The organism is Tautonia sp. JC769, from assembly GCF_040717455.1.
Lineage (GTDB): Bacteria > Planctomycetota > Planctomycetia > Isosphaerales > Isosphaeraceae > Tautonia.
Map to the genome: position 1 here is coordinate 57,672 of NZ_JBFEFH010000023.1, position 55,636 is coordinate 113,307.

52 protein-coding genes and 1 tRNA gene (1 of these 53 running past the window's edge) are annotated in these 55,636 nt (G+C 68.5%); 28 read left to right on the forward strand and 25 right to left on the reverse strand.

Annotation, left to right across the window (positions count from 1 at the left end):
- Positions 1 to 295: the final stretch of a D-aminoacylase gene (locus AB1L88_RS20130; protein ID WP_367098485.1), read on the forward strand. The gene continues 1,268 nt to the left of window position 1, outside the view; only the last 295 of its 1,563 coding nucleotides appear in the window; its start codon lies beyond the left edge, outside the window; it ends in the stop codon at positions 293 to 295.
- A gap of 428 nt (positions 296 to 723) precedes the next feature.
- Positions 724 to 1,368 carry a DUF433 domain-containing protein gene (locus tag AB1L88_RS20135; RefSeq protein ID WP_367098486.1) on the forward strand — a complete coding sequence of 215 codons (645 nt, stop codon included), beginning with the start codon at positions 724 to 726 and terminating at the stop codon, positions 1,366 to 1,368.
- 123 nt (positions 1,369 to 1,491) lie between these two features.
- Here AB1L88_RS20135 and AB1L88_RS20140 read toward each other — a convergent pair whose 3' ends face one another.
- Positions 1,492 to 2,589, reverse strand: coding sequence for an Mrp/NBP35 family ATP-binding protein (locus tag AB1L88_RS20140; protein WP_367098487.1), 1,098 nt, complete (start codon positions 2,587 to 2,589; stop codon positions 1,492 to 1,494).
- Between the two features lie 131 nt (positions 2,590 to 2,720).
- Entirely contained in the window at positions 2,721 to 3,176 is a 456-nt protein-coding gene (locus AB1L88_RS20145) for a hypothetical protein (RefSeq protein WP_367098488.1), read from the reverse strand.
- A gap of 234 nt (positions 3,177 to 3,410) precedes the next feature.
- Here AB1L88_RS20145 and AB1L88_RS20150 point away from each other — a divergent pair, with 234 nt between their 5' ends.
- From AB1L88_RS20150 to yidD, 5 genes are read left to right on the forward strand one after another with little or no spacing between them, the layout of a single operon-like run.
- Entirely contained in the window at positions 3,411 to 4,403 is a 993-nt protein-coding gene (locus tag AB1L88_RS20150) for a J domain-containing protein (RefSeq protein WP_367098489.1), read from the forward strand.
- Between the two features lie 56 nt (positions 4,404 to 4,459).
- Entirely contained in the window at positions 4,460 to 4,771 is a 312-nt protein-coding gene (locus AB1L88_RS20155) for a MerR family transcriptional regulator (RefSeq protein ID WP_367098490.1), read from the forward strand.
- A gap of 6 nt (positions 4,772 to 4,777) precedes the next feature.
- Positions 4,778 to 5,071, forward strand: a complete 294-nt coding sequence (locus AB1L88_RS20160) for a hypothetical protein (RefSeq protein ID WP_367098491.1) — start codon at positions 4,778 to 4,780, stop codon at positions 5,069 to 5,071.
- Positions 5,068 to 5,487 (forward strand): ribonuclease P protein component, encoded by a 420-nt coding sequence (rnpA, locus tag AB1L88_RS20165; protein ID WP_367098492.1) that lies wholly within the window; start codon positions 5,068 to 5,070, stop codon positions 5,485 to 5,487. Before AB1L88_RS20160 ends, rnpA begins: the two co-directional genes overlap by 4 nt.
- Positions 5,484 to 5,726: a membrane protein insertion efficiency factor YidD gene (gene yidD, locus AB1L88_RS20170; protein ID WP_367098493.1), complete on the forward strand. Its 243-nt coding sequence runs from the start codon at positions 5,484 to 5,486 to the stop codon at positions 5,724 to 5,726. Before rnpA ends, yidD begins: the two co-directional genes overlap by 4 nt.
- On the opposite strand, the gene AB1L88_RS20175 is transcribed toward yidD, so the two are convergent.
- Complete coding sequence (locus tag AB1L88_RS20175) at positions 5,711 to 6,541, reverse strand: lysophospholipid acyltransferase family protein (RefSeq protein WP_367098494.1); 831 nt, start codon at positions 6,539 to 6,541, stop codon at positions 5,711 to 5,713. The two genes, yidD and AB1L88_RS20175, sit on opposite strands and share 16 nt — an antisense overlap.
- A 186-nt stretch (positions 6,542 to 6,727) precedes the next feature.
- On the opposite strand from AB1L88_RS20175, the gene AB1L88_RS20180 reads away from it, so the two are divergent.
- Both AB1L88_RS20180 and AB1L88_RS20185 read left to right on the forward strand, forming a co-directional pair.
- Entirely contained in the window at positions 6,728 to 7,105 is a 378-nt protein-coding gene (locus AB1L88_RS20180) for an STAS domain-containing protein (protein ID WP_367098495.1), read from the forward strand.
- A gap of 58 nt (positions 7,106 to 7,163) precedes the next feature.
- On the forward strand, positions 7,164 to 7,484 hold the full coding sequence (locus AB1L88_RS20185; RefSeq protein WP_367098496.1) for a thioredoxin family protein: 321 nt from the start codon (positions 7,164 to 7,166) through the stop codon (positions 7,482 to 7,484).
- A 17-nt stretch (positions 7,485 to 7,501) separates the two neighbouring features.
- Here the strand turns inward: AB1L88_RS20185 and AB1L88_RS20190 are convergent, their stop codons facing one another.
- Positions 7,502 to 7,900 carry a GatB/YqeY domain-containing protein gene (locus AB1L88_RS20190; protein WP_367098497.1) on the reverse strand — a complete coding sequence of 133 codons (399 nt, stop codon included), beginning with the start codon at positions 7,898 to 7,900 and terminating at the stop codon, positions 7,502 to 7,504.
- 207 nt (positions 7,901 to 8,107) lie between these two features.
- On the opposite strand from AB1L88_RS20190, the gene AB1L88_RS20195 reads away from it, so the two are divergent.
- A complete protein-coding gene (locus tag AB1L88_RS20195) occupies positions 8,108 to 8,611 on the forward strand; it encodes a ribosome-recycling factor (RefSeq protein WP_367098498.1) in 504 nt (167 codons plus the stop codon).
- Between the two features lie 150 nt (positions 8,612 to 8,761).
- Entirely contained in the window at positions 8,762 to 10,582 is a 1,821-nt protein-coding gene (locus AB1L88_RS20200; protein ID WP_367098499.1) for a PDZ domain-containing protein, read from the forward strand.
- Between the two features lie 64 nt (positions 10,583 to 10,646).
- Here the strand turns inward: AB1L88_RS20200 and AB1L88_RS20205 are convergent, their stop codons facing one another.
- Together AB1L88_RS20205 and AB1L88_RS20210 are read right to left on the reverse strand one after the other, a co-directional pair.
- Entirely contained in the window at positions 10,647 to 12,755 is a 2,109-nt protein-coding gene (locus tag AB1L88_RS20205; RefSeq protein WP_367098500.1) for a sodium-translocating pyrophosphatase, read from the reverse strand.
- A 468-nt stretch (positions 12,756 to 13,223) separates the two neighbouring features.
- Positions 13,224 to 13,946, reverse strand: a complete 723-nt coding sequence (locus AB1L88_RS20210) for a DUF1080 domain-containing protein (RefSeq protein ID WP_367098501.1) — start codon at positions 13,944 to 13,946, stop codon at positions 13,224 to 13,226.
- Positions 13,947 to 14,303: 357 nt separating this feature from the next.
- On the opposite strand from AB1L88_RS20210, the gene AB1L88_RS20215 reads away from it, so the two are divergent.
- Positions 14,304 to 14,774 carry a quercetin 2,3-dioxygenase gene (locus tag AB1L88_RS20215; RefSeq protein ID WP_367098502.1) on the forward strand — a complete coding sequence of 157 codons (471 nt, stop codon included), beginning with the start codon at positions 14,304 to 14,306 and terminating at the stop codon, positions 14,772 to 14,774.
- Positions 14,775 to 14,943: 169 nt separating this feature from the next.
- On the opposite strand, the gene AB1L88_RS20220 is transcribed toward AB1L88_RS20215, so the two are convergent.
- On the reverse strand, positions 14,944 to 15,711 hold the full coding sequence (locus AB1L88_RS20220) for a methyltransferase domain-containing protein (RefSeq protein ID WP_367098503.1): 768 nt from the start codon (positions 15,709 to 15,711) through the stop codon (positions 14,944 to 14,946).
- Positions 15,712 to 16,290: 579 nt separating this feature from the next.
- Between AB1L88_RS20220 and AB1L88_RS20225 the strand changes: the two genes are divergently transcribed.
- Positions 16,291 to 17,367 carry a hypothetical protein gene (locus AB1L88_RS20225; RefSeq protein ID WP_367098504.1) on the forward strand — a complete coding sequence of 359 codons (1,077 nt, stop codon included), beginning with the start codon at positions 16,291 to 16,293 and terminating at the stop codon, positions 17,365 to 17,367.
- A gap of 185 nt (positions 17,368 to 17,552) precedes the next feature.
- Positions 17,553 to 18,860, forward strand: a complete 1,308-nt coding sequence (locus AB1L88_RS20230) for a 6-phosphofructokinase (protein WP_367098505.1) — start codon at positions 17,553 to 17,555, stop codon at positions 18,858 to 18,860.
- 56 nt (positions 18,861 to 18,916) lie between these two features.
- On the opposite strand, the gene AB1L88_RS20235 is transcribed toward AB1L88_RS20230, so the two are convergent.
- From AB1L88_RS20235 to tenA, 9 genes are all read right to left on the reverse strand, one after another.
- Positions 18,917 to 19,888: a tetratricopeptide repeat protein gene (locus AB1L88_RS20235; RefSeq protein WP_367098506.1), complete on the reverse strand. Its 972-nt coding sequence runs from the start codon at positions 19,886 to 19,888 to the stop codon at positions 18,917 to 18,919.
- A gap of 133 nt (positions 19,889 to 20,021) precedes the next feature.
- Positions 20,022 to 20,471 (reverse strand): hypothetical protein, encoded by a 450-nt coding sequence (locus AB1L88_RS20240; protein WP_367098507.1) that lies wholly within the window; start codon positions 20,469 to 20,471, stop codon positions 20,022 to 20,024.
- Positions 20,472 to 20,710: 239 nt separating this feature from the next.
- Positions 20,711 to 21,985 carry a glutamyl-tRNA reductase gene (hemA, locus tag AB1L88_RS20245; protein WP_367098535.1) on the reverse strand — a complete coding sequence of 425 codons (1,275 nt, stop codon included), beginning with the start codon at positions 21,983 to 21,985 and terminating at the stop codon, positions 20,711 to 20,713.
- Positions 21,986 to 21,990: 5 nt separating this feature from the next.
- Positions 21,991 to 22,872 carry a cytochrome c biogenesis protein CcsA gene (gene ccsA, locus AB1L88_RS20250; protein ID WP_367098508.1) on the reverse strand — a complete coding sequence of 294 codons (882 nt, stop codon included), beginning with the start codon at positions 22,870 to 22,872 and terminating at the stop codon, positions 21,991 to 21,993.
- 279 nt (positions 22,873 to 23,151) lie between these two features.
- Positions 23,152 to 24,294: a hypothetical protein gene (locus AB1L88_RS20255; RefSeq protein ID WP_367098509.1), complete on the reverse strand. Its 1,143-nt coding sequence runs from the start codon at positions 24,292 to 24,294 to the stop codon at positions 23,152 to 23,154.
- 634 nt (positions 24,295 to 24,928) lie between these two features.
- The gene (locus tag AB1L88_RS20260; RefSeq protein ID WP_367098510.1) at positions 24,929 to 26,083 is read right to left on the reverse strand and encodes a hypothetical protein; all 1,155 of its coding nucleotides are present in this window, start codon (positions 26,081 to 26,083) and stop codon (positions 24,929 to 24,931) included.
- A gap of 367 nt (positions 26,084 to 26,450) precedes the next feature.
- Positions 26,451 to 27,560 (reverse strand): cytochrome c peroxidase, encoded by a 1,110-nt coding sequence (locus AB1L88_RS20265; RefSeq protein WP_367098511.1) that lies wholly within the window; start codon positions 27,558 to 27,560, stop codon positions 26,451 to 26,453.
- A 163-nt stretch (positions 27,561 to 27,723) separates the two neighbouring features.
- Positions 27,724 to 28,263, reverse strand: coding sequence for a hypothetical protein (locus AB1L88_RS20270; RefSeq protein WP_367098512.1), 540 nt, complete (start codon positions 28,261 to 28,263; stop codon positions 27,724 to 27,726).
- A gap of 360 nt (positions 28,264 to 28,623) precedes the next feature.
- A complete protein-coding gene (tenA, locus tag AB1L88_RS20275; protein ID WP_367098513.1) occupies positions 28,624 to 29,301 on the reverse strand; it encodes a thiaminase II in 678 nt (225 codons plus the stop codon).
- 242 nt (positions 29,302 to 29,543) lie between these two features.
- Here tenA and argH point away from each other — a divergent pair, with 242 nt between their 5' ends.
- From argH to AB1L88_RS20300, 5 genes are all read left to right on the forward strand, one after another.
- Positions 29,544 to 30,920 (forward strand): argininosuccinate lyase, encoded by a 1,377-nt coding sequence (argH, locus tag AB1L88_RS20280; protein WP_367098514.1) that lies wholly within the window; start codon positions 29,544 to 29,546, stop codon positions 30,918 to 30,920.
- A gap of 102 nt (positions 30,921 to 31,022) precedes the next feature.
- A complete protein-coding gene (locus AB1L88_RS20285; protein WP_367098515.1) occupies positions 31,023 to 31,952 on the forward strand; it encodes a hypothetical protein in 930 nt (309 codons plus the stop codon).
- A 99-nt stretch (positions 31,953 to 32,051) separates the two neighbouring features.
- Positions 32,052 to 33,344, forward strand: coding sequence for a diaminopimelate decarboxylase (gene lysA / locus AB1L88_RS20290; RefSeq protein WP_367098516.1), 1,293 nt, complete (start codon positions 32,052 to 32,054; stop codon positions 33,342 to 33,344).
- 320 nt (positions 33,345 to 33,664) lie between these two features.
- Entirely contained in the window at positions 33,665 to 36,505 is a 2,841-nt protein-coding gene (locus AB1L88_RS20295; protein WP_367098517.1) for a hypothetical protein, read from the forward strand.
- A 131-nt stretch (positions 36,506 to 36,636) separates the two neighbouring features.
- Entirely contained in the window at positions 36,637 to 37,770 is a 1,134-nt protein-coding gene (locus AB1L88_RS20300; protein ID WP_367098536.1) for a sigma-54 dependent transcriptional regulator, read from the forward strand.
- Between the two features lie 53 nt (positions 37,771 to 37,823).
- Here AB1L88_RS20300 and AB1L88_RS20305 read toward each other — a convergent pair whose 3' ends face one another.
- The 9 genes from AB1L88_RS20305 to AB1L88_RS20345 all read right to left on the reverse strand — a co-directional run bounded on the left by AB1L88_RS20305 (position 37,824) and on the right by AB1L88_RS20345 (position 47,296).
- Entirely contained in the window at positions 37,824 to 39,176 is a 1,353-nt protein-coding gene (locus AB1L88_RS20305; protein WP_367098518.1) for a hypothetical protein, read from the reverse strand.
- A 58-nt stretch (positions 39,177 to 39,234) separates the two neighbouring features.
- Positions 39,235 to 39,618 carry a hypothetical protein gene (locus AB1L88_RS20310; RefSeq protein WP_367098519.1) on the reverse strand — a complete coding sequence of 128 codons (384 nt, stop codon included), beginning with the start codon at positions 39,616 to 39,618 and terminating at the stop codon, positions 39,235 to 39,237.
- Positions 39,619 to 39,640: 22 nt separating this feature from the next.
- The gene (locus tag AB1L88_RS20315; protein ID WP_367098520.1) at positions 39,641 to 40,606 is read right to left on the reverse strand and encodes a DUF1559 domain-containing protein; all 966 of its coding nucleotides are present in this window, start codon (positions 40,604 to 40,606) and stop codon (positions 39,641 to 39,643) included.
- Between the two features lie 415 nt (positions 40,607 to 41,021).
- The gene (locus AB1L88_RS20320) at positions 41,022 to 41,183 is read right to left on the reverse strand and encodes a hypothetical protein (protein ID WP_367098521.1); all 162 of its coding nucleotides are present in this window, start codon (positions 41,181 to 41,183) and stop codon (positions 41,022 to 41,024) included.
- Positions 41,184 to 41,758: 575 nt separating this feature from the next.
- Positions 41,759 to 42,709: a hypothetical protein gene (locus tag AB1L88_RS20325; RefSeq protein ID WP_367098522.1), complete on the reverse strand. Its 951-nt coding sequence runs from the start codon at positions 42,707 to 42,709 to the stop codon at positions 41,759 to 41,761.
- Between the two features lie 355 nt (positions 42,710 to 43,064).
- A complete protein-coding gene (locus tag AB1L88_RS20330; protein WP_367098523.1) occupies positions 43,065 to 43,655 on the reverse strand; it encodes a hypothetical protein in 591 nt (196 codons plus the stop codon).
- Between the two features lie 47 nt (positions 43,656 to 43,702).
- A complete protein-coding gene (locus AB1L88_RS20335) occupies positions 43,703 to 44,266 on the reverse strand; it encodes a DUF4190 domain-containing protein (protein WP_367098524.1) in 564 nt (187 codons plus the stop codon).
- A 118-nt stretch (positions 44,267 to 44,384) separates the two neighbouring features.
- Positions 44,385 to 45,947, reverse strand: coding sequence for a glutamine-hydrolyzing GMP synthase (guaA, locus tag AB1L88_RS20340; RefSeq protein WP_367098525.1), 1,563 nt, complete (start codon positions 45,945 to 45,947; stop codon positions 44,385 to 44,387).
- A gap of 680 nt (positions 45,948 to 46,627) precedes the next feature.
- Complete coding sequence (locus tag AB1L88_RS20345) at positions 46,628 to 47,296, reverse strand: hypothetical protein (protein WP_367098526.1); 669 nt, start codon at positions 47,294 to 47,296, stop codon at positions 46,628 to 46,630.
- A 401-nt stretch (positions 47,297 to 47,697) separates the two neighbouring features.
- On the opposite strand from AB1L88_RS20345, the gene AB1L88_RS20350 reads away from it, so the two are divergent.
- From AB1L88_RS20350 to AB1L88_RS20390, 9 genes are all read left to right on the forward strand, one after another.
- The gene (locus AB1L88_RS20350; RefSeq protein ID WP_367098527.1) at positions 47,698 to 48,462 is read left to right on the forward strand and encodes a DUF433 domain-containing protein; all 765 of its coding nucleotides are present in this window, start codon (positions 47,698 to 47,700) and stop codon (positions 48,460 to 48,462) included.
- 327 nt (positions 48,463 to 48,789) lie between these two features.
- Positions 48,790 to 49,272: a hypothetical protein gene (locus AB1L88_RS20355; RefSeq protein WP_367098528.1), complete on the forward strand. Its 483-nt coding sequence runs from the start codon at positions 48,790 to 48,792 to the stop codon at positions 49,270 to 49,272.
- Between the two features lie 140 nt (positions 49,273 to 49,412).
- Entirely contained in the window at positions 49,413 to 49,901 is a 489-nt protein-coding gene (locus tag AB1L88_RS20360) for a hypothetical protein (protein ID WP_367098529.1), read from the forward strand.
- Between the two features lie 141 nt (positions 49,902 to 50,042).
- Complete coding sequence (gene rpsB / locus AB1L88_RS20365) at positions 50,043 to 51,128, forward strand: 30S ribosomal protein S2 (RefSeq protein ID WP_367098530.1); 1,086 nt, start codon at positions 50,043 to 50,045, stop codon at positions 51,126 to 51,128.
- A gap of 276 nt (positions 51,129 to 51,404) precedes the next feature.
- Positions 51,405 to 52,277: a translation elongation factor Ts gene (gene tsf, locus AB1L88_RS20370; RefSeq protein ID WP_367098531.1), complete on the forward strand. Its 873-nt coding sequence runs from the start codon at positions 51,405 to 51,407 to the stop codon at positions 52,275 to 52,277.
- Between the two features lie 206 nt (positions 52,278 to 52,483).
- Entirely contained in the window at positions 52,484 to 53,263 is a 780-nt protein-coding gene (pyrH, locus tag AB1L88_RS20375; RefSeq protein WP_367098532.1) for a UMP kinase, read from the forward strand.
- A 142-nt stretch (positions 53,264 to 53,405) separates the two neighbouring features.
- Positions 53,406 to 53,966, forward strand: coding sequence for a ribosome recycling factor (frr, locus tag AB1L88_RS20380; protein WP_367098533.1), 561 nt, complete (start codon positions 53,406 to 53,408; stop codon positions 53,964 to 53,966).
- Positions 53,967 to 54,064: 98 nt separating this feature from the next.
- Positions 54,065 to 54,138: transfer RNA gene (locus tag AB1L88_RS20385), tRNA-Val, on the forward strand.
- A 794-nt stretch (positions 54,139 to 54,932) separates the two neighbouring features.
- Complete coding sequence (locus AB1L88_RS20390) at positions 54,933 to 55,460, forward strand: SdrD B-like domain-containing protein (protein WP_367098534.1); 528 nt, start codon at positions 54,933 to 54,935, stop codon at positions 55,458 to 55,460.
- The last annotated feature ends 176 nt before the right edge of the window (positions 55,461 to 55,636 follow it).

The following is a 55,636-nucleotide window of genomic DNA, read 5'->3' on the forward strand; positions in this document are numbered from 1 at the left end:
CTACCTCGGCTACCACACCCGCGAGAAGAAGGATTACGACTGGGGCACGGCGATCGTCCACCTCGCGAGCCACGCGGCGCGCCGCTATCGCCTGACCGATCGCGGCCTGATCCGCCCCGGCTTCGCGGCCGACCTGGCGATCTTCGACCCGGCGACCATCCGCGACCACTCGACCTACGAGGCCGGCCGGACCGAGGCCGAAGGGGTCCGGCACGTCCTGGTCAACGGCACGCTCGCCCTCTTCGACGGCGAGCCGACCGGCGCGACCCCCGGGCGGGCCCTCCGTCGCGGGTGATGACCCCGATCCCCGCCCCGCAGGCCCCCGCGAATCCCCCGCCCAAAGGCCCCGGCCGAGTCCGTCCGGGGCCTTTGGGCATGCGCGGAGTCAAGCCATTTTCCTTCAGTTGCAAAACATGGCTGGAACCGGACAAAATTTTTACTCAATGTGGTGTAGTGGTTTGCGGAAAACCCCCTCATTTTATGGCACTTGCCCGCAGACTTTTTGTGACTAGAGCTTCCCAAAAAAACGATGATGTTTCCGTAAGACACGCAAACGGTAATCGAAGGTGATTGCCGACCGCTACCGGTCGATGACAGACCCCTGCGATGGAGCCCCCAGCCATGTCTCCGTTCTCGAATGAAACGCTTGCGGCCCGCTTCCCGTCCCTGGTTTCGAGCTCGAATCAAACGAACGCTTTGGATTTCACATCAAAGAGGATCAGCATGGACACCGCCTTGTTTCCCGCGATGAGCAGCGTCACGGTCCCGCTCGGCGTCCTCGGTGGCAACGATCGGGACTTCTTGGGCGTCGCCGAGGCGCTCCGGGCCGAGCTGGCGCCGAGCGGCCTGGTCGAGTCGTTGATGGCGGACCGGGTCGTCCTGGCCGTCGCCCGATTGCGATCGCTGGTGGCCGGGGGCATTGGCCTCGACGCGGCGGCGGAGGACCTGGCCCAGGCCGAGCAGTCGATCGACCGCGCCCTCGACGCCCTGATCACCGCCCGGTCGGCCCGGGCCGAGGGCTGGGGCCATCCGGCCCCGTCGTCGAGCCGGGTCGGCGAGACCTCCTCGATGTCCCCGCTCCCCGGCAACGACGACCTGCCGATGAACTTCACCCTCGAACACTCGGCGAACCCCGCGACCCCCGACGACGAGCAGCCCTGGCCTGACCGCCTGGCCTTCGACGACCACGTCTCCGAGGAGTCCCCGGTGGTCCGGGGCACCTGGATCACGGCCGGCCAGGTGGTCTCCCTGATCGTCGACGGCTGGGACCGGGACGCCATCCTCAAGAACTACCCCGAACTGACGGAAGCCGACATCCGGGCCTGCCTCGCCTACACGGTCGAGCAGGACGGGCCGATCGCCTTCTGAATCGAGTCGTCGGCTGGCTTTGCTTGAAGGGCGGCACTAACGCATCGAGGGCCGGAGGGTCGACATGGCCCCTCCGGCCCTCGATGCGTTTGCGGGATGTCTCAGGAAGGTCGCCCGGAACGCTCAGCTGATGATTTCCAGGGTCGGCATCCTGGGGGCCTTGAGGTTGCGGATGCTGATTTGCTGGGCAAGCGCCTCGACCACGCCGAGCAGGTAGGGACGCGAGGGGGAGCCTTCGGCCAGGGTCTCGTGCAGGAGGCCGATGTCCCCCTTCTCCCGGATGTCGAAGACGAGCGGGACTTCTCCCAGGAAGGGGACGTCCAGTTCCTCGGCCCGTCGCCGGGCACCGCCGTGGCCGAACGGGTACATGCGATCGCCTCCCCCCGGGGGGTCGAGGAAGCTCATGTTCTCGACCATGCCGAGCAAGGGGACCTTGAGCTGCCGGAACATGGCCACGGCCCGGGTGGCATCGAGCAAGGCCACCTCCTGCGGCGTGCAAACGACCACGGCCCCGGTCAGCGGCAAGGTCTGCGAGAGGGTCAGGGGGACGTCTCCGGTGCCGGGCGGCAGGTCGATGACCAGGTAGTCGAGTTCGCCCCAGTCCACCTGATGCAGGAACTGGTTGACGATCCCGTGGAGCATCGGGCCTCGCATGATGACCGCCTGCTCGGGCTTCACCAGGAAGCCGATCGACATGAGTTTCAGGCCGTTGGCCTCGATCGGCTGGATCCGCTCACCCTTGGCCATCGGCCGGCCCGAGGCACCCACCAGGTGCGGGACCGACGGGCCGTAGACGTCGGCGTCCATCAGGCCGACCTTCGACCCGTAGTGTTGCAGGCCATAGGCGAGCGACGCGGCCAGCGTGGACTTGCCGACCCCCCCCTTGCCCGATCCGACGGCGATGACGTTGCGGACCCCGGGGATGTCCCCCTTCTCGATGACTCCCTTCCCTCGGACGTCGGCCGACATGTTGACGCGCAGCTCCCGGGCGTTGCCGAGGTTCCGGCCGATCGCCTCGCGGACGTCGGCCTCGATCTTCCCCTTCAAGGGGCAAGCCGGGGTGGTCAGGTTGACCGTCAGCTCGAGGAGCTGGTCGGTGATCCGGATGTCCTTGATCATGCCGAGGTCGACCAGATCGCGCTTGAGGTCCGGGTCCTGGACTCCTTTCAGGGCGAGCAAGACGTCCTGTTCGGTCAGGCCGGCAGGGTGAGAAGCGGACATCGGGCGAATCCTCTCGGAGCGAATAAAAAATAGGGAACCAGCAGGCGGGGGGTACGAAGGACGGACGAGGGAGGTTTCTGTCGGTCGGATGACGGCGTCCCGCCCGGCACCGCGTCGAAGACCTTTTGGAATCAGAGTTCGAGCAGCGCCATCGGATCGCCCGGGTCGGGTTCGGGTCGGGGAAGGGCCGCGCGGCCGGCCAGGGCGGTTCGGTGACGGGCCAGAATGAGCCAATCGTCAATCACCTCGGCGACGTTCGGCGGAGGAGCGAAGCCAGACCAGACCCGAGTGGCCCCCAACTCCCGGGCCAGGTCGTGAAGCTCGGGGTGGCGATGGCGGTCGAGCACGAGCACCAGGGCGGAAGGGCAGAGCACGGCCAGGCGAACCAGCCGCTCCAGGGCTTCGCGAGGTTGAGTCCCGAGGTCGAGCACGACGATCGGGCATGGCCAGCCCTCGACCGCGGCGAGCAGGTCGTTCGTCCCTCGCGTCTCTCGCCAGATCACCGGGCGATCCTGGAGCCGCGCTCGGAGCTGACCGGCCCAGAAACCTCGGCGTTCGGAGATGACCACCAGTTGGCGAGGGTTCATGGCTGCGAGACACGAGGTCCGGGATTCGCTCGTCCTGATTTTCTCGATCGGAGCCTGGGAAATCGGTACCCCATTCTAGTCGAACGTCAATCGTGGGGCGAGCCTTGGGTGCCGACCGAATCGTCGGCCTCGCTTGAAACGCGACCTCAAGTCGTCTTATGATTGAGGCGGTCTCCGCGAACGAGACGAGTCATCCTGTCCCCCCGATCTTGTCCGGAAAGGGTCGCCATCGCGATGCCCAAACGCGACTTCTACGAGGTGCTGGGCCTGGACCGGGGAGCCTCCGCCGAGGACCTCAAGCGCGCCTACCGCTCCCTGGCCCGCAAGCACCACCCCGACCTGAACCCCGACGACAAGCCGGCCGCCGAGAGGCGCTTCAAGGAGCTCCAGGAGGCCTACGACGTCTTGAGCGACCCCGAGAAGCGGAAGCTCTACGACCTGTATGGCCGGGCCGCCTTCGAGGGGGCGGGCGCGGCCGGGCCCCGGGCCGGGGGGGCCGAATGGTCGGCTCGACAAGGGCCGGGCTTCGAGAATATCGACTTCTCGCAGTTCTTCGGCACCGGCTCGGGGGGCAGGACCGCCCCCGGAGGGGCCGAAGAGTTCGACGCCGGCGGGGGAATCTTCGAGGAGATCCTGGGCCGGGTCCGCGGCGGCCGCCGGGCCGGTCGAGCAGGACATCGGGGGGGGGGCGATGTCGAGTCCTCCCTGCGGATTCCGTTCCTCACGGCCGTCAACGGCGGCGAGCAGCCGATCGTGATCGCCCGCCCCGACGGCTCGAACGAAACCCTGACCGTGAAGATTCCCCCAGGCATCGAGGACGGCGCCAAGATCCGGCTCCGGGGCAAGGGGAACCCCGGCCTCGGTGGCGGACCGCCCGGCTCCCTGGTCATCACCGTTCAGGTCGACTCGCACCGCTCGTTCCGTCGCGAGGGTCGAGACCTCCTGGTCGACTTGCCGATCTCTGTCGGCGAGGCGATCCTCGGCGCCCGGGTCGATTGCCCGACCCTCTCGGGGGTCAAGACCCTGACGATCCCGCCGGGCAGCTCGACCGGCCAGAAGCTGCGGCTCAAGGGCCAGGGCGTCCCGGCCCGGGGCGATCGGCCCGCGGGAGACCTGTTCGCCGTGCTCAAGGTCGTCGTCCCGAAGTCGATCGATGAGGAAAGCCGCCGCCTGATCGAACAGTTCGCCGCACGCAATCCGACTGATCCTCGCCAGGGGCTCTGGTAATCCGAGGCCCCGGTCAGCCCGCTTCTTCAGGCTCGTTCTCGACGGGATTCGCGCCGATGGACCCGACGATCCTCCCCCGCGACCAGGTCGCCCATCACCTGGCGATTTCCACCCGGCGTTTGCTGGCCTACGAGCGCAGAGGGCTCGTTCAGGTCATGCGATCCGGGGACGTTGAAGGGTATTCGCCCTCGGAAGTCCGACGCCTCTGGACCGTGGTCAGCCTGCATCGAGACGCGGGGATCAACCTGGCCGGGATCGAGGCGATTCTCCAGATGCAGGGGCATCTGGAGCGGGTTTGCCGGCAACTGCATGCCCTTGCCGAACAGATCGACCAGGCGATTGCCGATGAAGGAGTGGACGAGGACTGACCCCGAATGCCCGATCCCGTCGCGAACCCATCGCCGCCGCGACCCCTCCGAAACGTGATTGCCGAGGACCCGGCCGCTCGGCGTCGGATCGGCCGGGCGTATGCCGAGTTCCTCGCGGTCGTCCTGGTGGCGATCGCCTCCATCACCGCCCTGGTGCTCTGGCATCTGGCGCGGAGAGGTCGAATCCTCCGTCAGAACCTCGGGCAGCCCCGACGCATTTCCTGGCCCGACCCTGATGAGCAACGCCACGGCAACCCCGACCGCGATCGCGACGGCGATCAGACCGAGACCCCCTCATGACTGCGGCGACCTTCCGTCCTCACGAACGCATCTCCAGTCCGATCGAGTTCCGCCGCGCCTTCGACCGCCGGCGGTCGGCCTCGGACGATTCCCTGATCGTCTACGGCGCGGAGAACGGCCTGGCTTACCCGAGGCTCGGCATCTCCGTCGGCCGGAAGCGGGTCCGCAAGGCGACCGACCGCAACCGGGTCAAGCGATTGATCCGGGAAGCGTTTCGCCTGAATAAAGAGGTCCTGCCCGAGGGAGTCGATCTGGTGATCGTCCCCCGAGGCCCCGCCCTGACGTTCGAGCAGGCCAACCGATCCTTGCCCCAACTGGCCGCGGCGGTCGCCGCTCGGCTTGCGAGGGATCGCGGACGATCCCGCCCTCGTGATCGGGGTCACGATCGCCAGCCGTCGTCCGAGACCTCGTCATGAGCCTTCGACCCTGGCTATGGCCTGCCCGGCTCGCCGTCGAGGGGCTCTGCCTGCTCATCCGGGCCTATCAGCTCCTCCTGTCCCCCTTGATCGGCAACGCCTGCCGGTTCGAGCCGAGTTGCAGCCGGTACATGGTCGGCGCCCTGCGGAAGTACGGCCTGGTCCGGGGGCTCTGGAAGGGGACCGGCCGCCTGCTCCGCTGCCACCCGTGGCACCCGGGGGGTTATGACCCCCCTTGAGGTTTCCGGGCCGTCGAGTAGTCGGCCGGGGGACCGCCGAACCGCGAGCGGAACCGGGCGTAGCGGTCGTTGATCGACCCCCGGCCCGTGAGGATCGGCTCGAACCGAGTGGCGTCTTGCGAGAGGACGTCGGTTTTCAAGGCATCCAGTTCGTCGGTCAGGCGCCCCTGCCAATGATCCAGAACGCTCGACCGTTCCGCGCGATCGGCCCGGGCAGGAGTCCCGAACCGCGCGAACGCCTCCGGGCGCTCGTCCTGCCAGTATTCGAACCGCAGGGCGACCGGCACGATCCGGAGGCGGCCGGCGCGCCGGAGCAGGAGCCGCAACCCCCCCTGGAACTCCAAGGGACGCACGTCGTTGCAGGCGATCGTCCCCTGGGGGAAGAGCCAGACCCCCGCCCTCGGGCGCCGGAGCAGCTCCACCGTGTAATCCAGCGAGGCCCGGACCGACCCCGGGTCGTTCCGATCGACCGAATAGGCGCCGATCCGCCTGAAGAAGCCGTACTTGACCATGTTCGAGTGCTCGGTCATCCCGAAGCCGTCGACGGGGACCGTCACGTTGATCCAGTGGGCCATGAAGAAGTCCCACCAGCTCGAATGATTGGCCAGGAAGAGGACGCCGGTCGGGTCGTCGTCGAGGGCCTCCCGAAGTCGCCCCAAGCCCTGGGCGTGGATGGCGTGGAAGTGCCGGTGCAGTTTCCAGCGAATCAAGGCGTGGACGGCGTGGGTCGGCCATCCGGCCTTGTCGGCCCGGATCATGGGAGGGCCGACCGCCTGAGCGGTCGCAGCCTCGTGCTGATTGCCGGCATGAGTCATCCGTTGGCGTCCTTTGATCGCTTGCGTCAACACTCCCGAAGGAGTTGCCCACCGGCCCGCTCGGCTGGCATGATCGACTTCGATCCGAGAGCCTGGTGGGCATCGGGCTTCGGCATTGATTGTGCGACCCGATCCGGAAGGGTTCAATGGGCCGAGCCTGCCGCCGAAACCAAGAGAGGGACGCCCATGCCGATCGACTCCCGAGTGGACCGCGGAGTGACGATCGTCGGCAACCTGGCCGGCGTCATTCACGACGCGAGCCTCCATGACGCCGCCCGAGACCTCGACGAGCTGCTCGACGAGGGCCGCCGCCGGTTCGTCTTCGAGCTGAGCGGCGTCGGCCCGATCGGGCCGTCGGCCCTGGGATTGCTGATGACCCTGACCCGGCAGATCCGCAAGCGATCCGGCGAGGTCGTCTTCGCCCGCGTCGGCCGGTCGACACGGGAGGTGCTCGAAACGATGCAGATGGACGCCCACTGGGACCTCTTCCGCACGGTCCCCGAGGCGATCGCGTCGTTCGGGCCTCCCGAACCGGACGACGACGCAGAGGAACCGTCCCCCTGATCGGCAGGGACCGATGCAGCCCCTTTGCCCCGGACCCCGGGGCCGCGAGGTGACAGCCATGAGCCAATCCGTCGACCGCGAACCGACCCGAGACGAGGTGGACCGGATGGAGGGCCTCGTGCTCCTCGAATTCGGGGCCTCGTGGTGCGGCCACTGCCAGGCGGCCGCGCCTCGGCGCGATGCCCTGCTCGACGAGCATCCCGAGGTCACCCACGTCCCCGTCGAGGACGGCCCCGGCCGACCGCTCGGCCGGTCGTTCCGGGTGAAGCTCTGGCCGACGTTCGTCTTCCTCCGCGATGGCGAGGTGGTCTGCCAGGTCTCCCGGCCCGATCCGGACGAGCTGCGCGAGGGGTTCGAGGCCCTCGTGAACGCCGGGTGAGCCGAAGCGTTTCGCCATCAGCCGCGCAGGTCGGCGATGACGGCCTTCACGTCGTCGGCCTCGACCGGCTTCCCGGCGAGCGACTTCATGGCGATCCCCATCGCCTGGCCGTCCTTCGGGGCGCCCTTGATCTGATCGGCGACGGGGGCGAGTTCCTGGGCGATCTGCGAGCGGTCGAGCGTGGGGGGGACCCATTCCTCGAGCAGGGAAACTTCCTCGGGGCTGAAGGAGGTCTGGCCTCCCCGGGCTTCCTTGAGCATGGCCCGCATCTTCTTGATCGCCTGCTCGTCGGCCACTTCCTCGCCGGTCCCGGTGGTGAGCTGGGCGATCCAGTAGCGGAGGAAGTTGGTCCGGACGGCGTCTCGGGCCTTCATCGAGTCTTTCAACTGCGTACGCATCTGGGCGACGATGGACATGGCGTCGTTCCTTTCGTTCGATCGAGTCGATTCGAGTCGATTCCAGGTGGTTTCTTGGATCTTCAAGACGAGTCCGGTGCGGTCCGGGTTCGCCGCCTCGTTGGAGGGCGCGAGGGTGCCGGCCGACGGCGATCCGGATACGATGGTGCCGGAGCGTCGGAACTTCTCCGGCCAGTGTACCGACTCGCCCAACCCATTCGAATGCCGATGAGCGACTGGAAACCGCGGATGACCCGGGCCGTCCGGCACCTGGCCGAGCAACTGGTAGGGATCCGGTCCGGCACGGTCGACTCGGGCCTGGTGGGGAGCGTCCGCGTCTCGGTCCAGGGGAACTCGGTCCCGCTTGCCCGCCTGGCGTCGGTGTCGGGGCGAGGGGATCAACTGCTCGTCCGGCCGTTCGACCCGGCCTCGGTGCCCGCCGTGGTCCGGGCCTTGAACGAGGCCAGGATGTCGGCCTATGCGATGGACAAGGCCACGGTCCGCGTGGGCGTCCCGCCGATCAGCGGCGAGCAGAAAGGCGAGGTCTGCCGGCACGTCCGGTCGCTCGGCGACCAGGCGAAGGTGGCGGTCCGGATGATCCGGCAGGACGCCCGCAAGCAGATCGCCGCGAAGGGGCGGGGCTCCGAACGCGCCGTCCAGGAGGCCACCGACGCCGCCGTGGCCGAGATCGACCGCCTCGTCGCGGCCAAGGTGGCCGAGATCGAGGGTTGATGCCGATTGCCCCGCGGCCGGGGCCGGGCCATCATGGGGCGGTCGCTTCGATCGCGGCACGTGACCCGGCGAACTCGACCCCTGCCGATCGAATCGGAGGAACCCGAGCCCGTGCGAACCCTCTCGATTGTCTGTCTCGCGATGGTGATCATGCCCAAATCCACGACCGCCGACGACTCGCCGACCCCCGTCCGCTACGCGCTCCGCTTCCCCGAGGCCGGGACGCATTACGTGGAGGTCGAGGCCGAGGTCCCGACCGACGGCCGACCGGCCCTTGAGCTGTTCATGGCCACCTGGACCCCCGGATCGTACCTGATCCGGGAGTTCTCGCGGCACGTCGAGGCCGTCTCCGCCCGGGACCCCGAGGGGACGCCGCTCCCGGTCCGCAAGGTGAGGAAGAACCGCTGGCGCGTCGAGTCGAGCGGGCACGATCGCGTGATCGTCTCGTATCGCGTCTATGGCCGGGAGATGGGGGTCCAGACGAACTGGATCGACGCCTCCTTCGCCCTGATCAACGGCGCCCCGACGTTCCTGACCCCGGCCGATTCCCCCCCTCGGCCGCACGAAGTCTCGTTGGAGTTGCATCCCGACTGGTCGCGGTCGATCACCGGGTTACCCGATGCCCCCGGCGGCACCCCTCATCGTTACGTGGCCGAGAATTACGACATCCTGGTCGATTCGCCGATCTACGCCGGCAATCCCGACGTCTATGAGTTCGAGGTGGACGGCATCCCCCACCTGCTCGTCAACGAAGGGGAGGCGGGCATCTGGGACGGCCCCCGATCGGCCCGAGACGTCGAGACGATCGTCCGCACCCAGCGCGACTTCTGGGGTTCCTTGCCCTACGATCGGTACGTCTTCTTCAACCTCCTGACCGGCTCGGGCGGCGGCCTGGAGCACCGGAACTCGACCGTCCTGATGAGCAGCCGATGGGCGACCCGGAGCCGGGCGTCGTACCTGAACTGGCTGTACCTCGTCAGCCACGAATACTTCCACACCTGGAACGTCAAGCGGCTGCGGCCGGTCGAACTGGGACCCTTCGACTACGAGAACGAGGTGCATACGCGGAGTCTCTGGGTCGCGGAAGGGATTACCAGCTACTACGATCGCCTGTTCGTGAGACGGGCCGGGCTGTGCTCGGTCAAGGAGCTGCTGGCCGGCGATCCGCCCCGCGCGGGGTCGGGAGACGACCGCCCGAAGAACGACATCCAGCGCCTGCACGAGAACCCGGGCCGCCTGGTCCACCGGCTCGAAGAGTCGTCGTTCGACGCCTGGATCAAGCTCTATCGCCGCGACGAGAACTCGGCCAACACCTCGATCAGCTACTACACGAAGGGGGCCGTCGTCGCCTTCCTGCTCGACGCCGAGATCCGCCGCGCGACCGACGACGCCCGGAGCCTCGACGACGTGATGCGCCTCACCTTCGAACGCTACGCCGGGGATGTCGGGTTCTCGTCGGAGCAATTCCTCGCCGTCGTGGCCGAGGTCGCCGGGGTGGACCTCGCCCCTTGGTTCGAACGGGCCTTGCGATCGACGGAGGAACTCGACTACGGGCCGGCCCTCGACTGGCTCGGCCTCCGCTTCGCGCCGATCGAAGGGCCGAAGGCCCCCGAGGACGGCTCGACCGCCGACCCGGAAAAGGGCTGGATCGGCCTGGACACCAAGATCGACGGCGGCCGTTTGGTCGTCTCCGCCGTCAAGCGCGAGACGCCCGGCTTCGATGCCGGGTTCAACGTCGGTGACGAGATCCTGGCGATCGGCGAGCTGCGGGTGCCCCCTGATGGGTTCAAGAAGCGAGTGGGGCAGTACCCGCCGGGCGAGACCGTCTCGGTCCTCATCGCCCGGCGAGAGCAGTTGATGCGGCTCGACGCGATCCTGGCCGCCGAGCCTCCGGACCGGTTCCGGATCGAGGCCGACCCCGACGCGACCGACGAGCAGGTCGCCCGCCGGTCGCGATGGCTCGGCGATTGACCGATCGACCACAGCCGATTCGACGTTGACGGACGACCGGGCGTCTCCGTCAACGTCGGGAGGTTCATTCGAGGTCGAGTGCCGCGGGGCCCGGGACCGAGAGCGACTCCTCGGCGGTGTCATCCATCAAGAGCGGCGGGGTCGATTCGGCCGACACCGGGGTCGGGTCGACCAGCCTGTCGCCGATCAGGCTGCCGAAATCGACGAAGACGGGGACGAACACCAGGGCCACGATGCTCATGAGCTTGATCAGGATGTTCAGGCTCGGGCCGGCGGTGTCCTTGAACGGATCCCCCACGGTGTCGCCGACGACCGAGGCCTTGTGGGCGTTGCTCCCCTTGCCGCCGTGCTTGCCCGTCTCGATGTACTTCTTGGCGTTGTCCCAGGCGCCTCCCGAGTTCGACATCATCAGGGCGAGCATCACCCCGCTGGCGAGCGTGCCGGCGAGCATCCCGCCCAGCGCCTCGACCCCGAGGACCAAACCCGTCGCCACCGGGGCGAACACCGCGAGCAAGCCCGGCAGGATCATCTCCCGGAGGGCACCTTTGGTCGCGATGTCGACGCATCGGGCGTGATCGGCGACGCCGGTCCCTTCCATCAGGCCGGGGATCTCGTGGAACTGGCGGCGCACCTCCTCGACCATCGCGAAGGCGGCCCGGCCGACGGCCGTCATCGCCATGCTGCTGAACAGGAAGGGCAGCATCGCGCCGATCAGGAGGCCGATCACGACCCTCGGCTCCGAGAGGTTGATGCCGGTCAGCCCCGACTGGGTCGTGAAGGCGCTGAACAGGGCCAGCGCGGTCAACGCGGCCGAGCCGATCGCGAACCCCTTGCCGATGGCCGCGGTGGTGTTGCCGGCCGAGTCGAGGGCGTCGGTCGTGTGGCGGACCTTTTCTTCCAGCGCTGCCATCTGGGCGATGCCGCCGGCATTATCGGCCACGGGGCCATACGCGTCGACGGCCAGGGAGATGCCGAGCGTCGACAGCATGCCGACCGCCGCGATCGAAATCCCGTACAAGCCTCCCATCCAGTAGGCGACGCCGATGGCCACCGACAGGACAAGAATCGGCCAGGCCGTGCTCCGCATGCCGACGGCGAGGCCCTCGATGATGTTCGTCGCCGTGCCGGTCAAGGAGGCGTTGCTGATGGCCTTCGTCGGGCCGAACTGGTAGCTCGTGTAATACTCGGTCAGGAGGCCGATGATGACGCCCGCCACCAGGCCGGCCAGGCTCGACCAGAACAAATCGAGGTCGCCCAGCTCGTACTTCGCGAGCAGGAAGGTCCCGATCGCGACGATGACCGAGGCGATGATGGTCCCCCGGTGCAGGGCCGCGTTGATGTGGGATTCGTCCCTCGTCTTCACGAAGAAGGTGCCGATGATGCTGGCGACGATCCCGACCGCGGCGATGGCCAGCGGGAACAGCACCCCTTCGGCCCCGTAGGCGATCGCGCCGAGGATCATGGCCGAGATGATGCTGCCGACGTAACTCTCGAACAGGTCGGCCCCCATGCCCGCCACGTCGCCCACGTTGTCGCCGACGTTGTCGGCGATCACCGCCGGGTTGCGGGGGTCGTCCTCGGGAATCCCGGCCTCGACCTTGCCGACGAGGTCGGCCCCCACGTCGGCCGCCTTCGTGAAGATGCCGCCGCCGACCCTCGCGAACAGGGCGACCGCCGAGGCGCCGAAACTGAAGCCGAGGAGCCAGTCCAGCCGGTCGCCGTTCGCCTCGACGCCGAAGCCGAGGTAGAGGCACAGGATGCCCAGCAAGCCCAGGCCGACGACGCTCAGGCCCATCACGCTGCCGCTCTGGAAGGCCACGTGGAGGGCGTCGTTGAGGCTGGTCCGGGCGGCTTCCGTGGTCCGGACGGCGGCCCGGGTGGCGATCTGCATGCCGATGTTGCCCGCCACGCCGCTGATGACCGCCCCGACGACGAACGAGAGGGCCGTCCCCCAGGCGATGAAGACCCCCAGCAGGACCGCGATCGCCGCGACGAAGAGGACCAGGAACTTGTATTCGCGGTGGAGGAACGCCTTGGCCCCGTCGCGGATATAGCCCGAAATCTCCTGCATCCGCTCGTTGCCGGGGCTGTGCTTCAAGACGGCCAGCGCGGTCAAAACAGTGAAGACCAGCGCCAGCACGGCGACGCCGATCAACAACGCAAAGGTCAACATCGACCGATCCTCTCTCTCTCGGTTCGTCCAACGGAGGGGGCAGGAAGCCACCATGATGGGATCAAGACGCAAGCAAGCCACACGTCAGATTCAATCACGAGTCATCCAAGGGTCGAGCTCCAGGCCTGAGACGGACACCATCACGGACAGATAACGTATCACGATCGGGAATCGGTCGGTAGACCGCCGGCGATTTTCCTTGACAGCCCGTTGTCGAATCCAAACATCCGAGCACCCTGGAACTCGATTGGGGTTGCGCCCCGCCCCGCCCTGCCTCCCGAATGACGGCGGGCGGGGTCCGACGGAATTGCCGACATCAATGTCAGGGGGGCAGGCCTCCGGGAGATCCCGATCCGCTCGGGGGACGCGTCCCCTCGGATCGTGATCGGCCGGAGGCCCGACGCGATCGGCCCGTTGCCAGGCCCTGCCGATCGGGCCTTGAGGTCGGGCGTTTCGAATCCGCCTCGGTCAGGGGAGCTCTCGGATGCGGAGCCCCTCGAACTCGATCGGCGAGCCTTCGGATTCGAGGCAGAGGTAGCCCGTGGCCGGCTGGCTGTTCATCCCCCCGGAGACCTCCTTGCCGTTGACCCAGAGGCGGACCTCGCCGTTGATGGCCCGGATGTAGTAGTGGTTCCACTCGCCCGTGGCGAGCGTCCGCTCCTCGCGAGGGAACCCGCGCGAGCCGTCGGGAGAGGTCGGCTCGTACGGGGTCATGGTCGAGGTGCCGACCGGGAAGACGTCGCCGTGGGTGGTGAACCAGTCCCCCTTGCGGCCGGTCCGCTCCTCGTACTGGGTGGCGAAGGCGGGGTCGAGCACCTGCACCTCGATCCCCCCCCGGGGCAGGCTGCCACGCTCGATCCCCTCCAGGGCCTCGGGCGGGGCCCAGACGAACACCCCCGAGTTCCCGGCGGGCTTCATGTGCCGCCAGCGGACGACCAGCTCGAAGTTCGTCAGCGGCTCCTTCGACCGCGTCACCCCCACCGGCTGCCCGGTGCAGCGGATCAGGGTGCCGTCGAACGACCAGGTGTCGTCGTCCGTGTTGACGTTGACGAAATCGTCCGCGCCGAGCGCCCGCCAGCCGGGGCCGGTGCCGTCGATGATGGCCTGAGGGGCCCCTTCGGCGTGCTCATTGACGAGGGTTGCCGGGGCCAGGGCGAGCAGGCCGGCCAGACCGATCGAGAGTTGAAGCATGGTGTCGGGTCCTTGGGTGATGCCTTGCGATGCGACGACACCTCGGAGCCGGTTCGACCAGTCTCGGCCCCCCACCCGGGGGCCTTCGGCGGAGCGTGCATGGAGCATCCGGGCCGCGTCGGCTCGGTGTCGATCGTCGCCCGAGTGTCACCGAGGGCCGCGCCCATCGCAACCTCCCGGTGCCCCCGGCGCCCATTGAAATCGAGTGGAGTTGTCCCTTGACGCGCCGAGACGCCCGATCCCATGATCCCCGCGTCCCGTCGGTCGGGCGATCGGCGAGCGTTCGGCGCCCCCTCGTCGGCACACGACCGACGGCACCAGCTTCCCCCATCAGACGCCCTTGAGGGCCGAATTCCGATGCGAACCGGCGAAATCAACGCGGGCGAAGGCCCGTCGGTCTGGGTCGTGGGCGATCGCTACACGATCAAGGCCTCGGGAGTCGACACGGGAGGGGCGTTCTCGCTGATCGAGGCCTGGGTCCCTCCCCAATCGGGCCCCCCGCCCCACATCCATCATCGCGAGGACGAGGCGTTCTACATCCTCGAAGGATCGCTCGAATTCCACGCCGACGGCCAGGCCTTCCGGCCCGAGCCCGGCTCCTGGATCACCCTGGCCAGGGGGAGCCTGCACGGGTTCCGGAACGTCGGTGACGCTCCCGCCCGGATGCTGATCCTGACCACCCCCGCCGGGCTCGAACGGTTCTTCCTGGAGGTCGGCCGGCCCGCCGCCGCCGGGGACGAGCCGGCCCCTCCGACGGAGCAGGAGATCGAGCGCCTGCTGGAGGCCGCTCCCCGCTACGGCCTCGAGATCCGCCCGCCGGGCCGCTGAGGGAGCCCTCCGGGTCGGCCCTCGTGATCGGCGATCCCCCGAGCCGTCGGCGGGTTCGATGGCCCGGGAGCGTGGGAGATCCCCGTCGATCTCCATTGTCTATTGCTCCCGCGCCCCCGCCGCATCAGTAGCCCGGGGAGACGCGGGATGTCCGACCGGCCAGGGCGGCTCAGCTGTCCTGCTTCATGAAATCGATCGGGATATCGGCATTCTTCCGGCCTGCGACCGCGTAGTAGTACAACGGTTCTCCGGTGATCGAGAGCCGGTGGCGATAGCGTTCCAGGTGGTACAGGTCGAGATACTTCGAGAAGATCAGTTTCCGGATCATCCGGGAGAAGCCGCTCATGTCGTCCTCGTCAAGGAACGATTCCTTGATGTTGAACGCCACCCAGGCTTCCTTCTGCAGCAGGTTGACCGCGGAGATGAACGCCCGGGGCGGGATGTCCCCGAAGCCGAGCGCGGCGACGGTGGTCAGGCAGTCGAGCGACCAGGAGTGGATCTCCTCGGTCTCGTCGTCCGAGAGATCCGTCAGGTCGGCCACGTAATACTCGTCGTAGACGCCCGGCCGGTCGCGTTCGGTCGCGGCCGCGGCATCGGGGATGATGTCGATTCCCACCACCCGCGACACGCCCATCGTCTTCAGGTTCTCCCCGACGATGCCGTTGCCGGCCCCCAGGTCGAGGACCCGGAGCTCGGACAGGTTGTCCTTCGATTGGTCGACGGCGGCCCTGAGGATCTCGCACACCTTCTTGTGGGAGATGCACTTGAGCCGATCGTAGAAGAGTTGCTCGTAGAGGCCGGGAATCTTGTAGATTTCGTCGTAATCGTGGAAGCGAATCTTGCGTTTCGAATCGCCCGTCATCAGGTAGAAGAACGCTTCGTTCTGCGCGAGGTCTTGCTTCTCACGGGGAAACTGGATGCGATGGCGTTTCGTCATCTGTGTGTAATTATGAAAAAAGGAGGTTTTGGAGGTGATGGAAACCGGTGCTCGGCGTTGAACACCCCGACGCCTGGACGACCGCGGAGATCAGGGACGCGTCCGATACCCTGACCGCGCCATGGTAACGGGTCGAGGCCCGGGAATCGAGCCGATTTCGAGGGGAGGCCGTTGAATTCTTGCATTTTTCCTTTTTAAGAATATCTTGTTGTGTTTGATCGAACGCCCTGCCCGTCGCCCCCGGAGGCGTCCCCGGGACGGAGCACGGGCCTCGGCAGACGGCCTCCGGACGGCCCCGGTGTCCCCGGCCATCGGGCGAAGGCCGATCGAGCATTCGCGCATGACCCATCCCGTGCTTGGTGCGATCCGGAGCGGGGCGCGGAGGCCCGGGCGCGACCGACCGCCCGGCATCGCCCCTCCGGGATGGCCGAAGGACCTCGATCGACCGGGGCAAGACGCCCCAGACGCGCCAGGCCCCCCAGGTTTCGTGCCTGTCGCGATCCCGGCTTGCCAGGAACGGCGATCCGTGGTACGTCCCGGTCAGGGGCAGGATCTGGCGATGGAGCAGGAGCCGTACCAGTGTCGATGACCGAGGCCGAGCGGCGACCCCCCGAAGGGGCGGATCGCCTGGTGGTGACCCCCGAATCCGCGATGGTCGGCCAGCCGCTGCGACTGGCGGTGATCGGCACCCCTCGGTCCGGGAACACCTGGGTCCGGGGGCTCTTCGCGTCGCTCTTCGGCCTGACGGAGCTGGCGGTCGATCGTGCCGGGCAGCTCGACTGGGATCGGCTCCCCCCGCGCTGCATCCTCCAGATCCACCAGTATCCCGACCCCGAGTTCGATGCGCTGATCGAACGCCACGGTTTCCGGGTCCTGACGCCCGCGCGGCACCCGCTCGACGTGATGATCTCCGCCCTGAATTACGCCCAGCATACGCAGGCCGCGCCGGAATGGACCGACGCGACCGGCTCGGCCCGGACCCTCCGGGGGGCGACGCCGATCAGCCTCGAGTTCCGGCAGTACGCCGGCATCTCGCACCCCGGCGCCGTCCTGTCGTTCAGCCCCGCCTGGTGGGGGCGTCCGGGGGTCGTCCAGGTGCGCTACGAGGACCTGGTGGCCGACCCGATCGCCACGCTCGCGAGGCTGGCGCTGCAGGTCGACCCTCGGATCGTCCGGCCCGTGGAGGAGGCGGTCGGCTACTTCACGATCGATGCCCGACGCTCCAACCTCCGGGTCTGGCAGTTCCACTTCGGCCTCGGCCGGCCCGGGATCTGGCGCGATCTGATCCCGAGCGAGCTGGCCCGGTCGATCGCCGACCAGCAACGCCCCGCCTTCGAGGTGCTCGGCTACTCCTGCGATCCCGACCCGACCCTCGACCTGCTCCAGGCCGAGCGGAACTGGTACCGCCTGCAGACCCTGCTTCTCACCCGCCACCTGGCCGACGAACGCCAACGGCTGCACGATGCCCGCTCTCAGCTCCAAAGCCTGGCATCCCAGGCCTCGGCAGGCCCGGCGATCGGCCCGGCGAGCCCCCCCCCCGAGCGATCCGTCCGGCCCGATGCCCCGCGGCCGAGACGTGCCTCGTCCTGGAGTCGCCGCCTCGGCCGGGGCGTCCGGCAATGGTGGACGGGCCACCGCGCGACCGCTCCTCGCTGATGCTTGCCTGCGGGCGTCATTCGATGCCGATCGATGCCGATCCAGGCCGCCGAACCGGTCGGGGCCGATCCCCGGGGGCGACCCCGTCGGACGGTCTCGGTTTGCGCAGTTCCAGAGCAGCTTCGGATTTCGGTATGATGCCCTGGATTCTCGATTTATCCTCCGCAATGTCCTTTGGAGTTCCCATGACTGCGCAGAACCAAGGGGGCGGCGATCCGTCCCCGATTCGTCGAGTCGCCATCCTGTTCGCCGGCGGGCCCGCCCCGGCGGCCAATGCCGTCATCTCGACGGCGGCCGCCTCGTTCCTGAGGCGGGGGATCTCGGTCGTCGGCATCCTCAACGGCTACTCGAACCTGGTCGAGTTCGGCCCCGATCGGCCGTTGGTCGAGGGCAAGGACTACATCACGATCGACGCCCAGCGGCTCCGACGCACCCGGAACAGCCGGGGCATCATGATCGGCACGGCCCGGACGAACCCCGGCAAGCACGTCAACCACCCCGACGACCTGGCCAATCCCGAGAAGAACGCCCCGCTCCGCACGGCCCACGCCGCCCTGGCCTCGCTCGGGGTCGATGCCCTGGTCTCGATCGGCGGCGACGACACCTTGAAGTCGGCCAACAAGTTCCGCCTGGTCCAGAAGCACCTGGGCGAGGGCTCGCGGCACATCCGGGTCGTCCACGTCCCCAAGACGATCGACAACGACTACCTCGGCATCGACTTCACCTTCGGCTACTTCACCGCCGTCGAGACCCTCGCCGGGGAGATCCGGAACCTTTTGGCCGACGCCGAGGCGACCCGGGCCTACTACCTGGCCGAGACGATGGGCCGGTCGGCCGGCTGGCTCGCCTACGGCGCGGCCATGGCCGGCGAGGCGAGCCTGGTGCTCAGCGTCGAGGACGTCGCCGGCCGGTTCGAGTCCCAGGAGACGACGACCGACCCGAACACCGGCGAATCCAGGACCCGGAAGATCATGAACCTGCCCGAGGTCGTCCGCCACATCGTCTCGGCGATGCGGACCCGCGAGCGCGAGGGCAAGGAATTCGGCGTGATCGTCCTGGCCGAGGGGCTCGCCGAGTTCCTCCCGTCGGAGTACCTCCAGGGGATCCCCCGGGACGACCACGGGCACATCTCGATCGCCCAGGTCGACCTCGGCCGGACCTTCTCCCGACTCGTCTCCGAGCAGTTCAAGCAGGAAACCGGCAAGTCGCGCAAGGTGACCGGCCTGCAGCTCGGCTACGAATCCCGATGCGCCGCCCCGCACGCCTTCGACGTGTTGCTCGGCAGCCAGCTCGGCGTCGGGGCCTATCGCGCCCTGGTGGAGGAGCATCGCGACGGCGTGATGATCTCCGTGGCCGGCCAGCTCGACCTGAATTACGTCGACTTCGATCAGCTCGTCGACCCGAAGACGCTGATCACCGTCGTCCGGTTCATCGAGCAGAATTCCGACTTCCACCGCCTCGCCCGCTTCCTCGAGACGCAGATCAGCGAGTGATCGATCCCCGAGGGCCCCGCCGGTGGAGCCACCGGCGGGGCCTTCGCCGACGACGATCAGGGGCGGCCCGGCGCCTCGTCGCGCAACGCCAGGGCGGCCCGAAGCGTCTCCGCCTCTCGACCCCAGGCCGAGGCCAGACGGGTCAATCCGACCGATGCGCAGAGATCGGCCAGGTCGTCGAGCGCCTCCGGGTCGTCGATCGCACGCAGGGCGTCCGCCAGCCGTCGGCCGAGCCGATCGGGCTCGAGACGCTCCCGAAGCCGATCGACGACGGCGGCCTGACGCCGGGCCTCCTCCGCCTCGCCCTGCATGGCCAACGCCCGGGAGAGCCTCGATCGGAGGCGCCAGTCGTGGGGCGTCGCCCTGAGCAGGATCGCGATGGCCTCGATCGCGCGATCGGGGCGGCCCTCGAAGTCGAGGTCGAGGCGGGCCTGCAGCCGCAGCCGTCTCGGGTCGTCGGCCGCCGAAGGGGGCCAGGCCTCCAGGAGGGATCGCGCCTCGTCGATCCGGCCCGAGTCGAGCAGCGCATCGATCGCGGCCCCTCGGACGCCGGGGTGGTCCGGGAACCGGCCCAGGAGCGTCGTCAGGTCCTCCAGGGCGGTCTCCGCCCCGGCGCCGGATCGGCCGATCCGAGGCCGATCGGTCGGCGGAGGGGCCGCCGACAGCGATCGGCGGAGCAGGGCCACTCGGGCGTCAACGTCGTCGGGATCGGCCTCGATCCGCCGTCGCAACGACGCGGCCCCCTGCCCTTCGGGGACGTCCGCCAGCAGGGCGAGCGTCATGGCCTTCAGGATCGCCGGGCGCCCTCCGGGCGAGACGGAGCGATAGGCGTCCCACCCGGTCATGACGGCGTCGATCGGACGGTCTTCGACCCTCAGGTGGTCGATCCGCCGGAGCCAGGCGGCCTCATCCCCGGCCATTGCCCGCGGATCTCGGCCCGTCGGGGCGAACTCCGGGCCACCGGGGCCGTCCGCGACCGGCCGGAGGGCCCAGGCGATGCCGACGCCCATCGCCACCAGTCCGATCATCGCAACCACCGAGGGGCGGACCCGTACCCTCGGCGCCTGCTCGGGAGGGGCAGTCCGCGACGGCCGGCGGGGATGAGGTTGGGATCGGGGGCGTCGGCGGGGCATACGGACCGAGGCAATCGAGGGGCGGGGCTTATTCGAAGTCGTCGAGGTCGATCGGGTCGGGCGTCTCGAGCAGGCAACGCTCCAGGAAGCGCGGCAGGAACCGGCTCACGAAGGCCGAGACGGCGATCTGGGTCTTCGGGTTGTCCATGCCCCAGATGCTGACCTTCAGCTCGCCCAGGTCGGGGTCCATCTGGATGAAGTACTGGTCCTCGACCGCCAGGGAGAGGGGGAGTTCCTCCAGCCATCGGTGGGAGAGCAGGTTGACCCCCGGCCCACCGAGCGAGATCGTGGGCATCTCCTGGAAGACCTCGTCGTGCAGCCATCGCAGGTCGGAGACGACCCGGACCTGGAACCCCCCCGCATCCTCGAGGGTCCCCAGCGTGCGTTCGATCTCCTTGCGGAGGTAGTAGGCCAGCGGGCGGTCGACCTCTTCGGCCCTCAGGTGGCTGCCGGTGACGATCAGGAGGAGTCGTTTCACGGAGGAATCGGCCATGACAGGCCCCCGAATCGGAGCGTGACGGACCCGGCCGCGGGCAAGGGGCCCCGCGGACCGGTGCAATCGGTCGCCCGGTCGGGCGGCATTCTGAGCGGGACGGGGACGTGCCCCGTTCGATGATCATGCTACGAGTGATCGCCCCGCCCGACAAGTCACCGGCGGCGATCCCCCCGATCGGCCGCGGCGTCCGATCCGGGCGGGCGGCCGTTCACCGCGAGGCTTCAGGCGCCCTCGCGCAAACCGAACAGGTGGCGTACCGCGTCGATCAACGATCGCCCGGAGCCGTCGGACACGGTCGAGGCCGATCGGAGGGCGGTCCTCGGGTGGTGCAGCAGTTGGTTCTGGAAGCGGTGGAGCGTCTGGGCGATGGCCTTGCGGTCGCTCTCGTCCAGGTTCGGCCGGGAGGCGAACAGCCGGTCCAGCTCCCGGACCCGGACCGCGTCGGAATAGTCGCCCAGTTGCCGGAGGATCGAGCCGGCATGGTGCCGGTGCCGGATCGCCTCGACGCAGGCCGCCGTCTCCTCGCTGACGATCGCGGAGGCCGTCTCGACGGCTCGGAGCCGCCCCTTGCGGTTGGCGTCGGCCTCGGCCTGGAGGTCGTCCACGCTGTAAAGGTTGGCCATCTCCAGCTCGTTGATCCTCGGGTCGAAATCGCGAGGGACGGCGATGTCGAGGATCAGCGAGAGGCGATACCTCCGTGCCTTCAGGACCCGGGCATACAGGTCGTACGAGACGATCGGCTCGGCCGAGGCCGTGGTGCTGACCACGACATCCGCCTGGACGAGGGCCTGATACAGCTCGTCGAACGGCAAGGGTTCTCCACCCCACGAGGCCGCCGTGTCCCGGGCCCGGTCGAAGCTCCGGTTGGTGACGAGCAATCGCCCGGGCTTCAGCGGGTCGAGGTGTCGGAGGGTCAGCTCGGCCATCTTGCCGGCGCCGATGACCAGCACCGTCTTGTCCTGGAAATGGTCGAAGACCCGGCGGGCGACGTCGACGGCCACGCTGGCGATCGACAGGCGGCCTCGGTCCATGCCGGTCGCCTCCCGGACGCGCTTGCCCACCCGGGCGGCCTGCTGGAAGACCTCGTGCAGGATCGGGCCGACCGTGCCGGCCTCCTTCGCGGCCTCGTAGGCTTCCTTCACCTGCCCCTGAATCTGCCCCTCGCCGATCACCAGGCTCTCGATGCTGCTCGTCACCCGGAAGGCGTGCTCGATGGCCTCCTCGTCGTGGTAATCGACCAGATGCGTGGCGAATCGATCGACGGCGATTCCGTGGAACTCGGCCAGAAACTGGGTCAGGTCGCCGACTTGCGGCATCAGTTCCGGATCGCCCGCGACATACAGCTCGACCCGGTTGCAGGTGGACAGGACGACGAACTCGATGTCCGGGAACCGGGCCTTCATCGCCCGCAAGCCCTCGCCTCGCTTCGGGCCGTCGAACGCCAGGGCCTCGCGCACTGCCTGGGGCGCCGAGTGATGATCCACCCCCAGAGCCATCAACTTCACGGCGACACCTCCAGGCCCTGGCCGCCGCCCGCGCCCCGGGCGACCCCATGGGCCGTCGGCAACAGCAGGTCGACGCCCAGCAGCGTGAACAGCATGAAGGCGAAGGCCAGGACCGTCAGCAACATCACGCGCTTCCCCCGCCACTCGGGCCGATAGCGGACGTGGAGCAGGGCCGCGAAGACGACCCAGAGCCCCGCGGCGCTGATGACCTTCGGGTCGGACCAGTCCAGGACGGCCCGGCCCTCTCGCCTCGACCCCGCGTTGAGCGCGATCCCGATGGCCAGGCCCGCGGTGAGCATCGGGAAGGCGAGCGTGATGGCCGCCCGGTTCCACCGCTCCGATTGCTCGAGGCTCGGCAGGGCGATCCCGAACCGCTGCGGCCGCTTCCGCTTCAGGCGGTCGGCCTGGGCCAGGTACATCAGGCCCGCCAGGAAGGCCACGCAGGTGCTCACCGCGCCGAGCAGGAGCAACAGCCCGTGGATCGTCCCCCAGACCGTCTCCCAGCCGCCCAGCCGGGTCCAGTCGGCCCGGGCCTCGGCCGGCATCGCCACCGCCGTCGCCAGCAAGGCCAGCACCAAAGGGAGCACGAACACCCCGATCGCCGACGGCTTCGGCGCCCGGAAGGTCAGATACAGGCCGATCCCCGAGAGGATCCAGGCCAGCACCAGCAGCGAGTGGAAGACCGTGCCGATGGGCACCTGCCCCGCTCGCCAGGCGAGATTGGCGAGGAAGGCCGTATGCACCACCCACCCCAGCGCCGCCAGGCCGACCGCGGCGTGCCAGCGCACCGGGACCCGGAGGATCAGGCGGGCCAGATCCGCGGCCAGGGCCAGACCGTAGGTCCCGGCGAAACAAAGGACGCTGAGGCGGTCGATCATGGCGGGGAGGTACGGGAGGGAGGGCGGGGGAAACGCCGGGTCGGGGCGATCGCCCGGGATCGACGCGAGAGACCCGCGGCGGTCCCCGCTTCAGGCCCGGCGCCCGACGTTTCTCGAATTATAATGGCTCCGGCCCGCCTCGCCCAGCAGGGAGTACAGGCTTCGGGTTCCGAGCAGGCCGATCAAACGGCTTATGCCCGCCCGGGTTTCGAGGCCCGTCGCGTCCTCCCTCCGACCGGCGGGTCGTTGTTTGAACTCCTCGGCACCCGAGGGCCGCGATCAGTCGGACCCGGGGCCGATCGGCTCGAGCACCACGTCGTCGATCCAGACCGCCGCCGGGCCGTTCCCCTCGCAATCGATCAGGAACCGCAGTTGCATCGTGGTGGCGAGCGGATCGGATCGGAAGCGACGATCGACCAGGACCCATTCCCCCAGGTCGGGCAGCTCTTCGACCCGCTTGGCCTGGGTGAGCACCTGATACGAGTTGGGCACGTCCTTGTACTGCTTCAGCTCCATCCGGACCTTCCCGGTCGAGTCGCTCGACCGGAAATAGCGGAAGCTGAGCCGCATGGGGGCGTCTCGCGGGACCTTCAGGTCGCGGAACTGGAAGGACCGGTAGCCGGACAGCGCGGCGTCGAGGTAGAGGCTGTCCGGCGCGGAGAAGTAGACGCGGGGGTCGAGCCGCTCCTCGGGAATCGGGCTGAGACGGTCCATCGCGCGATCGGGTGCGATCGGCCGGTCGAGGTCGAGGCGGTCGCGGAAGGCGGTCGGGCCCATCCGCAGGTTCACCTCCCGGCTCCCGAGCAAGGGTTCGGACAGGCCATACAGGTGATGGCAGTGTTCCAGGCGGAGCCGGACCCCGAGGACGGCCCCCGGCTCCAACTGGATCGGCTCCAGGGGGGTCTCGATGGGGGCTCCCGGCGCCGGGTCCTCGGGCGTCCCGACCGCCTCGGGCCAGACCTGGAGGGTGGCGCGTTCGTGGCACGCAAGGGTCGGGTCGTCGTGCTCGATCAGGCAGGTGCTCGATTGCAGGACGTCGCCCGAGCTGAGCGAGTGCCGGGCCCGTCGGGGAAGGCCGTGCCCCTCGGCCCGGGAGTTGGACGCCCAGCCCTCGACGGTGCAGAAGTAGGATTCCGGATCGAGCCGAAGCGTGGTCGGCTGGGCGTTTCGCAGGCGATAGTCGATCCGCCAGGTGAGCCAGCGTCGTCGGTGATCCCCCTGCTCCCCTTGCTCGGGACGGACGAGCGAGATCGACCGCTCGACCAGGGTCAGGTGGGGTGGCTCGGGCCGCTGGACCGACCCGTCGTTCCCCGCCTCGACCGCCGGGGGCACGATCAGGAGCGCGAGGAAGGGGCCCAGGCCCTTCGAGAATCGAGTATCACGAACCTTCCGGGAACTCCGTCTCGGTCGACCGATCGCCATGACAGTTCCTCCGCGTCCGTGGAGATAACCTCCCCCTCCCGCATCCGTTGGGGGAGTGAGCCGGGTGACGTCGTCACTCAAATTCAATCAGTGCGCGGGAGGGATCACACCGATCGATGACCGGTGTGATACGAAGAAATCCGAATTTCAGCAATCGAAGTCTTCGATCGGGGACGACCGTCGTCCCCGAGCATCGTCAGCGGACCCGACGCGGGCACCCCCGGTCCGGTGCCGGGGCGGCCCGATGCGAACCACCGTCAACCATCAACCAGCAACCGACTTCGCTCGACACGGTACCTGGCCCGATCGGCGGCGATCGGGGACCGTGCGGGTCGTTCTGTCGCGAACAAAAAACGAACCAGGGAGAGGGGCGGCGTGACTGTTTCGCATCTGCGTCGCGCTACGTCACGTCACGCCACCTTCAAACAATACGGGGGAATCTCCGTCGAGGGGCCCGGAAGGACCGAAACAGGAGAGGCCGGGGTCGTGCTGCAACAGCCCCCAGGACCCGCCCGACCGTCCCGAACGATCGGGACCTGCGGTCGAGGCCGGCGCTTGAGGAATAAAGGGGGGGGGATTTGAAGAAGCTTACGTCACGCTGGCCGAGGAATGTGGATGCAGGGGCGTCGGGCGGTCAGGAATTGACGTCCTCGATCTGCTCCCGCTCCTGATCCAGGGCCTTGCGGAGGGCCCGGAACTCGATGCCGGTGATCCACTCGCGGTACGGGCGGACTACGTCGAGCAGGGCGTCGTCGGGGGGGCCGTAGCCTTCCAGCACGCGTGCCAAAGTCTCCCGGAAGCGATCGGCCTTCACCTGGGGGTCGTCGTAACGCACGAGGAGCAGCGCCTTGAGATGGTCGAGGGCCTGCTCGGAGAGGCGACGGGTCTCCGCCCCCTGGGCGTCCTCCTCGTCCTGCTCGTCGTCCTCGTCGAATTCCGGGGCGTGGCCGTTCTGGGGATGGGGATGGTGGCGGCGGGCGTCCTCGGTCGCCTGGCGGAGCGACTCTTGGGCCTCGGTGATGTAGAGGTCCCAGTCGGCCGAGAACTGGCGATTGAAGGCCTCGATGTACCCCGGCTCGTACTGCTTGGACAGCATGACGAGGCGTCGGAAGATGCTCTCCAGCATGTCCCTCTCGTCCTCGGCGGGGCCGGCATACTGGAAGCGTCGGAGCCGGCCGATCCAGATCCGCATCTGGGCGTACTGCTCGCGGCGGTCGAGCTGGCCGAACATCGCGGTGGCCTCGTCCACCTCCCGGGCGAACGCGCGGACCTGATATTCGGGGAAATGCTCCTCGGCGATCATCGCCAGGCGATCGCCCTCCTCCATCTGCTCGTCGGCGTGGACCTGCAGGCGTTCCAGCTCTCGCCTGACGTGGTGGTAGCGGTCGAGCGCGGCCCGGACCTCGATGCGGGCATGATCGAGGGCGTCCTGGATGTCCTCGAGCTCGGCCTGCGCCTCGACCCGCCTCCGCTCGACCTCGACCCGGGAAACCTCGATGAGCCGTTCCGCCTCGTGGAACTCGGCCTCGCCCATGAGCGAGCGGTTCTGGGCGGTCCGTCGGATCAGTTCTCTCAGGAGTTGCTCATCTCCCTCGGCCAGTTGCAGCTCGCGCTGTCGGGCGGGGCGGACCTGGTTGGCCCGCGCCTCAATCGATCGAATCGTCTCCTCGGTCCGCCGTAATTCCTCGGCGGCGAGTTCCAATTCTTCCGTCAGCTCCTGGGCCCGGGTTTTGGCTTCCACTCGCCTCAGAAGATCGGCGAGCTGTCCGAGAGGAGAACCAGTACTCATCGACCACCAACTCCTTTCCCGTTCAATGCGCTCAGGCGAGACTAGGTTCTAGCGGAAACACGATCATCAGACTAGAGAAAGAAACGCCTCAAGTCAGACCGGATCTCATCCAGAAGAACGTCACCGTGAGTTGCAAGACACCGTAGAGATCTAAGCGACTTCTTATTCTATGGGGGCCGCACCAACGAAAGTCAATTCTCACGGAAAATTTAACGAAAATGAAATATCACAAACGGCTCAAATTCTAAGACAAGCAGAAGCTATGACTTGCGTCAGATCGGGGCCGGCCCGCCGCCATGGGAGAGGCCGGCCCCGGGGTTTTCTCAGCGGCCGCGGCCGCAATGGCCGCGACCGGATTCGGGAACCATCATTCCGGAAATTCCGAGGGGGGTTCCAGGTGTTGCCAGCCCTCGCCGCTCAACGCCCGGAGGAAGGCGACGAGGTCGGCCTTGTCCTGGGCGGTCAGGAAGAGCGGTTCCATGCGTTGATCGATGTAAGGATTGGGAATGCCACCCTTGTCATAATGCTCCACCACCTCTTCGAGCGTCGCGATGCTCCCGTCGTGCATGTACGGGGCGGTGTGCTCGATCTCGCGGAGCGTCGGGGTCTTGAAGGCGCCCGTGTCGCGCTCGTCCTTGGTGATCTCGGCGCGACCGATGTCGGCGAAGGTGCCGGCGTCCGGGTCGTAGCCGATCCCGATGTTCACGAACGACTCGTCGCTGAAATTCACGCCCAGGTGGCAGGCGTCGCAGGCGGCCTTGTTGAAGAAGACGTCCATGCCTCGGAGCTGTGACTCGGTCAGGGCGTTTTCGTCACCCGCCTTGTAGCGGTCGTAGGGCGAGTTGCCCGAGAGCACGGTGCGCTCGAAGGTCGCGATGGCCTTGGCCACGTGGTCGAGCGTGATTTCGTCGGTGCCGAAGGCATCCGCGAAGCGCTTCTGGTAGCCCGAAATCCCGGCAAGTCGCTGGACGACGGCCTCGTGCGCCTTGTCCACGTCGGTCTCGATGGTCATTTCCAGGGGGTTGGCGATCGGGCCGATGGCCTGCTCTTCCAGGGACGAGGCGCGGCCGTCCCAGAACTGGAGGGTCGTGAAGGCCCGGTTGATGACCGTCGGGGCGCTCCGGCCCCCCTTCTGATCGCCGATCCCGGTGGAAAACGGGGCGGAATCCGTGAATGCCTGGCTGGGCTCGTGGCACGTGGCACACGAAACCGTCGAATCCGAGGAGAGGCGGGTATCGAAATAGAGCAGGCGTCCCAGCTCGGCTTTTTCCGGGCTGTACGGATTGTCGTCGGGCCAGAAGATCGGGAAGAGGCCCAGCGGCACCTCGGGCTCCTCCTGCGGGGGCCAGGCCGGTCGGGGTGCGGTCGGATTGGGGGAGGGATCGGCGGTCGGCCCGGTCCGGGCGATGGCGATCCCGATTCCGGCGGTGGCCGCCAGGCCCAGCGTCGCCAGGGCGGTGATGATCGTTCGTTTCATCGGCTCTCGTTCCCCTTTGGGATTCTCGGGCAATCGACGTGGCGGGTCGATGACCGGGACCCGGGGGCGGGTCGGGGTCCGGTCGCTTACCAGATCGGGGCGGTTGAATCCAACGCGGCGACGGCCCGCGGGTCGGGCCGTCGCGTGGCTCCTGGGCGGTCGCTCAGCCTTCGGTCAGATAGCCCTGGACATACAGGGCCTTCTGGCCGGCGACCTCGGAGAAGGTGCCGTGCACGGTCACGACGTTGGCCATGTTCTCGATCGCGGCCTTGCGGAAGTTGGTCATGCCGTCGCGACGAGGATTGTGCTCCTCATCCATCAGGATGAATAGCGAACCGTCCTCGGTCAGCAGGCCGATCGGCTGGCCCTGCTCGGCGCACTTCTGGCCGCAGTCGCGGTGCTTGTCGCCGCGCTTGCCGACCTGCAGGTAGCAGGACAGGTCGACGATCTCGCCGACGACGGTCATCGCCTTGCCGTCGAGCACCTTGCCCTCGATCGAAGAGGTGTACGTGGTCACGCTCCAGGGGCGGGAATCGGGGACCTGCTTGCCCAGCTCGGCGGCGGGGTTGTCCCAGGTTCCCTTGGTCGGCTCGGACCAGTCCGGGAAGAGGATTCCCGGCCCTTGCTGGGCGGCGAAGGCCAGTGAGACGACGGCCAGCAGCGCGCCGGCACCGTAAAGGCCGATTTTCCGGGAACGGTTCATGGGTGACGTTCTCCTCGGGAGAGTGACAATCGAACGGGTCGATCGATGCCCAGGGGGCACGATCGATTGAGTCCTGGTTGAGCCCAAACCCTCGCGGGCGGCGATCACGGCTGCTCGCAAGGTCGAGGGTGTCCCGCAGTTCGGACTCAATAGGGGGGTTTAACACACCCGGCCGGCCCCGACAAGGGGCCATAACCGCCCACCAGCCCCGAGAATTGGCCGTGCGCCGGTCGTCCCGGTCCGGCGATTCGGCGCGGCCCCGGGACGGCTCGACGCCCGGTCCGAAACCCGGGCGATGCGCACGCGGCCTGCTCGCGGTCGATCCCGACCCGAAGGGGATCGGAGGCCGACCGACCGACGTCAGACGGGCCAACGCTGGAGATGATAGGCCCCGTCCCAGAACATCCATTCATATCGCGTGCCAACGACGAAGCGGCTCGTCATGCGGGCGCGCTGCTCGTCGGTCAGTGTCTCGGCGATCCGGTCCGTCAGGCGGAGCACCTGGTTGACCACCTCGTCGAACTGCTCGCCGCCGTAGGTCTCGAGCCAGCGTTGATAGAGCGGGTCGGGCGACCCTTTCGGGAGCAATTGCTGGCCGACCCTCTGATAGATCCAGTAACAGGGCAGGACGGCGGCCAGCCCTTCGTGGAACGGATGGCAGGCGGTCGAGGCCATCAGGAAGTCGCAATAGGCCCGGGCATTGGGGCAGGCTTCCGCCTCGTCGACCTGCTGCGGGTGCAGGCCGAGCTCGGCGAGGAACCCCTCGTGCAGGGATTGCTCGACGGCGATCGCGTCGCTCGCGTGGCGGTTGAACATGCTCGTGGCGCCGCTGTCCGGGGCGGTCGAGGCCAGGACCGACAACGCCCGGGCGAACGTCCGCAGGTAGACGGCGTCCTGCACCACGTAGAACGCGAACCGGTCCCGGGAAAGCCGGCCATCGGTCAGGCCCGTGACGAAGGGGTGTCCGAGGATGGCGTCGTAAATCGGGAGGATCGCGTTCCAGAGACGATCGGTGAATTGCGCGTCGGGACGTAACACGGATGCCACTCCATCTCGAATCGACACGGTTCCGCCAAAAGGGACCACCCCCCTCCTGTTGGAAATCAAAGGCCTTCAGGGATGATGGTCAGGAATCCCGGCGACCGCAAGAATTCCCCGGCGATCCTGCGCCCCCGGGTGCCCCGCAACGGCCGATTGACTTCGAGGGGCCAGCCTGCCTAAGCTAGGCAATATCCTGCTGTTTCCTTGGGCAGGTGAGGTGTCGGACGGAGGCAGAGATCGTGGCCGAGAAGCCCTGGGGAGGTCGGTTCGCCGATCAGACCGACCGACGGGTCGAGCAGTTTACCGAATCCATCTCCTTCGATCGCCGGCTGTTCGAGCATGACCTCCGAGGATCAACGGTTCATGCCCGGATGCTCGCGCGCGTGGGCCTGATTTCCGAGGCCGAATGCGAACAAATTGTGCAAGGCCTGTCGGAGATTCGGGCTGAGATCGCCGAGGGACGCTTCGCCTTCTCGATCGAGAAGGAAGACATCCACATGCACATCGAGTCGGCCCTGATCGCCCGACTCGGCGACGTCGGCCGCAAACTGCACACGGCCCGCAGCCGGAACGACCAGGTCTCGACCGATGTCCGCCTCTGGACACGGGATGCGATCGACACGGTCCTGGACCGCCTCACCGAGTTGCAACGCGCCTTCGTCGGCCTGGCCGACCGGCACGCCGACCTCATCCTGCCCGGCTACACCCACCTGCAGCGGGCCCAGCCGGTCCTCGCGGCCCACTATGCCCTCGCCTATGTCGAGAAGCTGGCCCGCGACCGCGACCGACTGGCCGACGCCCGCCGCCGACTCAACCAGCTCCCCCTGGGGGCTGCCGCCCTGGCGGGCACCACCCTGCCGATCGACCGGGCATTCGTCGCCCGGGAGCTCGGCTTCGACAGGGTCGCGGCCAACAGCCTCGACATCTCCAGCGACCGCGACTTCCTGGTCGAGACCGTCTTCTGCCTCACTTTGGTCGCCGAGCACCTCTCCGGATGGGCCGAGGAGTGGATCCTCTGGAGCACCCAGGAATTCAACTTCCTGACCCTGCCCGATGCCGTCTGCACCGGCAGCAGCATCATGCCCCAGAAGAAGAACCCCGACGTCCTCGAACTGATCCGCGGCCGCACCGCCCGCGTCGTCGGCGCCCTGCAGACGCTTCTCGTGCTCATCAAGGGGCTCCCCCTCGCCTACAATCGCGACCTCCAGGAGGACAAGCTCCCCCTGTTCGATGCCGTGGACACGGTCACCTCCTGCGTCGAGCTGGCCTCCATCGTCGTCTCCGGCGCCCGGCTGAACCGCGATCGGATTGCCTCACGCCTCGACGAAGGGTTCCTCGACGCCACGACCCTGATGGAGTACCTCATCCTCAAAGGGGTCCCCCAGCGCACCGGGCACGGGGTCGTCGGCAAGCTCGTCTCCCTCTGCGAATCCCGCTCCTGCCGCCTCGCCGACCTCTCCCTCGCCGACTTCCAGGCCGCCTGCCCCGCCATCGAGGAGGACGTCGTCCACTCCCTCGGCGTGACCAATGCCGTCCGGGCCTTCCGATCGACCGGCTCCACCGCCCCCGATCAGGTCCGGGCCCAGCTTGCGGAATGGCGGGAGCGATTGGCTTGATTTCATGTCCCCGGACGAGGTGCCTGCATATCAGACTGTGATGGTGCGATCCGTCCTGGACGAATCGACGATCCGCTCCTCCTCTTCAAACCGGCGACAGACATGCTACTCGACCGCATCACCAGCCTCCTGCAATCGTGCGACGGCAACGCCCCGGCGTTGCCGCCGACGATGCTCTACAACGAGAACTGGCTGCTGCGACTGGCGATCGACTGGCTGGCCGGGCACCGGGACGAGGCCGCGGGCGTCCCGATCACGCCGATGGCCGCGGCCACCTGGTTCGCCGAGGGGTGGCTGCCGTCGGCCTTCCTGCCCAGGTTCCGGAAGGACCGGCTGGCCGAGTCGTGGACCCACGCCGACGGGGTCGTCGGGCACTTCGAGACGGGCAATCGCGGCTGGTCCGACATCGTCCTCAACCCCCAGGCGGCGCAACTGGTGGTGGTCGAGGGGAAGATGTTCAGCAGGCTCTCGGCCGGCGTCAAGAATGCCCCCTGGTACGATCAGGCGGCGCGCACCGTGGCCTGCATGGCCGAGATCCTCCGCAGGGCCGACCGCCACCCGATCGAGCTGGAACACCTGTCCTACGTGCTCGTCGCCCCCCGCAAGCGGATCGACGAGAGCGTCTTCGCCGATGAAATGACCCGAGGCGCGATCCTCCGCAAGGTCCGCCGCCGGGTCGAGGACTACGCCGGCACCCGCGACGACTGGTTCCGCGACTGGTTCGTCCCCGCGATTCGCCAGCTCGACCTGGTCTGCCTCGCCTGGGAAGACCTGATCGAGACCATCGCCTTCCACGACCCCGCCGCCGGCCAGGAGTTCGACGCCTTCTACAACGCCTGCCTCTTCTACAATCGCCCGCAGGCCGTCACCATGCTCCATGATCTCCGCTCCGGCCCCGCGCCCGACCCCGAGCCGGAGCTGGAAGGTCTGGACCACGACGCGATCGTCCCCGCCCGCCTCGGCGACGATCGCCCCGACCTGCCCGGCCCCCGCGACCCGATTCGCGACGCCGCGATCCGCCGGAAGGGCTGAGGGCGCCCGGTCGATCTCGTCATCTGTTCCCCGAATCGCAAACGAACCGTCTCAATCCTCGGCGGGCCAAGGCCCGCCCAACCCGGAACCGATCCCCCGATGGACCATTTTCATTACCGCGACCGCGAACTCTACTGCGAAGACCTCCCCGCCCGCGACCTGGCCGATCGGTTCGGCACGCCGCTCTACGTCTATAGCGCTGCGGCCCTCGTCGGGCGGCTCAAGGAACTGCAAACGGCTTTCGCCGAACTGGACCCGCTCGTCTGCTACTCGGTCAAGGCGAACTCGAACCTCGGCATCCTCAAGCTGATGGCCGAGCACGGCAGCGGCTTCGACGTCGTCTCGGGGGGCGAGCTGCACCGCGTCACCACGGCGGGGGGCGAGGCCGCCAAATCGGTCTTCGCCGGCGTCGGCAAGACCGACGAGGAAATTCGAGACGCCCTGCGTGCCGGCGTCCTGTTGTTCAACGTCGAGAGCGAGGCCGAGCTGCAGGCCATCGACGCCGTCGCCCGGGCCGAGGGGGTGAAGGCCCCGATCGCCCTGCGGGTCAATCCCGACGTCGACCCGAAGACCCACCGCTACATCTCGACCGGCAAGAAAGAGTCGAAGTTCGGCATGGACATCGACCGCGCCCTCCGCGCCGCCCAGGACGTCCTGAACATGGACGGCCTGGCGATGACCGGCCTGCACATGCACATCGGCTCGCAGATCACCAGCACCGAGCCGTATGCCCGGGCCTCGGCCAGGGCCGCCGAGCTGATCGGGCAGTTGCGCGCGATGGGCCACGACATCCGGTGGTGCAACATGGGGGGCGGGTTCGGGATCGACTACCGAGGGGGCGAGGCGAAGCCGCTCGCCGCCTTCGCCGAGGTCATGGTCCCCGTCCTCAAGCCGACCGGCTGCCGCCTGGCCATGGAGCCCGGCCGTTCGATCGCCGGCAACGCGGGAATTCTGCTGAGCCGCGTCATCTTCAACAAGCAGTCGGGCGACAAGCGGTTCGTCATCCAGGACGCCGCCATGAACGACCTGATCCGCCCCGCCCTGTATGAGGGCTTCCACCGCATCTGGCCCGTCCGGGTGCCCGAGGGGTCGCCCGCCTGGCCCGACGACTTCGAGGCGGCCATCCCCGGCACCGAGCCGCGCGACATCGTCGGCCCGGTCTGCGAGAGCGGCGACTTCCTCGCCCAGGACCGCCCCCTGCCCCCCGTCGGCCGCGGCGACCTGCTCGCCGTCTTCTCGGCCGGGGCTTATGGCATGGTCATGGCGTCGAACTACAACACGCGCCCCCGGGCCGCCGAGATCCTCGTCCAGGGGGCCGACGCCCGGCTCGTGCGTCGTCGCGAAACCCTGGAGGATCTGATCGGCCCCGAGCGGGTCGCATTGGAGGATTGATTCGGATTCCCGATCACCGGATCGCCACCACCGAGCCGAACCGGGCCGGTCGTGGCGATTCGATCGATTCCGAGCGATCCTCGGCCCGTTCCGGCCGCGGGAATCGTGCCGAGGGAGGCGATCGTACCGCAATTCGAACAAATCCTTCGCCCTCGGGGCCGACTCGTGGACAATCATCGGTCATCATTGCCATAGCCATCGTTCCGAGGGCGTACGGTCCCCGCGTGCCGATTTCGCATGCCGGACCCGCGTCGCGGTCGCTCACCATTTCATCCCCGTTCCCATCCCGAACGTTCGACCCTAACGACGAGGCCCGCACCATGCTCACGAACCCGATCCCCCGCAATCGCGAGCCGGGCCGAGCCGGTGCCCTCGGCCGGGTCCTCGCGACGATGGCCGTGGCACTGGCGACCGGCGCGATCGGCCCGGTCGTCGGCACGGCGACGGCCCAGGCCCCGGGCCTCGATCGCTTCGCCAAGCCCCCGGAGACCCCCCTCGAACTCTGGTCGGCCATCACCTATCTGACCCGCGTGGGCCTCGCCGATCAGGCCGTCCCCCTGCTCGACCGATTTCTCCAGGCCGAGCCCGACGACGACACCCTGCTCACCATCCGCGACCGCTTCGGCATCGGCTCGATCCTCCGCCTCCAGGACGACCCCCGCACGGCCGATCGCGTCGGCGAGGTCCTCACCCGGCTCAATGCCGCCGCCCGCCGCAACGCCCAGCGCGAGGACCGGATCCGACGCTACGTCGGCCTGCTCACCGGCTCGCCGCTCCAGCAGTCCGAGGCCCTCACCCGCCTCGGCGAGTCCGGCCCCTATGCCGTGCCGATCCTGCTCGAAGCGATCGACGCCTTGCCGCCCGACTCGGCCGATCGCGCCCTGCTCGTCGCCAACATGGGCCGCCTCCAGCGCCGGGCCGTCCCCCCGTTGATCGCCGGCCTGGACGCCCCCGACCCTCAACTCGCCGCCGACGTCGCCTCGGCCCTCGGGAGGATCGGCGATCGTCGCGCCCTGCCCTTCCTGATCGCCGACGCCGCCTCGACCGACGCCGACCGCTCCCCGCTGGCTACCGAGGCCGCCGACGCCGTCCTCCGGCTCACCGGAGTCCCGATCGACCGGCTCCCCCAGCCGCCGGCGCGGTTCCTGCTCGACGAGGCCCGCCGCTACCTGCTCGGGTCGTACGAGTTCCCCGGCCCCCAGGTCGTCCTCTGGACCTGGGACGACGAGGCCGGGACCGTGGCCCCCGAGAACGTCCCCCCGTCGGAGGTCGAGACCGTCTTCGGCCTCCGGTTCGCCGAGGCGGCCCGCGCCCTCGCCCCCGACGACCGCGACGCCCAGGCGATCCTCACCACCTTCCAGGTGCGCGAGGTGCTCCGGCAGGCCGATCCGGCTGATTTGGCCGTCCCCGGCGAGCTCCCCGAGGCCCTCGCCGCCGAGCTGGTCGGCCTCGGCCCCGAAGCCCTGGCCGATGCGCTCCGGCTGGCCCTCCGGGCCGAGACCTTCGAGGCCGCCCCCGCCCTCATCGCCGCCCTGGCCCTGACCGGCGACGCCGAGATGCTGGCGAGCGACCCCCCCTCGCCGATCGTCCAGGCCCTCTCGGCCCCCGACCGCCGGGTGCAACTGGCCGCGGCCCGCGCCATCGTCTCGCTCGATCCCGCCCGGCCGTTCCCCGGCTCCAGCCGGGTCGTGCCCAGCCTGGCCCGGGCGCTCGACAGCACTCTGGTCCAGCCTCAGGTCGTCGTGGTCAGCGGCAACGCGACGACCCTGACCACCGTCGCCTCCTCGCTGCGCGACCGGGGCTTCGAGCCGATCACCGCCCCCTCGGCCGAGGAGGGGTTCCTCCGGGCCGCCGAGTCGGCCGGGGTCGATGCCGTCATCGTCGACCCCGCCTTCCTCCGAGGGCCCCGCGACGCGAGGGACCTGCTGATCGACCTGAGGGCCGACGCCCGGACCGCCCGCCTCCCCGTGCTCCTGCCCCTTCCGATCGACCCGGCCCGGGCCATCGCCCGCGCCGAGGAGTACGAGTTCTTCCAGGCCGAGCGCGAGCCGAACGACATCCCCGCCCGGGCCGCCCCGGTCGCCTTCGTCGGGCGCCCCCGACGCGCCAAGATCAATGGCCGCCTCTCCCCGACCGATCGCCCCCCGTTCGGCCAACCGCAGCGCCAGTGGCCGCCAGAGGACCAGGACGAGGCGCCGGGAGCCGCCGACGAGCCGTTCCCGCCGCAGGATGCCACCCCCCCGGCCGCCCCGGTCGCCGACCTCTCGGGCGACCTCTACGCCCTCGGCCCGCTCCGGTCGGGCGACACCATCTCCGCCATCATCTCCCCCTCGGCCGGCAGCACCCTGAAGCCGACCGACGTGGTCCTCTGGCTCGATCGCCGCGAGGGGCCGGAAGGGGTGCCGGTGGCCCAGGGCGTCGGTTCCCTGTCCGCCCGGATCGACGTGCCGGGCGTCTACGACCTGCGCGTCCAGGCGGTCGAGCGATACCTCTACGGGTATCTGGCCATGTACTCGCTCGATCTCAGCATCTACGACTACGACCTCGCCGTGGCCCCGCTCAGCGGGACCGTCCGCCTGAGCGTCGAGGAACTGGCCAGGCAGTTCGATCGTGTCTCGCTCCTGGCGGCCCCTGGCGACCCGATCGCCGTCGAGAAGGCGCTGTACCGGGCCTGGGACGAGGCCGGAGTGAGGCCCAGCACCCCCGACGAACGCCTGGCGATCGTGCAGATGGCCGCCGCCACCCTCGCCCGGATCGCCGACCGCCCCGACGGCCCCTTCGCCACCGACATGGCCGCCGTCGTCCCGTCCTTGCAACGCCTGATGGCCGACCCGAGGTTCGCCCCCTCGGCCGCCCGCGCCCTGTCGGTCGTCCCGACCATCGACGCCCAGCGCGCGCTCGCCGAGAAGGCCATCGACCCGTCCCGCACGCTCGACTCCCGGCGGGCCGCCGCCGACGGGCTTCGCCGGAGCGTCCAGCGGTTCGGCCCCCTGCTCGCCCTCGACCAGCGGGGCCGCCTGGTCCGGGCCATCGACCGCGCCGACGATGACGGGCTCGTCGCGACGCTCCGCGACGTGGTCGACCTCGTCCGGGGGTCGCTCAGCGCCACCCCCATGCACGTCGAGTCGGCCCCGGGCAACACCGACCCCACCCTCCCCTGATCGACCGAAGACCGCACCGCTCGGCCCTTCGAGGATGAGAAGGGCCCTGACCTCGACGGGTCGGTCCGGCCCCGGGCGACGGCTTGCCCCGGCCCGACCGACCCCAGGAAGGACGCGAGACGACGATGGCCATGCCCTCACACCTGAGCGACCGACCCGACCTCGCCGGACGATCGGCAGACCCCGCCGCCGGCCTCCCCGGGGTCATCAGCGGCAGCTCGATCATGCACGAGGTCGCCCGGGTCACGCGGCAGGTCGCCCGGTCCCGGGCCTGCGTCCTGATCGTCGGGGAGACCGGCGCGGGCAAGGAGCTGATCGCCCGGGCCATCCACGACCTCAGCCCCCGGGCCTCCGGCCCCTACATCCGGGTCAACTGCGGGGCCCTGACCGAGAGCCTCCTCGAATCCGAGCTGTTCGGCCACGTCAAGGGCTCGTTCACCGGCGCCGTCGAGAACCGCACCGGCCGATTCGAGGCGGCCCACACCGGCACCATCTTCCTCGATGAAATCAACAGCACCTCGCCCAAGCTCCAGGTCAAGCTGCTCCGCGTGCTCCAGGAAGGCGAGTTCGAGCGCGTCGGCGACGTCAGCACCAAGAAGGTCGACGTCCGCGTCGTGGCCGCGACCAACCGCGAGCTCCGCGAGGAAATCGACGCCGGCCGCTTCCGCGAAGACCTCTATTACCGGCTCAACGTCGTCCCGATCGACCTGCCTCCCCTGCGCGACCGCCGGGACGACGTGCCCCCCCTCGTCAACTTCTTCCTCGCCCGCTACAGCGACCAGAACCAGCGCGAGATGCGCCGGGTCGATCCCGAGGCCATGAAGCTGCTCGTGCGGTACGACTGGCCCGGCAACGTCCGCGAGCTCCAGAACTACGTCGAGCGGGCCGTCGTGCTGGGCGAGGGGCCGGAACTGAAGCCCGAACACCTGCCGCCCCAGCTCCGGGGGGAAGCCCCTCCCCGGCCGATCCGAGGGCGGTCACCCGACCTCGACACCCTGATCGCCGACCTCGTCCGCCGCGGGCTGCTCGCCGCCGGCCCGAATGCCGACGAATTGATCCGGCGGATCGTCGCCCCGGTCGAGCGCGAGCTGATCCAGCAGGTGCTCACCTCGTGCGACCGGGTCCAGATCAAGGCCGCGGCCCGCCTCGGGATCAATCGCAACACCCTGCACAAGAAACTGACCGAGTACGGGCTGGACACCCCCGCGACGAACGGCGAGCCGGCCGCCTCGGCACCGTCCCCGGCCGACCGGGACGAGGCGTGACGATGGGTCGCTCGCCTCGGCCCGGCCGGCTCGTCGGTCTCGCCCGCGCCTGATCATTCCAGGGGCAGGGCCGCGCCCTCGGTCAGCCGATTGAAGAAGACCGACTCGGCGATCACGGCGATCAGCTCCGCCACCTCATGATCGGACAACTCCGCGCGGAGCCGCTCCACGTCGGCATCGGAGACCAGGGCCGGGTCCACGGTCAACCGATCGGCGAACTCCAGGACGAGGCGATCGGTGGCGTCGAGGCTTCCTCGGTCGCCGTCGATGGCCCGGATCTGTTCGTCCGACAGGCCCATCGCGCGGAGCCGTTCCAGGGCATGCCCGACGGCGTACCAGGCCCGATCGTGCCGGGCCGACACCCAGGCGACCTGCGCCCGGAGCAATGGGTCGAGCGATCCTTCCCGTTCGACCGCCTTGAGGATCGCCACCCGCTGGATCCCGACGCCGGGGAACCGCGCGAGCAATCGCACCCAGTGCGGCATCGGCTCCTCGAATTCGCTCGCACGATCACCGAGCCGTTCCTTCGCCTCCTCGTCGCCGACGAGGTCGAGCAGCAACGGACGTTCGCGGCACTCGGCCAACTTCGCCGTCACCTCGTCCCACGATTCGAGGGGGGGACGCTGCTGGGGGGCGGCGATCCGGGGTTCTCCTGAATCCCGGGACGGGTCGAGCGGGGCCACCTGGCTCGCGAGCGAAGCGACCGCCGCATCGAGGGAACCGAGATAATCCCGATGTTCCTCCTGCGGGATGTTCAACGCCCCGGTCCACCGGTTCATGGCGTTGAAGCTGGAAATCACGTAGATCATCTCGGCGATTTGCGCATCGGTGTACCAGGGCCGGAGCGCGTCGAGCTGGTCCTTGCCCAGCGCGAGCGGGTCGAGGGTCATGGTCCTGGCCAGGGCATACGCGGCCCGATCGGCCGGGCTCGCGTCCGACCAGTCGCCGTCGAGCGAGGCGATTTCCCGCTCGGTCACCCCGACCGATGCAAGCTTGCTCTCCTGATGACCCAGGCAATAGGTGCAGTTGTTGGCCCGGGAGACGATCCAGAACAGCTTCGTCTGGAACGGGTAGCCGAGGGTCATCCCCGATTCGTCTCGCCTCGGGAATCCCCCCGCGGTGAAGCCCTCGGGAAGGTACCATCGCCGCATCCGACCGTTATTCACGATTCCCAACTCGCCGCTGTTCGCCCGTTGCTGTTCCTCGGCGCTCAACGGTGGAAGCGGCAAGCGGGGCCTGGCCTGCTTCGACGCCTCGAGCGCCTGCTTCAGATCGGCCCGGGTTTCCGGGATCGGGTTCGGCCGATCCGATGACTCATCACTCCGTGCCATGCCCCTCGGAGTGACGAGCACCCCGGCCAGCATGACCAGGGTTGACCATCGCGAAAGTGTGATAAACGTCATCATAAAGTGCTCCTCAGGTCATCTGGATTCGGGTATCGGTGTCTGTCGAGGGCCGGAAGCGTCAATCGACCCGGATCACGCTGAGTTCCGGGGCGGTCGAGATCAGGTAGACGACCTGTGCCGACATCCGGCGGCCCTCCGGCGTCTCCATCGAGAGGCCGACCGGGCAGGACAGGCGATCTCCCACGACCGACTCGCCCGGCAGGAGCCGGTAATCGATCAGGCGACGGCCGACGAGCCAGTCCTCATCGGCCACGCGCAGCGAGGGTTCCGATTCCAACGGCTCGGCGTGCGGTCGGCCCGCCTTCCAGCCGTCGAGCACGGTAACGAGCAGCTCTTTGGCCTGTTCCGGATCAAGCGAACGATCCGGCGGGCCTTGATGCGAACATCCGAGGGCGCAGACGGCGATCAAGGCCACCACCCGGACGGTGTGACTGCGAAACATCGCGGCAATCCTCGAATCGAACTCAGAACGCGTCGGCCGAGATGATCTCGCCGCCATTCCTCGACCCCAACGCCCGCCAGGTTTCGAGGTTCACCGTATCCTTGACGAACTTGACCGAACCGTCGGCCATGCCCACGTTCACCCCGCCCGGGTGGCGGCTATTGGCGACGGTCATGATCCGGGACGGGGGGAACATGCACGAGACCGAGTTCGGCGGGCCGGAGTGCCAGTAGCTGGTGGTCGAGTGGTAGCCGTAGGTCCAGGGTGCTCCCACGTCGCTGACACGCTGATATTGCAGGTCGCGCCAATCCATGGTCCGACACAGTTGCACGGCTTCATCGGCATTGGCCGGGTAGGTCTGCGGCCAGAAGGTGTCGGCGTCTCGGGTGGCCCGGGTGTTGTCAAAATCACCCAGGATGTGCTCGCTGAAGGCCGCCGTCTGGCTCAGGCCGTCGCGGACGTCGGCCGCCTTGATGCCGACCGACGAGAAGAACAGGCCGTTGGGCGCGGGCAATCCCGCGTTGACGTTGCCCGTGTCGCTCTGGCCGTGCCACATGACGACGCTGTTGCCCTCGTTCCCCCGGTAATTGGTCCCGCCCCATCCGGCCGGGATCTCGGCCGTGTCCGAAGGGCAGAGCAGCAGTTGGAGGTTGGTCGTCGAGCCGGTCTGGTTGGCCGCGTCCGACCACGCGTGGTCGAAATTCAAGGCGTCGGCCACCGTTGTCTGTTCGACGAACGGCAGGATGCGGGCGATCGCCGAATACGAGGTGTTCGACGGGATCGTCCGACCCAGCGGGAAGGTGCCGTTGGCGTCGTGATAGGTGTGGAGGGCGATCCCCAGTTGCTTCAGGTTGTTGAGGCACTGGGCCCGCCTCGCCGCCTCGCGGGCGCTCTGCACCGCCGGCAGCAGCAGGGCAATCAAGACACCGATGATGGCGATCACGACCAGGAGTTCAATGAGCGTAAACGCAGATCGACGTACGTGCATCACTTCCGATCCTCTCGTCTTCCGTGCCAATCGTGGAGACGCGCAATCCCCTTTGGATCGCGGCGCCGGGAACCTGTCGGGCGACACGATGGGTCTCTGAAAGACGGAGTCACGCTCGATTGAAAACATCGTTCCACGCGCGAGGGCCCGCAACGGGCGTGTTCCTCGGCTCGCAACCCTGGCGCAGTTCCCGCCACGCTCGGCCCCTGGGGGATGACTGATCCATCCCCGGCACCAATCGCTCGATTCCTCGGTCGCCCTCGATCGCCACACGCGAAGTGCAGACGATTGCGATGCGAACCGATCGAATCGGGATTTCGGCGTGACACGTCGCCAGACGCGGTCGAACCGACTCGGCCGTCGGCTACGACCCATCTGCGTTGGGTTGGGACGCGGTTTTCGAGCGCAATCCGCCTCAGAAGGCGGACGGTCGAGGAGGATGGAAGATCCCGTCGCTCAGCAAAGCGAGGTGGAGCAGGGATTCCGATTCGGCGAGGAGTTTGGGTGAGGAGTCTCGGCCCGGATTGCGCGGCCCGAAGACGGCCCAGTGCTCGATGCCCGGCGGTTCCAACAGCACGGGTGACGACATCGGCGCCGCCGGCGCGTTCGAACAACCAGGACCATCACAGGGCTTGAACGGAGTCGGCGACGGTCCGCGATCCCCGGTCGATTCCTCGGGATCGATCGACAACCCGAGTACCCGTTCCAGGCTCTCATCGCTGGGGCGATTGACATACACGCCGCAATGCTGAGCCTGAGCGGTTGAGCCGAGGCACGCAATTGCCACCAGGACGATCAGCCCGCCCGCCCGGCCTTGGCCGAGCGATCGCAGCCGATCGAATTCCGGAAGCCGTTGCAACGCCATGCCGTCGAGTCTCGTGATGGCGCACCCCAATCGAAGGAAAAAGGGTGCAGAAAAGCCTCATCGGGCTCGATCCCAACAATCGAAGACAGTGAATGGGTAAGGCTAACGCACGATTCTCCCGTACGCAAGAGAAAGTTTCCGCCGCGTTTCGAGATTTCTTCCGCCTCGCCCCGCGATCGAAGACCCATTCCCAGGAAAACGAGCGAGCGGGGAACGTCCGGCCTGTCGAAGCTGGCTGTTCCCCGCTCGCCATCACATCTGAGCATTCCCTGGAAAATGCAATCGACTTATCGACTCGGGGCCTCGGCCGGCTCCGGTTCCTCGGCCGGCTCGGGTACCTCGGCCGGCTCGGGTACCTCGGCCGGTTCCGGTGCCTCGGCCGGTTCCGGGGGGGCCGAAGGCTCGGGTCCTTCCTCGGATTCCGGCGCGGCCTCGGGCTCGGGGGCCGGCTCGGTGGCCGTGTCCGGATCGCCCTCGGCTGCGGCCTCGGCCGCCTCGGGGGCCGCCGCCTCGGTGCCGAGCGAGGTGAGGACGATCCGCCCGTCCCTGACCTCGATGCTCTCGAACTTGGAGAACAGCTCGCGCTGTTCCGGGTTGTCCGCCATCGACTCGGCCAGGTTCTGCCCGCGGACCTGATCCATCACCTCGTCGGGGACCGGCTCTCCCTTGACCTCGGCCTCCTGGATCTGGAGCACCAGCAGGCCGTTGCGCAGGAAGACGTCGAAGGTCCCCGACGCGTTGAAGTAGCGGCCGTCAAGCTGGTTCGTGCCGAGCAACTTCTGCCCGACGTCCTCGACCGGGATGCTGACCTGGCCGCGCAGCTTGTCCCCCTCGATCGTGAAATGGACCCGCCCTTCGGCCTCGGAGACGACGTGCTGCGCCACCAGGTTGAACTCGTCGCTGTCGAGCGAGAGTTCCTCCTTGCGCCCCTCGTCCATCGCCGCCTCGAAGGCTTCCCAGCGGGCGATGACCTCCTGGCGCTCCTCCTCGGCCAGCGCGATCTCCGGCAGCTCGACCGGGGCGGGGTCGGTATACTCCTCGATCACGCCGATCAGCTTGCCCCTGGCGAAGAAGACCAGCGCGATGATCAGGATCAAGGTCACCACGAACAGGATGCCCGAGATCAGGCACCCCCAGAATAGGCAGCCCGGGCCCTTCCGCTCCGGGGGTTCGGCCGTCGCCTGGGGCTCCTGGTACATGTCATACTTTTCCGGTCCGAACGGGTCGCGTTGCGACATGGATCGCCTCGATCAGTCTGGAAGCAAGGAAGGTGATTTGCCCTGGATGCGTCGTCGCATGTGAATGTTCCGCCGGGTGCTCGTGCCCAGGGCGGTGCGCGCCGCCCTTCGAGCGGCCGGGCCCGAGCGAGGCCAACCCGCCGCGTCGCCCGCCGTCCGCGACCGGTATCGGGTCGGGCCGATCGCAGCCCGATCGCCTCGAACGCCCCTGCCGGGCCTCGGCACTCCGACGCCGGCCCGGGCCGGCGGTCGGCCTGTCATTCGTCCGATTCTCAAAGAGTGTATCGCATCCGGGGCCGATTTCTTACCGGATCCCGCCCAAAAATCGCCGAGCGGGCCCCGCGACGGCCCCGGCTCAACGGAACTTGCTCCGGTAGATCATCGACAGGACGTACAGGCCCAGCACGGCCCATCCCATGCCGAGCACGAGCCCGAACCGCTCGCGCCAGGGGATCTGCGCGGGCGGCCGTCGCCCCCCTCGACGCCGACTCCTCCGCAGCCATCCCCCGGCCAGGAGCGACGCCGTCACATACACGGCCATCAACGGCGTGCCGTAGAAGAAGCAGATCTCCGCGGCCGATGGGTCGACGATCGGCGGGGACTGCCCGCGTGCGTTCGACCGCCGGCCCAGGATGATCGGCGGCCAGAGCAGCCAGGCGGCCGTCCCGTGCGCGAACCAGAGCAGCTTCCCCGGCCCGAAGCGCCTCCGGACGCCTCGCGATCGCCGCTCCCAGAGCAGGAGCGGCACCCCCACCAGCGAGGCCCCGCCCAGAACGCCGCCCCCGAGCACCAGGATCGATTCCCCCGGCGACGGCTCGTCGCGGAAGGCCGGCAGGGCCAGCGTCAACCCAACGCCGACCCCCGCCACCACGATCATCAGTTCGCCGATCGTCGGCCGGGCGTCTCGCGACCGCCGCCGACCCCCTGCGGGAGGTGCTGGTCCCATGCCCCTCGTGCTCCGCGACGATGATCCCGATCGCGCGAGGTGCCCCATCAGGGCAGGCGCGGGACCCCCGGGAGGGCCGGAAACCCATGCCCCGATCGGGCCGGGCCCTCGTGGTGCAGGCGGATCGTCCCCTCCCGCAACCCGCCGTGATCGTCGGCAGTCTCGTCGTGGTGGATCATCAACCGGCCGCCGTCCAGCCGCTGAATCATCAGGTTCGGCCGGTCGGATCGCTCCGCCGGCACCCGGAATGCCTGCCCGTGGACGGCCGCCCGTTCCGGGCCGCTCGACACCAGCAGCATGGTGAAGCCGAGCATCACCAGCATGCCCAGGGCCGTCAGCCCGAGCCAGACATACCCCAGGATCAGCCCGGTCCGCGCCATCGCGTCGCCGCCGAGCCGTCCGTTCGACTTCCGGATCTCCCCCCGCGCCACGTGGCCCGAGACCACCGCCGTCACCGGCCCGACGATCGGCAGGAAGAACCCCGCGATCCCCGCCACCAGGCTGACCACCGCCAGCCGCTCGGTCGGCAGATCGTACGACGCCCCTTTGTCCGGCACCTCCTCGAACTCCGGGTCATAGTCGTGTTCGGTCGCGGACCAGGAGGTAGACATCGCGGGTGCTCCTCGCGGGGCAGGTCGGGGACGGTCGATCCTCTCGGGATTCAACAGGTCTTCGCCCGACCGCCCCCAATCTTTCCAACACTCTCGGAAAAAATCGGATCGAGCCCGGTCACTCCCACTCGATCGTCCCCGGCGGCTTGCTCGTGATGTCGTACGCGACCCGGTTGACCCCCTTCACCTCGTTGATGATCCGGCTCGACGCCCGGGCGAGCAGCTCGGGGGGCAACCGGGTCCAGTCGGCGGTCATGAAGTCGTCGGTGTCCACGCATCGCAGGGCGACGACGCTCTCATAGGTGCGCCCGTCCCCCATCACCCCGACCGACTGCACCGGCAACAACACCGCGAACGCCTGGCCGGTCGCCCGAATCAGGCCCGCCGCCCGCAGTTCTTCGAGGAAGATCGTGTCGGCCCGCCTCAGCACTTCAAGCCGATCCTTCGTGATCGCCCCCAGGCATCGCACGGCCAGGCCCGGTCCGGGGAACGGGTGCCGCCAGACCTGGCTCTCGGGCAATCCCAGCTCGATCCCGAGCCGCCGGACCTCGTCCTTGAACAGGTCACGCAGGGGCTCGATCAGCTCGAAGCCCAGCTCGCTCGGCAGGCCTCCGACGTTGTGGTGGTGCTTGATCGTCGCCGCCGGCGCGTCGGCCGACCCGCCGCTCTCGATCACGTCCGGGTACAACGTCCCCTGCGCCAGGAACCGGGCGTTCGGGATCGACTTCGCCTCGTCCCGGAACACATCGATGAACGTATGGCCGATCTTGACCCGCTTCTCCTGCGGGTCGGTCACGCCGTCGAGCACGTTCAGGAACCGCTCCGAGGCGTCGATCACCCGCAGCTCGGCCTTCGAGTGCTTGCCGAACATGTCGACGACCGCCGCCCGCTCCCCCGCCCTCAGCAGGCCGTTGTCCACAAAAATGCAGACGACCCGCTCCCCCAACGCCCTCGCCAGCAAGGCCGCCGTGACCGACGAATCGACCCCGCCCGACACCCCGCACACCACCCGCTCGTCCGGCCCGACCTGCTGCCGGATCGCCTCGACCGCCTGGTCGAGGTACGCCTCCATCGTCCAGTCGCCCGCGCTCCCGGCGATCCGGTCGAGGAAATTCCCGAGGATATGCGAGCCGAGCGTCGTGTGGCTCACCTCCGGATGGAACTGGAGGCCATAGACCTCCTTCGATCGGTGCCGGACCGCAGCCATCGGGCAGGTCGCGGTGGCCGCCAGCCCCTCGAAGTCGGGGCTCAGGGTGTGCACCTGGTCGCCGTGGCTCATCCAGACGGTCGTCCCCGTCGTCACCTCGGCCAGCAACGGCGAGGCGTCGTTCACCTGGGTCAGGGCCGCCGGCCCGTACTCGCGCGACGGCACCGAGTCTACTTTGCTCCCGAGCGCCTGGCAGGCCAGTTGCATCCCGTAGCAGATGCCCAGGATCGGCACGCTCAGCTCGAACAGGCCCGGGTCGCACTTCGGCGCGTTCGGCTCGTAGACGCTCGACGGCCCTCCCGAGAGGATGATGGCCATCGGGTCCAGTTCCCTGACCCGTTCTGCCGTGATGTCGTGCCGGACGATGATCGCGAACGCCCGCCGCTCCCGGACGCGCCGGGCGATGAGCTGGACGTACTGCGAACCGAAATCGAGCACGAGAACCGGACGCCGGGACTGTTCGGCGGGCTGCATCGGCGAGTCGAACCTCAAAGGACGGCCACGGGGGAGTTGAGTCGCGGACCAAACCGCGATTCTACCCCGACCCGCCACCCCTTGAGAATCGCAATCGCCCCGCGATCCCCCCCTCCCCCCTTCCGGTCTTGCCGTTCAATCCAGGGACACCTTCTGCCCCGCCCGAATTCCGGGCCTTGCATCCCGTCACCCGCCCCCTTCACCCGACCCAGAGAACGCGGGTGAACGACATTCAACCCTTCCCTCCGTCCGCGATCACCGAGACTCCAAACTCCGACCCTCTCCCCCCCTGTGAGGGAAGCCCACCGCAGGTTAGGTCAGGGTCAAACAACACTGCAAACTCCGACCCTCTCCCCCGCTCGCGGGGGAGAGGGTCGCCGCAGGCCGGGTGAGGGGGGCTTTGCCTCGAACGCCTTGCTTTGCGATCCGACCGAGGACCCCTCACCCCGGCCCGCTCCCCGCTCGCAGGGAGAGGGGGCAGATCTGCCGTCACCTTCACACATGATCGCCTGAGCGGGTCCTTCTCAACCCTCGCCCCCGCGAGAGGCGCAGAGCGTGGCCGTCAGGCCGGGTGACGGGGTCCCCTGCCCGACCGAAGCACGCTGCGTCGCCGACCTCGCCCCGATCGCAGCCACCACCCGACTCCCTTCGTCCCCTCATCCCTACTGCCTAACGCCCCGTCACGCCTCCCCTTGCGGCTCCTGCTCCATCAGCGGCATCGGCCGACCGGCCTGTGCTGCCTGCCTGAAGCGCGCCACGCTCGGCGGGGGCGACAGGATCTCCGACAGGATAATTGCCTCTCGCAGGCGGTTCATGCTCACCCCCTGCTCGCCCCCCAGGTTGGCCCAGGCCGACAGGCCCGCCGGCAAGACCGCCCCCCGCGACCGAGACCCGTGCGTCGCTTCCGCGGAGATCGGGCCCAGCCCCCGTTGAATCTCGGCCGGGTCCATTCGGTCATCATCATAGATCGCATACACTTCCTTGATGTCCGCCGGGATCGGCCGGGGCACGCGATGCGATTCTCCCACCCGGCTCGCAGGAGGGGTGCTGTCTTCCGCCTTCGTCTGCGAACGACCCCGGCTCGCCGCTCGGTTCGCATCCCGCTGCGTCTGACCCCGGTTCGGACTGGGCCGCGAGCGCTCCGGAGCATTTCCCCTGGGCGCCCTCGACGGGGTTTGCGGCGCCCGCGACGGCCCGCCCGGCGGCACGGGTCGGGGGCCGATCCGCTCCCGGACCGGCGGTTGCGGCGCCTCGGCCTTCCCGAACACCTGATTGAGCACCCAGATCACCAGGAAGATCGCGGGCACAATGTACTGAATCGAGAACTCGGCCCACAGCAGCGGCGGCATGGCGATCCCCTCTCGGCGGCTTCGGTCGGCGGCTCTGGCGTGCCGTCCTGGTCCATTCTAGACACCGTCCCCCCATCGGCGAAACGCTCCCCTTGCCCCCATGCGCCGGGAATCTCACCCGCGAAGACCGCTTCACTGCGCCTCATTTGCCCAGTCGAAACGGCTTTCCTCATCCGATTCTTTTGTTTTTTGTGACTGAGCCTCCCCAATTTCCCGATGATATCCTCAACGACACGTTGCATTTGAGGACCGCCCCGCCCCTTCGCCGTTGGCCGTCGGAGGGGCGGCCGAGGACCGCGCCGGGATGACACGGCGACCCCCCACGGCAACCGGGCCGATGACCGAAGGACCCGCCCGGCCTTGCTCGCCGCCGACCCCTCGCCCGGGATCCTCCTGTCATCATGGACATGCACCCCTCGAACGGTTCGCCGTCGCCGTTGTTCTCGTCGGATTCTGAAGTCACCACCTCGTCCTCGTCGGCCGACCCCTCGACGACGATCCTGGCCCTGCTCGATCCCGACCCCTCCTCGTTCGACACCCTCGCCGCGACCCTGCTCGCCTCGGTCGCCCCCGACGACGCCCAGGAACGCCTGCTCGTCGAACTGGTCATCCTGGCCGCCCGGCGCCTCCGCAAGGCCTCGCAGGCCGAATCGGCGACCGAGATCCCCGACCTCGCCTGGTGCCGCTACCAGACCCTCGCCGACCGGAACTTCCGCTCCGCCCTGAAGGACCTCCGCCAGCACCGCGACCACAAGGCCGGCCCCGCCCCCCGCCCGTCGAAGTCCTCGCGAGCGTCTTCTTCCTCGACCTCGGCCGGTGATCCCGCCCCCGCCCCTGCCCCCCTCCCCGAGTCCACCCCCGAGGAGATCGCCGACGCCTCGGCCAACTGGCGCAAGCACATCGCGCTGGTCCGCAGTTTGAGCGAGGAATGGCCCGTCATCCTCCGCCTCCGACGCGAGGTCGAGGACGTCGCCGCCTGGCTCGCAGACGGCAAGTCCGAGGAGGAACTGATGACCTGGTATCCCGGCCTCACCCGCGCCGACATCGCCGCCTGCCGCGCCTGCGACGCCGAAGGCCTCTGCGGCCCCTTCGACCCCGCCGATGGCCCTTATCCGCCCGGTTTGCCCGTCCTCGACGACCTGCCCGATGAGAATCCTGGGACCTGATCGCGATGGATCTCGCTCAATACTCGTGCCGGGCGGGCGTTTGCCTGTCTTCCCCGACGATCGTCGGCTAGGAGTCGCCGATGACCACCGAGCGAGGTCCAACCGATGCGCATCCCACGCCCGCGATTCACGGTCCTCGGGATGATGCTCGCCATTGCCCTCATCGCGCTCGACCTCGCCGCCGCGTCGGCGACTCATAAAGCCTTTCCGCGTCGGTCCCCGTTGCCCATCGCGATCGGCAACGGTCGGGGAATCCATGTTGTCAATCATGATGGGAGCGAATTCTACGCGAGGGGAAATGCGGAGCGGGGCTACAGGAATCCTCGGATGATCCGTCCCCCAATGCCGACCCTGGCCCGACGCCTTTCCCCCGCGTTCGCCGGCCTCTCGGTGTCGGTGCTCGTCCTCGGGCTTGCTGCGGGTCGGCCTCGATCCCGACGTGCTCGCGTCGCGGCGCTGGCGGTGCTCGTCCCCCTGGCGGCCGTGTCGTTCCAGACGTGGTGGGTCCTCTATGGCGGGGGCGTCCCCGTCCATCGGCTGAGCCTCGACCTTCCGGAGGACGAGGCGAGGCGGGTTCTCGGCACTCCGCTCATCGAAGGCACGACGCTCGCAACCTCCTGGAAGGCTTCCTCCTCCACCTGGATCGCCGCCCCGACCGGCTCGCTGCGATACCTCATCCTCGATTTCGACGAACACGGCCGACTCCGATCGTTCACCCCTGCGAGTCACGAGCGCGGCGGGCATCCCGCCTGGCGGGCCTGGTATCATGACCGATCGTCCTGGTCGTTCTGGCGAATCGCGAATCGTTGACCCTGTCGCCATGCCTTCGATTCCCTCCACGACGGGTGGCCACGGGTGGCCGGGGCAAAGCGAAGCGTGCCCCGGTGTCGGAGGCCTCTTCTCCCGGGGCACGCTTCGCTTTGCCCCGGCCACCCGTCGGAGCCCCGATCATGCCTCGTCGCGGACGGATCACGATCGGCCGTTTGATGGGGATCATCGCGGTCGTCGGGTTGTGTCTCGGCGGAGCGTTGCAGGTCCGATCCTTGTTCCTGGCCTGGTTGACGGCCTCCATCCGGGCGCAGAGGATCGCGTCGGCCGAGATGTTCGAGGCGAGGGAACCGGTCGAGCAGGCGTTCGCCGCCCGGTTCCTCGACGGGGCGGATCTGGCCAGGCGATCGGGCGAACCGTTCGACGCCCTGATCCTGGAAGAGGCGGCCCTGGCCTGCCTCCGGCGCGCCGCCTTCGCCCGGGAAACGGCGGCCTACTGGCGGCTCGCCGAGCAGACCGCCCCGGCCTGGCCGACCGGCGCCGGGACCGGCCGCGCCCGGGCCTTCGCATCGAACGCCGACGGGAGGTTCGCCTACGAGGTCGCTCTGCCGATCCTCCGGCATTACGACGCCCGGACTCCCACGTTTGACGATTCCCTTCGAGGTCGGTAAACTTGGCGGCTCGACCGAGTCGTGTTCCGTGCCTGAACGAACCCCACTCGACCATCCCGAAAGCAAGGCCGCCCCGAGGGCACGTCGCCCCCGGACCATCGGCCGGACGACCACCTGACCGCCCCCGGAGGGGATTTGCCCGTGGCGATCGCTGTGAAGGACTTGATCGAAGCCGGCGTGCACTACGGCCACCGCGCCAGCCGCTGGAACCCGAAGATGAAGCCGTACATCTACGGCAAGCGCAACCTGATCCACATCATCGACTTGAAGGAGACCGTCCGCGGCCTCCTGCGGGCGACCAAGTACTTCAACCGCGTCGCCGCCGGCGGCGGCCTGATCCTCTTCGTCGGCACCAAGCGCCAGGCCGTCGACATCGTGGTCGAGCACGCCACCAAGTGCGGCATGCCCTATGTCACCGAGCGCTGGCTCGGCGGCACCCTGACGAACTTCCAGACGATTCGCAGCCGCCTCGACCGCCTCGACGAGCTGGAGCAGACGCTCGACAGCGACATGGCCCTGACCTACTCGAAGAAGGCGCTGAGCACGCTGAACCGCGAGCGCCGCAAGATCTCGCGGAACCTCGAAGGCATCCGGCACATGACCCGCCGGCCCGAGGCCATGTTCGTCATCGACCCGCACCGCGAGAAGATCGCCGTCAGCGAGGCCCGCAAGCTCGGCGTCAAGGTCGTCGCCCTGATGGACACCGACTGCGACCCCGACGTCGTCGACCTGCCGATCCCCGGCAACGACGACAGCATGCGGGCCATCGAGCTGATCCTCGACCGCCTGACCGCCTCCATCATCGACGGCAAGGCCGCCGCCCCCCCCGAGCCCCAGCGCCCCGAACCGGGCCAGCCCGGCGGCCAGGGGCAGCGCGGCCGGCTCGAACGCCGAGGCCCGCAGGGCGGAGGCCCGAGGGACGCCGGTGCCAGTGCCGCTCCCGGTGCTCCCGCGACCGCCCCGGCCCCCACGGCCGACCCCGAGACGCAGGCCGGCGGCGGCCAGTCGCCCCCCGAGGCCCCGACCCAGGACGACCAGTCCCGCCCCGCCCCGCTGCCCGCCGGCGGCCCGGTCCCCGAGGGGGTCTCGACCACCGCGCCCGTCTCGCAGCCGCAGGCCGGCCCCGACGTCCCGGTCGAGGCCGAGGGCGGCACCCGGCCCCCCGAGGCGGCCAAGATGGACACCCCTTCGCCCGACGAGCAGGAGCCGCCCGCCTCGCAGGGCTGAGCGACCCCGATTCGGTCGCGCCGGGCTTCGTTCCGGCCGACCGAGCTTTGACGCAACCCACCGGCCGCCGGTCGAGCCCTCGTGTTCCGCTCCCGGCGGCCGTCTCGCACCCATGACCGTCCTTCGGGATGCCGTCCCGGCTCCTGGGGCCTCGGGCCGACGGCCCGGTTGATCCCGCCGCCCCGCCCCGATCGCGGGCGGCGTTCTCAATCTCAGGACGCCCCACCCCCATTCTGACCTTACTCACGCCGCACGATCGACAGGGAGACCCGCACGATGGCCGAGATCACGGCCCAGGCTGTCAACGAACTTCGCAAGCGCACCGGGCTCGGGCTGATGGAGTGCAAGAAGCTGCTCCAGGAGGCCAACGGTGACGGTGCCAAGGCCGAGACCCTCGCCAAGGAGCGCGGCATGGCCAAGGCCGCCGGCCGGGCCGGCCGCGCCGCCACCGCCGGCCGCGTCGAGGTCGTCATCTCCGAGGACGGCCGCACCGGCGCCATGGTCGAGCTGAACTGCGAGACCGACTTCGTCGCCCGCAACGACGACTTCCGCAAGGCCTCGGTCGAGCTGGCCGACTTCGTCCTCGACCTGGGCACGACCGGCGTCCTCGACGCCTCGACCCTCAAGGACGAGAAGGTCGGCGCCAAGACCCTCAACGAGTTCCTGCTCGACCTGAACTCCCGGACCGGCGAGAACGTCCAGTTCACCCGCGCCGCCCGGCTCTCGGTCGACGGGCCCGGCCGGGTCGATGCCTACGTCCACCACGACAACAAGTCGGGCGCGATCGTCTCGCTCGAATGCCCGGACGACGCCACCGCCGGCAGCGAGCGGGTCATCGCCCTGGCCAAGGACCTGGCGCTGCAGGTCGTCGCCACCCGACCCCTCGCCGCCCGCCGCGACGAGGTCGCCCCCGACGCCGTCGCCGAGCAGAAGCGCATCTTCGTGACCCAGGCCGAGGACAAGCCCGAGAACATCCGCGAGAAGATCGCCGACGGCAAGCTCAACGCCTGGTACGGCGAGATCGTCCTGGTCGACCAGGTCTTCGTCAAGGACCCGTCCCGCAAGGTCCACGAGGAGATCGCCTCGGTCGGCAAGGAGATCGAACTGGGCAACTTCGCCCGGCTCGCCGTGGGCGAAGCGGCCGACTGACCGCCCGCCCGCCGAGGCCCGTCCGAGCCCCGTGGTGCCGCGTCCGGATCATCCTGAGGGTCGCCCGAGCGGCGACCCTCCCCCGCGCCGCTCGTCCGGGTCCGAACGGGCCGCTCGACCGGCCCCCTGCCCCGATGGCCCCGCGGCCCGGCCCACCGATCGTCCCCCCTCCTTCCTACTTGCTCTCGCGACCCGAGGATGACCTCATGGACCCGGCTTCCCCCAGCGACGAACCCCCGGTGTTCCGTCGCGTCCTGCTCAAGCTCTCCGGAGAAAGCTTCGCCCGGCCCGGCGAGGGGGGGATCAACGCCGAGGAGGTCCGCCGGATCGCCGACCAGGCGGCCCGGGTCGCCCGCCGTGGGGTCGAGCTGGCCATCGTCGTCGGCGGGGGCAACATCCTCCGCGGCGCGACCCTCGCCCGCGGCACCGATGTCATCAAGGAAGCGACCGGCCACTACATGGGCATGATGGCCACGGTCATCAACGGCCTCGCCCTGCAGGACGCCCTGGAGGGGATCGGCTGCGAGACCCGCCTGATGACCCCGATCCGAATGGACGAGGTCGCCGAGCCCTACATCCGCCGGCGGGCACTGAGCCACCTCTCGGTCGGCCGGATCATCATCCTCGCCGCCGGGACCGGCAGTCCGTTCGTCACCACCGACACCGCGGCGGCCCTGCGCGGCAAGGAGCTTGAGGTCGACATCATCCTCAAGGCCACCCGCGTCGACGGGGTCTACTCGGCCGACCCGGAGAAGAACCCCCACGCCGTCCGCTACGAGGCCCTGAACTTCGACCAGGTCGTCCGCGAGGACCTGAAGGTGATGGACGGCGCGGCGATCGGCATGTGCCGAGACAATCGCCTGCCGATCATCGTGTTCAACTACAAGCGCGAGGGGAACATCGAGCGGGTCGTCGCCGGCGAGTCGATCGGCACCTGGGTCAGCGACAAAGCCCGGCCCGCCGCCCGGCCGGCCGAGGCTGGCTGACCGGCCCTCTCCCCGTCACAATGGCAGACGCCGGGACGGGCCTCGGCCGATCTCGCCGCCCCCGGGCAGGCGGCCGGCCGGCGTGGCGCCGTCCTTGAACACGCTCCCGATCCCGATTCCCCGCAAGGTAGGGGCCGAGTCCATGAGTAGCGAAGAGATCACATTCGAGGCCGAAGAGCGGATGGAGAAGTCCGTCTCCCTGCTGGCCGACCAGCTCCGGGGCATCCGCACCGGCCGCGCCAACACCGGGCTCGTCGAGTCGATCCGGGTCGAGTACTACGGCTCGCCGACCCCCTTGAAGCAGCTGGCGAACCTGAGCACCCCCGAGCCGCAGCAGATCCTGATCCGGCCCTACGACACCGGCATCATCGGCGACATCATCAAGGCGATCCAGACCTCCGACCTCGGCCTGACGCCGAACTCGGACAACAAGGTCGTCCGGCTGAACGTCCCCCCCCTCTCGGTCGAGCAGCGCAAGAAGCTCGCCAGCCGGGTGAAGGACCTGGCCGAGGAGGCCCGCGTCTCGATCCGCAACATCCGCCGAGACGCCAACAAGTCCACCGACGCCGAGACCGCCGACAAGCTCCTGACCGAGGACGATCAGTCCCGCACGAAGGACGAGATCCAGGCCCTCACCAAGAAATACGAGGGGAAGGTCAACGACCTCGCCGAGAAGAAGGAAGCCGAGATCATGGAGGAGTGACCCCTCCCCCGCCCGCCTCGATCGCGGGTCCGGTCGGCAGCCTCTTGACCTGGCCCGCCCTCTCCGTCATAATCTCCTTCACACGAGACGCAACTCTCGGGCGATTAGCTCAGTTGGCTAGAGCGCCAGTTCGACACACTGGAGGTCACAGGTTCGAGCCCTGTATCGCCCATAAACGTTCGCAGATGCTGACCCTCTGGAGGTCCGGTCCTGCTCAAGGGCGGATCAAACTCAGGAACACGAAAGCGGCCTCGGCAACATGATCGCCGGGGCCGCTTTTTTTGTGCTGGGGCGCGTCGGATCGGGCACTCGGTGAATAAACGAAGTCCTGATCCGGCATTTGCGAGGCGGGCGCCGCGTCCCAGGAGCGCGTGATCACCGACGATGATGGCAGACGTCGAAAAAAATCGCGTGATGAATGGCCTACCCCCCTTGATTTTCCCGGCCGCCGAGGGATAGACTCAAATCGTGGGTCGTTCTTGATGGATGACCTCGCGGCTGAGAGAGCCAATGCAGGCCCCGGATGGGGGCTTGTGTTGGCTTTTTGCGTTTCCATATCATGATCCTCCTTCGAGAGGAGGAGGTGGTTTGTGTATTGTTGTTTTGCGTGTAAGCATGTTCGCTAGTCAGGGATTTGATTCTGGGAGGATGAGGCTCGTTCGAGGGAGCGGCGGCTCGTGCGGTCGTGTCGCCCGGGGATGCGCGGCCTGAGGGGGCGCGGCTTCGGGCGGCCGTGATGCGTGACGGTCGATGGCTTCGGACGGTATCGGCTCACCGGCCTCGTGCCGGTGAGGGGGTCTGCGTGCGCCTCCTGCGGGGCATCAGATCGATGATTGTGCACAGAAAATTGATGAAGGAGTGTGCGAAATGTCATTCACGCTTCTTTCCCCGAGATTCGGGCCCGCGTCGGGGCCGGGCACTGACGCCCGTCGGTCGGGTCGAACGCGACGACCTTCGGGACGCCGATTGGAACGGCTGGAAGAGCGGACGCTGCTGTCCCGGATCTTCGGCCAGTTGTTTGAAGACACGGATGGCGACGGCCTGAGGGACGTGGGCGAACTCGGCATCGAAGGGGTCGAGGTCCAGCTCCTCAAGTTTAACATCGTGGATGGCTCGACCTCGGCCTACCAAACCACGACCACCGACGCCCAGGGACGGTACTCGTTCGGCAACGATGGCCAGCCCGTCGCGATCGGCGATTACCAGCTTCAGATCGCTCCCGAGGCGGCCGGGGCCGTGCAGACGTACCCGATGGTCGAGCACGCCGCGCGGCCGTATTTCCTGAGGATCGACTCGGCGAACCAGACCATCGGCGCCTGGGCCGACGGCGAGCTGGCCGAACCGGCGGACGGCTGGATCGGCGAGATCCCCGTGTCGGGTTCGGCGAGCACCCAATCGTACTTCATGAACGGGGATTTCCTGTTCCAGTTCGGCCCGCAGGGGGTCGCCCCGTCGCGCGTCTCGTTCGGCTTCCTTGCTCGGGAAATCGCATGAATTCCGGGCATCGGTCGAGTCGCGAGTTGCCCCCGAGCCGGACCTCCCTCGTGGCCGCCACGCGGATCGATCCGTCGGAAGGAGATTCGAGTCCTGGTGCGGGTGCGGGTCGATCGCCGGGCTCGGCCCCCGCTGTGATGCCATAGAACAAAGGGCTGTGACATGTTTCACGACAC

Excerpts from the sequence above, each read along its gene's own strand:
- AB1L88_RS20195 (WP_367098498.1), top strand. The coding sequence starts at position 8,108 with ATGAGCGACTGGAAACCGCGGATGACCCGGGCCGTCCGGCACCTGGCC.
- AB1L88_RS20175 (WP_367098494.1), bottom strand. The coding sequence starts at position 6,541 with ATGACTCATGCCGGCAATCAGCACGAGGCTGCGACCGCTCAGGCGGTC.
- AB1L88_RS20310 (WP_367098519.1), bottom strand. The coding sequence starts at position 39,618 with ATGTTTCGCAGTCACACCGTCCGGGTGGTGGCCTTGATCGCCGTCTGC.
- AB1L88_RS20360 (WP_367098529.1), top strand. The coding sequence starts at position 49,413 with ATGCCTCGTCGCGGACGGATCACGATCGGCCGTTTGATGGGGATCATC.
- AB1L88_RS20230 (WP_367098505.1), top strand. The coding sequence starts at position 17,553 with ATGACTGCGCAGAACCAAGGGGGCGGCGATCCGTCCCCGATTCGTCGA.
- AB1L88_RS20285 (WP_367098515.1), top strand. The coding sequence starts at position 31,023 with ATGCTACTCGACCGCATCACCAGCCTCCTGCAATCGTGCGACGGCAAC.
- AB1L88_RS20355 (WP_367098528.1), top strand. The coding sequence starts at position 48,790 with ATGATCCGTCCCCCAATGCCGACCCTGGCCCGACGCCTTTCCCCCGCG.
- AB1L88_RS20335 (WP_367098524.1), bottom strand. The coding sequence starts at position 44,266 with ATGTCTACCTCCTGGTCCGCGACCGAACACGACTATGACCCGGAGTTC.
- AB1L88_RS20150 (WP_367098489.1), top strand. The coding sequence starts at position 3,411 with ATGCCCAAACGCGACTTCTACGAGGTGCTGGGCCTGGACCGGGGAGCC.
- ccsA (WP_367098508.1), bottom strand. The coding sequence starts at position 22,872 with ATGATCGACCGCCTCAGCGTCCTTTGTTTCGCCGGGACCTACGGTCTG.
- AB1L88_RS20265 (WP_367098511.1), bottom strand. The coding sequence starts at position 27,560 with ATGAAACGAACGATCATCACCGCCCTGGCGACGCTGGGCCTGGCGGCC.
- frr (WP_367098533.1), top strand. The coding sequence starts at position 53,406 with ATGAGTAGCGAAGAGATCACATTCGAGGCCGAAGAGCGGATGGAGAAG.
- AB1L88_RS20135 (WP_367098486.1), top strand. The coding sequence starts at position 724 with ATGGACACCGCCTTGTTTCCCGCGATGAGCAGCGTCACGGTCCCGCTC.
- AB1L88_RS20295 (WP_367098517.1), top strand. The coding sequence starts at position 33,665 with ATGCTCACGAACCCGATCCCCCGCAATCGCGAGCCGGGCCGAGCCGGT.
- AB1L88_RS20255 (WP_367098509.1), bottom strand. The coding sequence starts at position 24,294 with ATGGCGATCGGTCGACCGAGACGGAGTTCCCGGAAGGTTCGTGATACT.
- lysA (WP_367098516.1), top strand. The coding sequence starts at position 32,052 with ATGGACCATTTTCATTACCGCGACCGCGAACTCTACTGCGAAGACCTC.
- guaA (WP_367098525.1), bottom strand. The coding sequence starts at position 45,947 with ATGCAGCCCGCCGAACAGTCCCGGCGTCCGGTTCTCGTGCTCGATTTC.
- AB1L88_RS20210 (WP_367098501.1), bottom strand. The coding sequence starts at position 13,946 with ATGCTTCAACTCTCGATCGGTCTGGCCGGCCTGCTCGCCCTGGCCCCG.
- AB1L88_RS20205 (WP_367098500.1), bottom strand. The coding sequence starts at position 12,755 with ATGTTGACCTTTGCGTTGTTGATCGGCGTCGCCGTGCTGGCGCTGGTC.
- AB1L88_RS20270 (WP_367098512.1), bottom strand. The coding sequence starts at position 28,263 with ATGAACCGTTCCCGGAAAATCGGCCTTTACGGTGCCGGCGCGCTGCTG.
- AB1L88_RS20215 (WP_367098502.1), top strand. The coding sequence starts at position 14,304 with ATGCGAACCGGCGAAATCAACGCGGGCGAAGGCCCGTCGGTCTGGGTC.
- hemA (WP_367098535.1), bottom strand. The coding sequence starts at position 21,985 with ATGGCTCTGGGGGTGGATCATCACTCGGCGCCCCAGGCAGTGCGCGAG.
- AB1L88_RS20155 (WP_367098490.1), top strand. The coding sequence starts at position 4,460 with ATGGACCCGACGATCCTCCCCCGCGACCAGGTCGCCCATCACCTGGCG.
- AB1L88_RS20350 (WP_367098527.1), top strand. The coding sequence starts at position 47,698 with ATGGACATGCACCCCTCGAACGGTTCGCCGTCGCCGTTGTTCTCGTCG.
- AB1L88_RS20260 (WP_367098510.1), bottom strand. The coding sequence starts at position 26,083 with ATGAGTACTGGTTCTCCTCTCGGACAGCTCGCCGATCTTCTGAGGCGA.
- AB1L88_RS20140 (WP_367098487.1), bottom strand. The coding sequence starts at position 2,589 with ATGTCCGCTTCTCACCCTGCCGGCCTGACCGAACAGGACGTCTTGCTC.
- AB1L88_RS20200 (WP_367098499.1), top strand. The coding sequence starts at position 8,762 with ATGCCCAAATCCACGACCGCCGACGACTCGCCGACCCCCGTCCGCTAC.
- AB1L88_RS20315 (WP_367098520.1), bottom strand. The coding sequence starts at position 40,606 with ATGCACGTACGTCGATCTGCGTTTACGCTCATTGAACTCCTGGTCGTG.
- AB1L88_RS20185 (WP_367098496.1), top strand. The coding sequence starts at position 7,164 with ATGAGCCAATCCGTCGACCGCGAACCGACCCGAGACGAGGTGGACCGG.
- AB1L88_RS20190 (WP_367098497.1), bottom strand. The coding sequence starts at position 7,900 with ATGTCCATCGTCGCCCAGATGCGTACGCAGTTGAAAGACTCGATGAAG.
- AB1L88_RS20345 (WP_367098526.1), bottom strand. The coding sequence starts at position 47,296 with ATGCCGCCGCTGCTGTGGGCCGAGTTCTCGATTCAGTACATTGTGCCC.
- tsf (WP_367098531.1), top strand. The coding sequence starts at position 51,405 with ATGGCCGAGATCACGGCCCAGGCTGTCAACGAACTTCGCAAGCGCACC.
- rnpA (WP_367098492.1), top strand. The coding sequence starts at position 5,068 with ATGACTGCGGCGACCTTCCGTCCTCACGAACGCATCTCCAGTCCGATC.
- AB1L88_RS20235 (WP_367098506.1), bottom strand. The coding sequence starts at position 19,888 with ATGATCGGACTGGTGGCGATGGGCGTCGGCATCGCCTGGGCCCTCCGG.
- AB1L88_RS20180 (WP_367098495.1), top strand. The coding sequence starts at position 6,728 with ATGCCGATCGACTCCCGAGTGGACCGCGGAGTGACGATCGTCGGCAAC.
- AB1L88_RS20330 (WP_367098523.1), bottom strand. The coding sequence starts at position 43,655 with ATGGGACCAGCACCTCCCGCAGGGGGTCGGCGGCGGTCGCGAGACGCC.
- pyrH (WP_367098532.1), top strand. The coding sequence starts at position 52,484 with ATGGACCCGGCTTCCCCCAGCGACGAACCCCCGGTGTTCCGTCGCGTC.
- yidD (WP_367098493.1), top strand. The coding sequence starts at position 5,484 with ATGAGCCTTCGACCCTGGCTATGGCCTGCCCGGCTCGCCGTCGAGGGG.
- AB1L88_RS20220 (WP_367098503.1), bottom strand. The coding sequence starts at position 15,711 with ATGACGAAACGCCATCGCATCCAGTTTCCCCGTGAGAAGCAAGACCTC.
- AB1L88_RS20325 (WP_367098522.1), bottom strand. The coding sequence starts at position 42,709 with ATGTCGCAACGCGACCCGTTCGGACCGGAAAAGTATGACATGTACCAG.
- AB1L88_RS20300 (WP_367098536.1), top strand. The coding sequence starts at position 36,637 with ATGCCCTCACACCTGAGCGACCGACCCGACCTCGCCGGACGATCGGCA.
- AB1L88_RS20160 (WP_367098491.1), top strand. The coding sequence starts at position 4,778 with ATGCCCGATCCCGTCGCGAACCCATCGCCGCCGCGACCCCTCCGAAAC.
- AB1L88_RS20145 (WP_367098488.1), bottom strand. The coding sequence starts at position 3,176 with ATGAACCCTCGCCAACTGGTGGTCATCTCCGAACGCCGAGGTTTCTGG.
- AB1L88_RS20305 (WP_367098518.1), bottom strand. The coding sequence starts at position 39,176 with ATGATGACGTTTATCACACTTTCGCGATGGTCAACCCTGGTCATGCTG.